Below are 56,724 nucleotides of genomic sequence, written 5' to 3' on the forward strand. Positions count from 1 at the left end.
GTTGGTATTGCGCGAGCACGCGTCGATGCACCGCATAACCGAGCACACAGGTACCGCCCGCCCCGAGTAAAAACGCAATAAAATGCAATGAGGTTAACGACAAGCCATCCAGCATAGCGAGGTCTCTATTTTACAGTTAGTTATGTCAGCAAAGGCTAATCGCACACTGGATAAATGTCCAGTCTATCTCAGAGACACGGGATCCCGTAGACTGCCTAAAAACACTGGCATAACCGCAAGGACGCAGCATGCATGATGAGCGCAAGGCGCTGATATTCGCCCTATCAGCCGTCTTACTTTGGTCGACCGTCGCCACCGCATTTAAGATAACGCTACGCTATATGTCGCCCATACAGATGCTGGCCGCCGCCAGTGTCGTCTCTGTGGTGATCCTACTCGTCATTGCCGCGCTCCAAGGCAAATTGGGCGCCATCTGGCCAACCTTTCGCGCGCGACCGGGTTACTACCTCGTATTGGGACTCGTCAATCCACTGATTTATTACTTAGTCCTATTTAAAGCGTACGATCTATTACCTGCCTCATTAGCGCAGCCTTTAAATTACAGCTGGGCCATTACCTTAACGTTGATGGCAGCGCTTTTCTTGGGGCAGACGATTCGTCGTCAAGATTGGATTGCTGCGGCATTGGGGTATTTTGGCGTGGTGATTATTGCCACCAAGGGACAGTTATTTTCGCTGCAATTTGATAGCCCATTAGGGATTGGATTGGCATTATTATCGACACTACTATGGGCAGGCTACTGGATATTAAATACTAAAAACGCTGCCGATCCTGTAGTCGGGATATTATTAAGCTTTGTCCTTTCGCTACCCATTTCTCTTACTTTGGCGGGGCTAACCGCATCATGGCAAGGCATTCCATGGCAAGGGTGGCTCGCGGTGAGTTACGTCGGTCTTTTCGAAATGGGCGTGACATTTATGCTGTGGCTTAGCGCAATGAAATATACTCAGAATACCTCTCGGATCAGTAATCTGATATTTATATCACCGTTTATTTCGCTGCTATTACTCGCCACCATTATTGGTGAGACCATTCATCTAAGCACGTTAATTGGTTTGATGTGTATTGTGGTGGGATTATTAATTCAACAGCGCACAGGCAAGCGTGGCAAACCGTCCGCTGCCAGTGCGTCGTCATAGTCATTCATGTAAAGCTCAGTGGCGTCACCTTATGGGCGCCACAATCACACAGTGTGGACTAAGGGTTAGCCAACTTTACGCTGTGTCATGTACTGATAGAGCTCGTCAGCAGAGAGTCCATCTTGCAGTAAGCCTTGAGTGATTTCTTCAATGCGCTCAGAACGGCGCTCTTCAATCACAGAATTAAATTGGTAAACCAGTTCACGCAAGTATTTCAGTGGCACTTGACGTGCAGCACTGCGTACACGCTCTTCACTTTGGCTACCTAATTCTTGCAGTAATTTGCCAAACATGATTTTTTCTGGCGACTCCTCAAGTTGTTCGAGGACGCGCGCCATTTCGATTGTCGATAATGACATAGTGTGTAACTGACCTTTGAGATAAAAACGAAAAGGAATGAGCGTTAATTCGATTTGCTTAGTAAATATACTCCGAACCACGCACTTTTAGCAAAATAAAAAAACGCTGGCCGGAGCCAGCGAAAAGGGATGATGGGTTGTCGAGACCCCTGCGTTTTGCACGTCTTATTATACTTTGCCAACTGAGACGTTGTTTTTATTGATTTTCTTACCGTTTTACCGTTGCTGCATGCCATTGCTTCCCAACTGGGGACCATAAAATCACGAGACCGGGCAACAAGAGCCACATATGCACTGTCATCAGATCGCTGGCCGATAACCCCAAGCGCTGGGTTAAGCTGACCAAAAGCCCTGCGCCACTCATTTGGAACAATCCCAGCAAGGCTGCCGCTGTGCCAGCACGGTCAGAAAATGGGGCTAAAGCGGCGCCGGCTGACGCGCCTAACACCCAAGCAAAGCCAAATGATGAGGTAAAAATCGGCAACATAAAGGCCCAAGGCGTCGCAATAGAGCTTAATGCCAGCATCAGCCCACCCGAGCCTACCAGCATCATCAAGCCAATATTGAGCGCACGGCGGCTACCAAATTTTTCCATATAGCGCGGCGCTAACATCGCCGCGGCAATGTTTAGTGCCGCGTTAGCACCAAACCAAAAAGTGAAGCTGTTCATGGAAATACCGTATCTATCCATCAGCAATACAGGCGCGGAGGTGACATACGCTAAGATCACCGCCATGGCCAGCATGCAAAGGATGATGTGGTAGGTAAATGTTGGTACGCGTAGCACTTGCCAATAACGGCGTACGCTAAATAGTCGACCCGAGGTGTCCGTATGCGCAGGGCGTGTCTCGGGCAAAAAGGCCATAACTAATACAAACCCTAATACCGCATAACCGAGCATAAAGGTGAAGTTAGCGCGCCAGTCAAAGACTTGGGTAAGCCAGCTCCCCAATAGCGGCGCCAAGGCAGGAACAAAGCAAATCGCGCCATTAAGATAGCTAATCATATGGCCGCTGCGCTCAGCACCGAATCGGTCACGCACCGCTGCAAATGCACACACGGAAGTCGCGCACGCGCCAAAACCTTGCAGCAAACGCGCCACCAGCATCATATCCATTGAGGTGGCGAGCCACGCCATCAAAGAGCTCAGTCCATAGAGCAGTATGCCAATGACGGCTACAGGTTTGCGACCAAAGCGATCAGCCAACGGGCCAGCGAACAGCTGACCTAAGCCTAAGCTAAACATAAACCAAGTGATGGTGTCCTGTACCAACGTCGGGTTAACGTTAAAGTCCCCCGCCATATGCGGCAGCGCCGGTAAATAAATATCAATCGCCATCGGGCTAAACAGCACCAGTAACACCATTAAGGCGACCAGTAAGCGATTCGATGTCGGTGAATCAGTGTGTGACATTGGTTACTCCTCTATACAGGCACGCAGTATAGTGGCTTCAGGATATGAACCATAATGGTTTATAGTAAAAGCAGTTATTCCCAAGGAGAATACCAGCGATGGATTTGGATCAGCTGCAGCGCACCGACCTTAACTTATTGGTGTGCTTACATGTATTGTTGGAAGAGTGTAATGTCACGGGGGCGGCAAAACGCCTGCATTTAAGCCAATCGGCAGTGAGTAAAAACTTAGCCCGACTAAGATCGCTATTTAACGACCCGCTTTTTACGCGAGCAGCCCACGGGCTCAAACCCACCGTTCGGGCGCAAGCCTTACAGGCAAAATTACGGGCTTTACTCAATGATGTTGCGGCGATGACCGAGCCGGACCACTTTCAGCCACACTTAAGTGACCGCTGTTTTCGCTTTGCCCTCGTCGAGAGCGCCTACCCATTGCTACTGCCACAGTTTATTGGCGATATGCTGGAAGCGGCTCCAGCTATCACCCTCAATACCGCTGCTTGGGATCAAACCACCTTTGATGGCCTCGCCCGCGGCAATATCGATTTTGGTATTACCGGTAAAGATTTAAATCCCGCCGATGCCATGTTGACCATGATGCCGCCCAAAGGCGTACGCTACCAAGAGCTTTGCCAAGATCACCAGTGTGTGTTGATGCGCGCCGATCACCCGGCGCTCAAGGGCCCATGGGATGAAGCGCGTTACCTTGGACTGCGACATGTACAGGTGAAGTGTGATGGGAATGACCGCTGGCTGTTGGACTATAAACTGGCAGAGCGTAATATTGAGCGTGACATTGCCATGTACGTGCCAGATTTCAACAGTGCGGCGAGCCTGTGTACCTATACCGACCTGGTGTTTACTTCACCAAGCCAGTTTGCGCATTATATTGCCGCGTCGCTCAATTTGGTGGTAAGGCCGTTACCGACGCCAATACCGCCGATGGCGTACACCTTGTTTTGGCATCAAAATCAAGAAAATGACCCGGGGCACCAATGGCTGAAAGCCTTGATTATTTCACGCTGTCAGCAATTTAGCCCCGCAAAATTGCAGCCTATCGCCAATCGCGCTAGGGTCTAACCCACTGGTTTTTTACGCGTGGCCGAACATGGCAAGTTCACCCCATACAAAGAAGGAAGAATAATGGACGCGACCCTTACCAAGCGTATTGAGCAGCTAAGACACTGGCTGGCTCAACACGATTATGACGCCCTACTCATCCCCCACGAAGACGAATATCTCGGTGAGTATGTGCCTGAGCACAACGAACGCCTTCACTGGGCGACCGGCTTTACCGGCTCAGCAGGCGCTGCGGTGATCACCCGCGACAAGGCGGCAATTTTTGTTGATGGCCGCTATGTGGTTCAAGTCCGTAAGCAAGTCCCCGCCGGCCTGTTTGACTACTGCCACCTGATTGATGAGCCACCGGTGCAATGGGCCCAGCAACAATTGCCAAAAGGTGCCAAGCTGGCTATCGACGCTCGCATGCATAGCGCTGCTTGGTACAAACGTACCCAACGCGCGCTGGATGGGGCTTTGACACTGGTGAGTGTGGAGCAAAACCCGATTGAAAGCTTGTGGGACGATCGCCCCGCCCCGCTTAATAGCCCTGCCATTTTACTGGGCGAAGAGAAAACCGGCCGCGCCAGCTTGGATAAACGTCAAACCATTGGCCAGCAGCTAGCCGATCAGAATCTTGATGCCGCGGTACTCACTCAACCCGATGCCGTCTGTTGGCTGCTCAATATCCGTGGTCGCGATATCCCACGTTTGCCCGTGGTACTGACCCAAGCGATTATCAAGCAATCCGGTGACGTCACCGTGTTTATCGATCCTGACCGTCTCCCCGAAGGCTTTGATGCACACGTGGGCCAAGGCGTGAGCGTCGCGCACCCAGACAGCCTGGTTGATGCCCTGCAAGCGCTGAGCGGTCAACGTGTATTGGTCGACCCAAACGGTGCCAATGCGTGGACACTGGACACGCTCCAACAAGCGCAAGTCACCGTGGTGGAAGCGCAAGACCCATGTGCGCTTGAAAAAGCGGCCAAGAACCCGCAAGAAATCGCCGGTATGCGTGCCTGTCACGTGCGCGATGGTGTTGCCGTGACCCGCTTTTTAGCTTGGTTTGACCGTCAAGTCGACGCCGGTGAACGCCCTGATGAAGCCGTGCTCGCAGACACCCTGTATCAATTCCGCCAACAAGACGATCAACTGGTCGACTTAAGCTTTGATACCATTTCCGCCGCCGGTGGCAATGCGGCCATGTGTCACTATAACCACAACAATCAGCCCAAACCGAGCGTGATTGAGAGCAACAACGTCTACTTGGTCGACTCAGGCGGTCAATACTATGACGGCACCACCGACATTACCCGTACCGTGCCGGTGGGCGAATGCAGCGCTGAGATCAAAAAGGCCTTCACGCTGGTGCTTAAAGGACATATTGCGCTGGCCACCGCGCTGTTCCCGAAAGGCACCTCAGGCAGCCAGCTTGATGCCTTAGCACGCCAGTATTTGTGGCAACACGGCTATGATTTTGACCATGGCACCGGTCACGGTGTCGGGCATTTCTTGGACGTGCACGAAGGTCCGCAGCGCATTTCCAAAGCGCCCAATAGCGTCGCGCTATTGCCGGGCATGGTGGTGTCAAACGAGCCGGGCTACTATCGCGCCGACGCGTTTGGGATCCGGATTGAAAACCTCGAGTTGATTGAAGAAAAGCCCACCGAGGGTGACATGACGATGCTCGGGTTTGCCTCACTCACGCGTGTACCGATCGATCGTCGTTTGGTCGATGTGAGCTTACTCAGCGAGGCGGAAATCCAGTGGTGGAATCGCTATCATCAAACCGTGTGGGATGAAATCAGCCCGCACCTCGATGATCAAGACCAAGCTTGGTTAAAACAAGCGACCGCGCCACTAAGCCGTTAAGTCGCGTCTTCACCGAGTATGAAAAACAAAAAGCGTCCGATTGGACGCTTTTTTTATTCCCCTTTCAGGGCTTTCTCGACCGCTTTAGGCGAAAAGCCGCGCAAGGTGGTATCGCCAATGCAAATCACCGGGACACCCCGCGAGCCAGTTGCCGCCAGCAGCTTCTTGCCTTTGGGCGTGGCTGTATCGACAACACGATAACGCAGCCCTTTTTTATCCAAGTAAGCTTTGGCCGCCTCACAGTGAGGACAGCGCGGACCTACATATACAGTAATACGTTTCATGCCCGCATTGTCGCTAACCCACTGCCGTTTGTGAAGCCATTTGCGCCTGACGCGCCACATCGTAGATGTTATCCCAATCTTTCCATACCACCTCAAAACCGAGGGCACGGACGCTGGCGGCCACCTCTGCCGCGCTCCGTTCATCACTGATGGCAAACTGCTCCAATTGTGGCTCAGGGTTCGCATAACCGCCCGGTTGGGTTTTTGACGCCGCGGATAGGCTCGTGACCCCAAGGGGCAACACATTGTCGCGAAATTGGGGGGACTCTCGTGTCGATAGCGACAGCTCGACCTGCGGATTCCACAACCGATAGGCACAAATCAACTGAACCAGCTGCTTATCCGTCATCACCGATTTTGGCTGTAACGCCCCCGCGCAAGGACGTAAGCGCGGAAAAGATAGCGAATAGCGGCTTTGCCAGTATTGCTTTTCCAAATAATCCAGATGCTGGGCGGTAAAAAAGCTGTCGGTGCGCCAGTCCTCAAGGCCAATCAAGGCGCCGAGACCGATCTTATCGACCCCTGTTTGTGCCAACCTATCTGGGGTTTGCAGCCGGTAGTGAAAGTCGGTTTTATTCCCGCGCTTGTGGTGTTCCCCATAGGTTGGAGCGTGGTAGGTTTCTTGGTACACCATCACCGCATCCACACCTTGTGCCACCAAGGCGCGATACGCGTCGGTATCCAGCGGCTGCACCTCCATCGCCACATGATGAAAGTATTGCTTCACCACCGGTAAGGCGCGGAGAAAATACTCGAGCCCTACCTTGGTTTCATGCTCACCGGTCACCAAGAGCACACTGTCAAAGCCCATTTTTTTGATCGCTTCACACTCGGCGGCGATCTCAGCTTCATCCAGCGTGCGCCGTTTGATTCGGTTTTCCATCGAAAAACCGCAATAGGTACACACGTTGGCGCACAAATTGGAGAGATACAGCGGAATATAAAACCCCATGGTGTAGCCAAAACGCTGCCGCGTCAGCGCCGCAGATTGCTGAGCCATGGCCTCAAGATAGGCTTCAGCGGCTGGGCTGATCAGGGCAGCGAAATCGTCCAAATTGCGCGAGGATTTAGCCAGCGCCCGCTCAACATCTTGGCGCGTTTTGCTGTAAATCAAAAGGCGATGATGATCCCAATCGAGTGCCGCCCACCGCTCAGAAAAGCTCATCACGCCTCCTTAGCGTCAAGAAACGCAGTTAAGGGGCTAGACGCGTGGGCGTGATTGTGTGTGCCCGCCAGCCCAGCGCGATACGCGCAGCGTCCTGCTTCAACCGCTTGTTTAAACGCTGCGCCCATAGCAGTCGGATCGCCAGCCGTGGCAATGGCGGTGTTCACCAAAACTGCATCAGCACCGCGCTCCATCGCTAACGCCGCATCTGACGGTGCACCAATGCCGGCATCAATGATCACCGGCACGCGAGCTTGCTCAATAATGATGTCGAGAAACGCCATTGAGGCCAGTCCTTGGTTGGAGCCAATCGGTGAGCCAAGGGGCATCACCGCCGCGCACCCCACCTCTTCCAAACGCTTACACAGCACAGGATCGGCATGACAATATGGCAGCACCACAAACCCCTCATCTACAAGGGTTTTCGCCGCTTGAAGGGTTTCAATCGGATCAGGCATCAGATACTTAGGGTCGGGGTGAATTTCCAGCTTTACCCAAGGCGTTCCTAATGCTTCTCGAGCAAGACGCGCGGCAAACACCGCTTCTTGCGCATTTTTCGCCCCCGAGGTATTGGGCAGCAGGCGCACACCGAGCTCGCGCAGCGGGGTTAAAATATCGTCTTGTGTGGCATGCACATCGACTCGCCTTAGCGCCATGGTGACCAGCTCAGTACCACTGGCCGCCAGTGATTCGGCCATGACCTTGCGACTGGCAAACTTGCCCGTGCCGGTTAACAGCCGAGATGAAAACGTCGTATCCGCAATGGTTAACATAATTATCCTCCGGCAATCGCTTGAAAGACCGCCAAGCTATCGCCAGCGGCAAGTGACGTGGATGACCAAGCATCGCGCGCAATAATGGTCTGATTTAGCGCGACAGCGACCGATTCGGCCGGCACCTTCATCTCCTCAATTAATTGCGCGACGGTCGTGGCATTGACCTCTGTAGGCGTGTCATTAATGATTAACCGCATCATTTACCTCCCGCATTGGCTGACAAACCGCACAGTGCGGATGAACGGGCAGCGAAAAGTGCTGCCATGTCATGGTTTGTCCATCCAGTCTTGACAAGCGATTGGTACCGACCGCTTGCCCTAATAACAGTTTTATTCCTTCCAACGCTTGCGCGGTGGCCATCATACCGACCACAGGTCCCATTACCCCGGCTTCAGAACAGCGCGTGGGTTCAGACAGCGTCACGTCTGCGAAGGCGCACGCATAACATGCGCTATGCGGTTGATAAACCAATAACTGGCCTTGCCAACCGATCGCCGCTGCGCTCACCAAGGGTGTACCAGCCTCTACACAGGCTTGATTGACTGCATGGCGAGTAGCGAGATTATCACTGCAATCAAGAACCACATCCGCCATCGCCACTTCAAGCGCCAGACGCTCACCTTCTAGATAGGCATTGATGGCTCGGCACTGGCAATGTGGATTCAGCGCGACCAAGTTAGCGGCTAGCGCTGCGGCTTTATCGGTGCCAATTTGCTCATCCCGATACGCCACCTGACGCGCCAAATTAGATAGCTCAACATGGTCCGAGTCAGCAATCGCTAACTGACCCACGCCAGCGCCTGCAAGATAGAGGCCCGCGGTGGTTCCAAGCCCACCGGCACCGACCATTAACACGCGCGCCTTGCTCAGTGCCTGCTGCCCGCACTCTCCAACTTCTGGCAGCATGATTTGCCGGCTATAACGCAGGTATTCACTGTCCGATAGCATCACGCCCTCCTTGCTGTCTTGATGGATTAAGACAGCGGTTAAATGCGTCAATGCGCGCCGCTAAATCAGGCGCTTGCGTCACGGCGCGGACCACCGCAATGGCGTCCACGCCGGTGCGCCAAACGTCAGGGGCTCGGTCGAGATCAATACCGCCAATCGCCACCGTCGGGAAACGGCCATCCACAGCCACCACCTGCTGCGCTAACGCTGAAATGCCTTGCGGTGGCTCGACGAGCTGTTTGGTGGTGGTGGGAAAAATATGGCCGATGGCGAGATAACTGGGCGAGAGTTCAACCGCTGCAGCGAGCTGTTCGGGACTGCGTGTCGATACGCCAAGGCGCACGCCTTGTCGTGCGAGCCGATCAAGATCCGCCTCTTGTAAGTCTTGCTGCCCCAGATGAACACCATAGGCGCCAGCCTCAAGCGCGAGCTGCCAGTGATCGTTGATAAACACCTGCGCATGGTGCGCGCGGCCCAATGCCACCGCGCGCTGTACCCAATCCGCCAATTGAGGATGCCCCGGCTGCTTCACACGCAGTTGCACGGTTTTCACCCCCAAGCAAAGCAAGCGTTCGAGCAAATCCACATCGTCCACCACCGGATATAATGGGCCTATACCTTCAGACATAGGCGCAAACGGGGTCAGGCTCATGATTCCACCTTATCGCTGTCCGCTACCTCAGCGCCTTGTGGTGACGAATGATGGGATTTTTGCAGGTAGAGCTCACTGCCCTTTTCTCGAAACTCTTGCGATTTTTGCTGCATGCCTGCTAACGGGTCTTCCAGCATAGTGACATCAATCGCTTCACCCGCGGCGGCATAGCCATTTTCTTTGGCGTAGTCCCGGACTTCCTGGCTGATTTTCATGGAGCAGAACTTCGGTCCACACATCGAGCAAAAATGTGCGACCTTGCCCGACTCTTGAGGCAGTGTTTCATCGTGATAGGCGCGTGCCGTGAACGGATCAAGGGATAGATTGAACTGGTCTTCCCAGCGGAATTCAAAGCGCGCTTTAGAAATGGCGTTATCACGCACCTGCGCCCCCGGGTGTCCTTTAGCTAAGTCCGCAGCATGCGCGCAAAGCTTGTAGGTGATAAGCCCAATTTTAACATCCTCCTTATTGGGCAGACCCAGATGTTCTTTAGGCGTGACATAACAGAGCATCGCACACCCAAACCAGCCAATCATCGCCGCACCAATGCCGGAGGTAATATGATCGTAACCGGGAGCAATGTCGGTGGTTAGCGGGCCGAGAGTATAGAAAGGCGCTTCATGGCAATGGGTGAGCTGCTCGTCCATGTTCTCTTTGATCATATGCATGGGCACGTGGCCAGGGCCTTCAATCATCACCTGCACATCGTATTCCCATGCCACCTTGGTGAGCTCGCCCAGGGTACGTAGCTCACTGAATTGCGCTTCGTCGTTCGCGTCTGCCACTGAGCCGGGACGCAGCCCATCGCCCAACGACAAAGACACGTCGTAAGCGGCACAGATTTCGCAGATTTCGCGAAAATGGGTATACAGGAAACTTTCTTGATGATGCGCCAAGCACCATTTGGCGATAATCGATCCACCGCGCGAGACAATCCCAGTCACGCGATTGGCGGTCATGGGCACATAGTGCAAACGCACCCCAGCGTGAATGGTAAAGTAGTCGACCCCTTGCTCGGCTTGCTCTATCAAGGTATCGCGCATGACTTCCCAGGTCAGGTCTTCGGCAATGCCGTTCACTTTCTCAAGCGCCTGATACATAGGCACAGTGCCAATCGGGACTGGGCTATTACGTAAAATCCACTCGCGAGTTTCGTGGATATTGCGTCCGGTCGATAAATCCATCACCGTATCGGCTCCCCAACGGGTCGCCCACACCAACTTTTCGGTTTCTTCTTCAATGGAGGAGCTCACCGCTGAGTTACCAATATTGGCATTCACTTTCACCAGAAAGTTACGCCCAATGATCATCGGCTCCGCTTCTGGGTGGTTAATGTTGGCAGGAATAATCGCACGCCCTTCAGCGACCTCTTGGCGCACAAATTCGGGAGTGATGTTTGATGGCAAGTGAGCACCAAAGCTTTCCCCAGGATGCTGGCGGTTTAGTTGCTCTTCACGATACTGCTGGCGACCCATATTTTCCCGGATAGCGATAAATTCCATCTCTGGGGTGATAATGCCTTGGCGTGCGTAGTGAAGTTGGGTCACACACTGGTTAGGTTTCGCCCGACGGATAGACGGTAAGGCACTAAAGCGAAGATCATCCAAGGTTTCATCACTAAGGCGAGTCTTTGCATAGTCTGAGCTCACTGCATCAAGGAACTCTGTATCGGCACGTTCATCAATCCAGGCTTTGCGTACTGGGGCTAAGCCTTGGTAAATATCGATAGCACTCTGTGGGTCGGTATAAGGCCCTGATGTGTCATAAACCCGAATGGATTCATTGGCTTCATACTGCGGATTATCTTTACTCCCGCCTACAAAAGTAGGAGAAAGGTGGATTTCGCGCATGCCTACGCGAATATCGGGTCGCGATCCCTCGACATAGACTTTTTCCGAGTTAGGGTAGGTTTGCGCAGAGAGGGAATCGATAAAAGATTTGGCCTCAAGGCGGGCCTGTTTACGGGTCGACATAGCATTACTCCGGTGTTCATTATGGGAATTAATGCTTGCCGGAAAACGCTGAATTGAGATGTGAGCAAACTGGCAGACGCGTACGGTCTGTGATCTGATGCATCTCTTGTTCCCTTCGCTGGTCCTAACCAGATCAGGTTCAACGGATCCCACTTAACGTGGTCTCAGCCAATTGGCACTCCGACAAGTTCAACGCCAGTATAAGAAATCACCGCCGCAACAACAAGCGACGTAATGGCATGTTTTTACCTACCCAGTAATGCGTCCTAGCAACCAAGCCCCCATCGCGGCCGCTCCTAAGCATAACGCAAGGTTGAGACCCACGTTTAACAAGGCTTTCACCGTCTCACCATGTTGAAAAAGAAGCAAGGTATCCACTGAAAAGGTCGAGAAGGTGGTGAACGCGCCCAAAAAGCCAATCGCAATCAGTTGACGCCAAGGCACTGGGGCAATCAGCTCTTGGCTCATCGCCGCTAAAAAGACACCCATTGCTAATGATCCCAGCACATTAACCATGAGGGTGCCGTAAGGGAATCCTCGACCAAACACCGCGACGCTCCACTCTGAAACTAAAAAACGCGAAGACGCCCCTAATGCGCCACCAAGTCCTACCCACAATATGCTTACCACTGGGTGCTCCTTTCGATTGGTAAAAAGTCATCATACCGCGACATGTGAACAAGAAACAGGAGGAAGAAAAAGGGAAGAGAGTTAGGAGTGCTAGAAGCTTAATGATTCACATACAAAAAAAGCACCGACAATGTCGATGCTTTGATGTTTGGCAGGGGTAGAGGGATTCGACCGGGCTGGCGACCCAGCCCCCAACACGCTTTTTTGTCGTTTGTATGTTCACACCTACCCTTAATCGGGTTACGAGAAGCTTGATGATTCACATACAAAAAAAAGCACCGACAATGTCGATGCTTTGATGTTTGGCAGGGGTAGAGGGATTCGACCGGGCTGGCGACCCAGCCCCCAACACGCTTTTTTGTCGTTTGTATGTTCACACCTACCCTTAATCGGGTTACGAGAAGCTTGATGATTCACATACAAAAAAAGCACCGACGATGTCGATGCTTTGGTATTTGGCAGGGGTAGAGGGATTCGAACCCCCAACACGCGGATTTGGAATCCGCTGCTCTGCCAGTTGGAGCTATACCCCTGTAGATAGGTGCCTATTGTAGCGATCCCGCGACAAATTACCACCACCAATTACGCTTCAGACGTTTGATCGCTTATTTATAAAGCAAATCGCCCCAACACAATGATACTGGGGCTTAAATGCAAAAAACCCCAGCTTTTCAGCTAGGGTTTCTAAGTAGTGGCGGAGGGCCGGGGTTGCGGGCAACCGGGACTCATTCGCCCGCAGGGCGAACCTGGCCAATAATAAAAAAACCCTACTAAAATTAGCAGGGTTTCTAAGTAGTGGCGGAGGGCCGGGGTTGCGGGCAACCGGGACTCATTCGCCCGCAGGGCGAACCTGGCCAATAATAAAAAAACCCTACTAAAATTAGCAGGGTTTCTAAGTAGTGGCGGAGTGGACGGGACTCGAACCCGCGACCCCCGGCGTGACAGGCCGGTATTCTAACCAACTGAACTACCACTCCGCACCAATTCTGTCTCATCAAAGTCTTACGCATATCTGCTTTGATGATTAAATTGTGTCTAATTAAAGCCTTACATGTAGCTGCTTTAATTAGGTTACCTTATTTGATGCGATGAGGATGTTGAATCGAGACGCGCAGTGTATGCCAATACATGAGCATCGCAGATATCAACAGCATCGAGCTATCAACAAGATAAGCAATTAAAGCCTGGCGATGTCCTACTCTCACATGGGGAGACCCCACACTACCATCGGCGCTGCTTCGTTTCACTACTGAGTTCGGCATGGAGTCAGGTGGGTCCAAAGCGCTATGGTCGCCAAGCAAAATTCTGTTTTGTCTTCACTTTTTTAAAAGTGAAAACCATCAACCTAGAAAGCTGTTCGTTCTCGCCACAATCAACTGGCTTATTTCAAGTCCAACCCAAAACCTCTTGGGTGTTGTATGGTTAAGCCTCACGGGCAATTAGTACAGGTTAGCTCAACGCCTCACAGCGCTTACACACCCTGCCTATCAACGTCGTAGTCTACGACAACCCTTTAGAGAGCTCGAAGCTCTAGGGATGACTCATCTCGGGGCCAGCTTCGCGCTTAGATGCTTTCAGCGCTTATCTGTGCCGAACTTAGCTACCGGGCAATGCGTCTGGCGACACAACCCGAACACCAGCGGTTCGTCCACTCCGGTCCTCTCGTACTAGGAGCAGCTCCCCTCAATCATCCAACGCCCACGGCAGATAGGGACCGAACTGTCTCACGACGTTCTAAACCCAGCTCGCGTACCACTTTAAATGGCGAACAGCCATACCCTTGGGACCGACTTCAGCCCCAGGATGTGATGAGCCGACATCGAGGTGCCAAACACCGCCGTCGATATGAACTCTTGGGCGGTATCAGCCTGTTATCCCCGGAGTACCTTTTATCCGTTGAGCGATGGCCCTTCCATTCAGAACCACCGGATCACTATGACCTACTTTCGTACCTGCTCGAGCCGTCACTCTCGCAGTTAAGCGGGCTTATGCCATTGCACTAACCTCACGATGTCCGACCGTGATTAGCCCACCTTCGTGCTCCTCCGTTACTCTTTGGGAGGAGACCGCCCCAGTCAAACTACCCACCAGGCACTGTCCTCACCCCGGATAACGGGGCTAAGTTAGAACATCAAACATACAAGGGTGGTATTTCAAGGATGGCTCCACAGCAACTGGCGTCGCCGCTTCAAAGCCTCCCACCTATCCTACACATGTAGGCTCAATGTTCAGTGCCAAGCTGTAGTAAAGGTTCACGGGGTCTTTCCGTCTAGCCGCGGGTACACAGCATCTTCACTGCGATTTCAATTTCACTGAGTCTCGGGTGGAGACAGCGTGGCCATCATTACGCCATTCGTGCAGGTCGGAACTTACCCGACAAGGAATTTCGCTACCTTAGGACCGTTATAGTTACGGCCGCCGTTTACCGGGGCTTCGATCAATGGCTTCTCTTGCGATAACCACATCAATTAACCTTCCGGCACCGGGCAGGCGTCACACCGTATACGTCATCTTTCGATTTTGCACAGTGCTGTGTTTTTAATAAACAGTTGCAGCCACCTGGTATCTGCGACTGCCCATAGCTCCATCCGCAAGGGACTTCACCGCGGGCAGCGTACCTTCTCCCGAAGTTACGGTACCATTTTGCCTAGTTCCTTCACCCGAGTTCTCTCAAGCGCCTTGGTATTCTCTACCCGACCACCTGTGTCGGTTTGGAGTACGGTTGCTACTTACCTGAAGCTTAGAGGCTTTTCCCGGAAGCATGGCATCAATGACTTCACCACCTTGGTGGCTCGACATCGTGTCTCGGCCTTGATTTCCCGGATTTGCCTAAGAAATCAGCCTACGCACTTGAACCTGGACTACCATCGCCAGGCCCACCTAGCCTTCTCCGTCCCCCCATCGCAGTAAGCAGCAGTACGGGAATATTAACCCGTTTCCCATCGACTACGCCTTTCGGCCTCGCCTTAGGGGCCGACTTACCCTGCCCCGATTAACGTTGGACAGGAACCCTTGGTCTTCCGGCGAGGAGGTTTTTCACCCCCTTTATCGTTACTCATGTCAGCATTCGCACTTGTGATACCTCCAGCATGCCTCTCAGCACACCTTCAACAGCTTACACAACGCTCCCCTACCCAATATCCATAAGGACATTGCCGCAGCTTCGGTGTATCGCTTAGCCCCGTTACATCTTCCGCGCAGGCCGACTCGACCAGTGAGCTATTACGCTTTCTTTAAATGATGGCTGCTTCTAAGCCAACATCCTGGCTGTCTGAGCCTTCCCACATCGTTTCCCACTTAGCGATAACTTTGGGACCTTAGCTGGCGGTCTGGGTTGTTTCCCTCTCCACGACGGACGTTAGCACCCGCCGTGTGTCTCCCGGATAGTACTTACTGGTATTCGGAGTTTGCAAAGGGTTGGTAAGTCGGGATGACCCCCTAGCCTTAACAGTGCTCTACCCCCAGTAGTATTCGTCCGAGGCGCTACCTAAATAGCTTTCGGGGAGAACCAGCTATCTCCGAGTTTGATTGGCCTTTCACCCCTAGCCACAGGTCATCTCCTAACTTTTCAACGTTAGTGAGTTCGGTCCTCCAGTTGATGTTACTCAACCTTCAACCTGCCCATGGCTAGATCACTCGGTTTCGGGTCTAATGCTAGCAACTACACGCCCAGTTAAGACTCGGTTTCCCTACGGCTCCCCTATGCGGTTAACCTTGCTACTAACATTAAGTCGCTGACCCATTATACAAAAGGTACGCGGTCACCCCACAAAGGAGGCTCCCACTGCTTGTACGTAGACGGTTTCAGGTTCTATTTCACTCCCCTCACAGGGGTTCTTTTCGCCTTTCCCTCACGGTACTGGTTCACTATCGGTCAGTCAGGAGTATTTAGCCTTGGAGGATGGTCCCCCCATGTTCAGACAAGATATCACGTGTCCCGTCCTACTCGTTTTCACGACTAAAGCGTTGTCGGTTACGGGGCTATCACCCTTTATTGCCAGGTTTTCCAACCTGTTCACCTAACGCCTAAGCCGCTTAAGGGCTGCTCCGGGTTCGCTCGCCGCTACTGCCGGAATCTCAATTGATTTCTTTTCCTTCGGGTACTTAGATGTTTCAGTTCCCCGAGTTCGCCTCTTAGCGCTATGTATTCACGCTAAGATACCTGCTTATGCAGGTGGGTTTCCCCATTCGGAAATCCCAGACTCAAATGGCTTTTACTGCCTTATCTGGGCTTATCGCAAGTTAATACGTCCTTCATCGCCTCTGACTGCCAAGGCATCCACCGTCTACGCTTAGTCACTTAACCATACAACCCCAAGAGGTTTTATTTACGGCGAGATTGTCTAAAAAAGAAATCTGCGTCGCAAAACCACTGAGTGTTGAATCATCAACTAATTAAGATTTTGTTTTTGCCGGACTCAAAATAGAGACTTTGCTTATCACTAAGACAAAGCCCAAGCACACTTGATTGTGTGAGTGACATTTCTGTCACTGATTGAGAACTTTACTGTCATTCTTGAAGAATGACTTGTCAGCTTTCCAGATTGTTAAAGAGCATGTCGTTTATTGCTAAATAAACCACGTTCTAAAGATTCTTAAGCAAAAACCTTTAAAGCGTGGTGGGCGATACCGGGCTCGAACCAGTGACCCCCTCCTTGTAAGGGAGGTGCTCTCCCAACTGAGCTAATCGCCCACAATATAGTGGTGGGTTGTACAGGATTCGAACCTGTGACCAATTGATTAAAAGTCAACTGCTCTACCAACTGAGCTAACAACCCAAGTGGCGTCCCATAGGGGAGTCGAACCCCTGTTACCGCCGTGAAAGGGCGGTGTCCTAGGCCTCTAGACGAATGGGACGCATCGATATGTTTGGGAACATATCCTCTTTAATACTTCAACCTATACAATCTGTGTGAACACTCGCAAGAATAGCGTCAGTAAGGAGGTGATCCAGCCCCAGGTTCCCCTAGGGCTACCTTGTTACGACTTCACCCCAGTCATGAACCACACCGTGGTAAACGCCCTCCCGAAGGTTAAGCTATCTACTTCTGGTGCAGCCCACTCCCATGGTGTGACGGGCGGTGTGTACAAGGCCCGGGAACGTATTCACCGCAGCATTCTGATCTGCGATTACTAGCGATTCCGACTTCATGGAGTCGAGTTGCAGACTCCAATCCGGACTACGACAAACTTTAAGGGATTCGCTTAACATCGCTGTCTCGCTGCCCTCTGTATCTGCCATTGTAGCACGTGTGTAGCCCTACTCGTAAGGGCCATGATGACTTGACGTCGTCCCCACCTTCCTCCGGTTTATCACCGGCAGTCTCCCTGGAGTTCCCGACATTACTCGCTGGCAAACAAGGATAAGGGTTGCGCTCGTTGCGGGACTTAACCCAACATTTCACAACACGAGCTGACGACAGCCATGCAGCACCTGTCTCAGCGCTCCCGAAGGCACTCCTCTATCTCTAAAGGATTCGCTGGATGTCAAGAGTAGGTAAGGTTCTTCGCGTTGCATCGAATTAAACCACATGCTCCACCGCTTGTGCGGGCCCCCGTCAATTCATTTGAGTTTTAACCTTGCGGCCGTACTCCCCAGGCGGTCTACTTAATGCGTTAGCTCCGAAAGCCAAAGTCTTAAACCTCAGCCTCCAAGTAGACATCGTTTACGGCGTGGACTACCAGGGTATCTAATCCTGTTTGCTACCCACGCTTTCGCATCTGAGCGTCAGTCTTTGTCCAGGGGGCCGCCTTCGCCACTGGTATTCCTTCAGATCTCTACGCATTTCACCGCTACACCTGAAATTCTACCCCCCTCTACAAGACTCTAGCCTGCCAGTTTCAAATGCGGTTCCGAGGTTGAGCCCCGGGCTTTCACATCTGACTTAACAAACCGCCTGCATGCGCTTTACGCCCAGTAATTCCGATTAACGCTCGCACCCTCCGTATTACCGCGGCTGCTGGCACGGAGTTAGCCGGTGCTTCTTCTGCAGCTAACGTCAAGCAATGCACGTATTAAGTACACTACCTTCCTCACTGCTGAAAGTGCTTTACAACCCGAAGGCCTTCTTCACACACGCGGCATGGCTGCATCAGGGTCTCCCCCATTGTGCAATATTCCCCACTGCTGCCTCCCGTAGGAGTCTGGGCCGTGTCTCAGTCCCAGTGTGGCTGATCATCCTCTCAAACCAGCTAAGGATCGTCGCCTTGGTAAGCCATTACCTTACCAACTAGCTAATCCTAACTGGGCCCATCCCGACGCGATAGCTTACATGTAGAGGCCACCTTTGGTCCGTAGACATTATGCGGTATTAGCCGTCGTTTCCAACGGTTATCCCCCTCGTCAGGGCAGGTTCCCAGCCGTTACTCACCCGTCCGCCGCTCGACGTCCAGTAAATCCACCGAAGCTTCAATACTGCCGTTTCCGCTCGACTTGCATGTGTTAGGCCTGCCGCCAGCGTTCAATCTGAGCCATGATCAAACTCTTCAATTAAAGTTTTTTCGAAACCGAAGTTTCAGCTCAATGAATACTGATTACTGTTTATCTCCGAAGAGAAAAACGAATTGACTGTGCCGAACAACTGTAAAAGTTGTCGTTTGGTCACTCAGTTCATCGAATAAATCTTTTTGTCTATTCTCAACGAGTGCCCACACAGATTGCATAGGTCAAATTGTTAAAGAGCGTTGACTTGCGAAGCGTTGCTTCGCTCGGTCAGGGCTGCGTATATTACTCGCCTTGCCGATGAAGTCAAGAAGAAATTTTATCTTTTTGTTGATGCCAACCGGCGAAAACAAAACGTCTTTTTGACTCCCTTAACGCGTTGCCGGCGTTAAGTAGGTGGGCTATCTTAATCATTTAAAAACTGACGTCAAGCGTTTATTTTTATTTGATTTTTTGCCCCGACATGGCCGCTGAGCGCTTGCCCTGTGTGCCGTGTCGATGGAGGCGCATTATAGGGAAGCTGATCAGATTGGCAACCCCTTTTTAGTGGTTTTTTAGAAAAAAACTGTCACTCGCTGTTTTTTTGCTCGCTAGGGTGTAAAACTGGTACCAAAGTCAGCGTTATCTGACATTGTATAGCGATATAAAGAGGGATTTGTGATGGCAAAACAGTTGCGCGCTTATAAAGGCATGATGCCTCAGCTGGGCGAACGCGTCTATATTGATGAATCCAGTGAATTGGCTGGCGATATTACGCTAGGCGATGATGTGAGTATTTGGCCGCTGGTTGCGGCACGTGGTGACGTGAACCATATCCAGATTGGCGCACGGACCAATGTGCAAGATGGCTCCGTCCTTCATGTCACCCATAAAAATGCCGAAAACCCACAAGGTTACCCGCTGATCATTGGCGAAGAAGTGACAATCGGCCACAAGGTCATGTTACACGGCTGCCGGATTGGCAACCGAGTTCTAGTGGGAATGGGGACGATTATTCTTGACGACGCTGTGATTGAAGATGAAGTGCTAATTGGCGCTGGCAGTTTAGTCCCGCCCGGGAAACGCTTAGAGAGCGGCTACCTGTATGTTGGCTCACCGGTCAAACAGGTTCGCCCCCTCACTGATAAAGAGCGCGCCTATTTTACACGCTCAGCGCAAAACTATGTCGACACTAAAGACATCTACCGCTGCGAGCACTAGATCACCAAGCTGCCATCGGGTTCAAACGCTTCTGATTCGATGGCCGCTTCCATTTGCTCTTCAATATCAAACCAAACCTGTTCGACAATCGCCTGCGCATTATCCGAGTCTACCGCACAGCCGGCGAGCGCAGATAAGGTGGCAAAGCGGACAGCGCATGTTAATAACGCACCATTAAGTTGGCCGTAGAAACAAACACGCGCCTTTGCGGTATCGACCTGCGCTTCGTCCGCAGCCAGAATAAGGGATTGATTCATCGACTAAGTGCCTCTCTTAACTGCTCGCGCACACGTTCGGTTTGCGGCCGACAGCCACGCCATATAGCAAAGCTTTCCGCCGCTTGTTCCACCAGCATGCCCAAGCCGTCTAAACATCGCCCTGCTCCTTGGCGTTGCGCCCATTGGTTGCTGGTTGTACAGCCAGCTTGGTACACCATGTCATAGACAGTGGTCGCTGGGCCAATCGCTCCTTGCGGGAGAGGGGGATGGCTTTGATGTAAGCTCGCCGAGGTCGCATTAATGATCACATCAACGGGCGCCGCCATGGGTTTATCCACGGCATGACTGGTGATCGGTCCGGCCTCACCAAATGCAGCGGCTAATTGCTGGGCTTTTTGCTCGGTGCGATTCACTATCATCAGCAATGCTGGCTCTTGCTCCAGTAAAGGAAGCAACACACCCCTTGCTGCACCGCCTGCTCCCACAACCATAATGCGCTTATCGCGCAGTGCCACATGGTGGTAGTGTAAGTCAGTTACCAAACCTGCCCCGTCCGTATTATCACCCAGTAGGGAATCATCGCTTTGCTTAACCAGCGTATTCACGGCACCGGCGCGGCGGGCACGCTCTGTCAGTGTATCAGCCCATTCATACGCTTGCTGTTTAAAAGGCACGGTCACATTGGCGCCGCGCCCTCCTTGCGCAAAAAACGCCTGCATGGTGGTTACAAAGCCTTCAAGCGGCGCCTCAATGGCTTGATAGTCGATATCTTGTTGGGTTTGCGTCGCAAATGCGGCGTGGATCTGCGGCGACTTACTGTGGCCAATCGGGTGGCCTACCACGCAATAACGATCGGTCATCCGTTACCACTCCCTCGGTTTAAGGTAGTCGCGATAAAGCCTCGCTTCCGGTGCATCTTCATCAGGTGACCAATTGTATTCCCAGCGCGCCATCGGCGGCATCGACATCAGAATAGATTCGGTACGCCCACCACTTTGTAAGCCAAATAGCGTGCCTCTGTCATACACCAAGTTAAACTCGACATAGCGTCCGCGGCGATAAAGCTGAAAATCGCGTTCTCGCTCACCATAAGGCATGGCTTTGCGGCGCTGTACTATCGGCAGGTAGGCATCGATAAAGCCTTTTCCAACCGCTTGGGTGTAGGCAAAGCACTGTTCGAATGGCCATTGGTTCAAATCATCAAAGAAAAGCCCGCCGACGCCACGGGTTTCATCACGGTGGGGCAGATAAAAATAGCGATCGCACCATGCTTTGTGATCAGCGTACACGCTATCACCAAAGGGCGCACATAAGGCTTTGGCGGTCTGATGCCAGTGCTGGCAGTCTTCCTCGAACGGATAGAAAGGTGTGAGGTCAAAGCCGCCGCCAAACCACCACACAGGATCTGCACCTTCTTTTTCGGCAATGAAAAACCGCACGTTTGCGTGCGAGGTCGGCACGTACGGGTTATGAGGATGGATCACTAACGACACCCCCATGGCCTCAAAACAGCGCCCAGCAAGCTCTGGACGGTGCGCGGTCGCCGAGGCAGGCATTTGATCGCCAAATACGTGCGAGAAGTTCACTCCCGCTTGCTCAAATACTTGGCCTTGACGCAGGACGCGACTGCGGCCACCGCCCCCTTTCTCACGCTCCCACGCATCTTCAATAAAACGCGCTTGACCATCTTCTTGCGCAAGCTGTTGGCAAATATCATCTTGAAGTTGGAGGAAAAAAGCCTTCACGGCTTGCTTATCAATTGTCGACTGACCGTGTGCCACGCTCACATCCTTTGTTACTGAGACTATGTGCTTACTTTACCTGATCCACGCAGTGGGATCTTGACGGAATTTCATCCCCCACCGCTGACGCAAACGTTTTCCTCACGATGAAATCTGGGTATAATTCGCGTCACGCTCAGCTTATCTTATTCACGCTTGTCATCAAGAAGGACGTATTATGACTGTCGGTATCATCATGGGCTCGCAATCCGATTGGCCTACCATGACACATGCAGCGGCTATGTTGGATCACTTTGCCATCCCTTACGAAACTCGTATTGTCTCTGCCCACCGCACACCACAGTTACTTGCCGACTACGCCCAACAAGCGGCCGAGCGCGGGATTAAAGTGATTATTGCCGGCGCCGGTGGTGCCGCCCATCTGCCTGGGATGACCGCCGCACACACCAGCCTGCCGGTGCTCGGCGTTCCGGTCCAGTCAAAAGCATTAAAGGGGATGGACTCATTGCTTTCTATTGCTCAAATGCCCAAAGGTGTAGCTGTGGGCACGCTCGCCATTGGTGACGCAGGCGCCGCGAATGCAGGGCTCCTTGCGGCACAAATTCTCGCAACGGCCGACCCTGATTTGATGGCAAAAGTGGATGCGTTTCGCCAAGCGCAGACTGAGGCCGTTCTCGCTCAACCCAACCCACAAGGCTAAGGCCATGAATATTCTGGTGTTAGGCGCGGGACAACTGGCTCGGATGATGGCCTTGGCCGGCGCACCGCTCAATCTTATCGTCAGCGCCTATGATGTGCGTAGTGGCGACATTATTCACCCACTGACGCTGCAACCACTGGGGCACGGCCTCAATACGGCCATCGCTGGCGCAGATATTATTACCGCGGAATTTGAGCATATCCCCGCTGATATCTTGCACCAATGCGAGCAAAGCGGGAAGTTACGCCCCAGTGCTCAGGCGATTCTAACCGGTGGCGACCGCCAAATTGAGAAAGCCCTGCTGATGCAAGCAGGCGTCGCCAATGCGCCATACCGAGTGGTGTATACACAGGCTGATTTAGAAAAGGCGGTCGACGCACTGGGGGCACCCTTGGTCCTCAAAAGCACCTTGGATGGTTATGACGGCAAAGGACAGTGGCGCTATCGTGACGGCGATGATCTTCACGCATTATGGGCCGAGCTCGACGCCTTTCTTAGCGTGCCAGAGCAACGCGATGGCCAAGCCATCATTGCCGAAGCCATGATCCCCTTTGACCGAGAAGTGTCACTGATTGGTGTGCGTGGCGCGAATGGTGAATTTGCCAGTTATAGCCTGACCCAAAACCACCACCATGATGGGATATTAACCTTGTCTGTGGTGCGCCCGGATGAGCATGCCTTGCAAACACAGGCCGCGGACATGTTGGAAAAGATAGCCAGCGCGCTTAACTATGTGGGGGTGCTTGCGGTGGAATTCTTTGATGTAGACGGCAGCTTGCTGGTGAACGAGATAGCGCCTCGGGTGCACAACTCCGGTCACTGGACACAGCAAGGTAGCGCGTGTTGCCAATTTGAAAACCACCTGCGCGCCGTCAGCGGCTTACCCCTTGGCCCGACCGAGTTAATCCAGCCAACAGCGATGATTAATATCTTAGGCCAAGGCAGTGTCCCGCTTGCGACCTATCGTGATGCCCATGTGCATTGGTATAACAAAACGCCTCGTCCGGGGCGCAAAGTGGGCCATATTAATGTCACGGCCACATCGAACGCAGCGCTTGCCACCAAGTTAGCCAGCCTCGCCAGCTACCTCCCCGACGATGCTTTTCACGGTTTAAAGTCGGCTGCCTTGGCTCTCGCCGCGCAAACCGATTAACCCTCGCTTTCCGATTCTGCAGCCGGTTCACCTTGAATCGCGCTGCAGGGTTTGTCGGCACATTGATGCACCGTCTTGCCGCCTTTCTTGCGTTCCACCAGTAGCGCAAAGCCACATTGCTCGCAGGTGCCGGCTATCGGTTGTGCGTTTACCGCAAAATGACACTTCGGGTATTGGTCACAGGCAAAAAAGCGCTTGCCGTAACGCGAGGTGCGCTCCACCAGCTCACCTTTGTGGCAGGCAGGGCAAGTGAGGGTAGTATGATCCGGTTCATCCGGTTTTTCGATATGCGTACATTGCGGGAACTGATCACAGCCAATAAACATACCGAATCGACCTTGACGTAACACCAATTCTCCCTGATGACAGGCCGGGCAAGCCACGCCAAGGGCTTTTACTACATGGCCATCGCCATGATGTAACGCTTTGGTATAGTGGCAGTCTGGGTAGGCCGTACAGGCCAGAAACGGGCCTCGTTTGCCCGATTTAAACGCAAGAGCGCTGCCACATTCCGGGCAGCGCTCATGGGTATTCGGGGTGTTATCTTTACTCATTCACACCTTTTACTGTCATTGATAAGCGTTAGTGCACATATCCCTCTTGTGCGTCGTACAGCATTTCTTCCATCTGTGTATACGCACGTTCGTTACCGGGTACGTTAAACAGCACCATCAAAATGACCCATTTTAGGTCATCAAGACAGAATTCTTGGGTCTCGAGCTCCATCACCCGATCGATGACCATTTCACGCGTTTCCGGTGAAAGTACCCCAGCTTGCTCCAAGAATAAAAGGAAGCCTCGGCTTTCTTGGTCGATAAAGCGTGTTTCTTGCTCGGTATAGATTCGGATCGAGCTTTGGGCACTGCCTGATAGGTAAGGCTGTTTATCCGCATTTTGCAACTGTGCCAGCTTTTCAAGCCAGTTCAGGGCTTTATATATATCGTCTTGATGAAAACCCGCACGGGACAATTCATCTGCTAACTCGTCCTGATCGATCATCACTTCCACATCGCTATGGATGTAGGTTTCGAACAGGTACATAAGAATGTCCATCATGGCTAGCCCCTCCTCGTTCTGACATAGCCACCGGGTACTGCTGCTACAAGCCCCTGGAGTTCTAAGTCTAACAACTGCATCATGATTTCGTGAACCGGTTGGTTGCAGCGCTCAGCCAGTACGTCGACACACGTCGCTTTAGTACCTACGTTAGCCAACAGCTCAGGAAATGGCAATCCTTCATGTGTATCTAACTTAGGCGCGTCACTAAATAATTCGGTTTGTTGACACGCGGCGAAGCTTATCAGGCTATCAATTTCATGCAAGATATCATCGACACAGTCTGTGAGTGTGGCCCCTTGTTTAATCAATTGGTGGCATCCACGCGACTGGACTTGGTCAATGGGCCCAGGAATCGCAAACACATCACGATTTTGCTCAAGTGCATAACGTGCCGTGATCAGCGACCCACTTTGTGGCGCGGCCTCTACCACTAATACGCCTGCCGACAACCCACTGATCAGTCGATTGCGCCGCGGAAAGTGCTCAGCCCTTGGCGGTGCCTCTGGCCAGAACTCTGAGACCAGTGCGCCTTGTGCTTCAATCCGCTCAGCCAATGCACGATGTCGTGCAGGATACACATTGGCAAGCCCGCTTCCTAGCACTGCTAATGTCTTGCCGTGGCCTTCAAGAGCACCTTTGTGTGCTCGGCCATCGATACCTAGCGCAAGCCCACTGGTAATCGCAACACCATGCTCAACCAATTGTTTAGCAAATTGATACGCCGTTTCTAAACCTTGCGGGGTCGCGTGACGACTGCCCACCATCGCCAATTGAGGCATCGCCAAGCAAGTCAGATCGCCTTGCACATACAAGAGCAAAGGCGGCCGTGCGATTTCTCGGAGTAATGCAGGGTAAGCTGGGTGGTCAAAGCCAATCAGGTGGCAATTCTCTTGCCTCGCCCACTCAAGGCTACGCTCAATCATGGCATGATTGGGATGCGTGACGGCCTGACACTGCTCAGCGGTTAAACCAACCGCGGCAAGATCATGAGCAGTTTGCTCACTCAACGCATCGATGGGCACTTTGGCCAACAGCGCGCGTCGCTGCGAAACGCGCAACCGCGGCACTTGGGTCAGTATCAACCACCCTCGCAGGGATTTATCGCGCATAGGCCAGTTGAGGGGACGGTGGCACCGCATGCATGCCGGCTTTGATCGGCTGACGCGCTTGCGTGATCACCGCCAAACTTACCCACGGATAAGCCCGAACCACCATGGTTTGTCCCACCGTCACATCAGGCAAGGCGGTCATCGGCTGCGCAGCACTGTCACTTGCGTTTTGATAGCGATACTCACCAGGGCCATTTAATACGTTGGCACCAGCTTCAGTGACAGTAAACATTTGCCCGGCTGTCACGCCATCATTGGCGCCTTTATCAAGTACCACAAGCTGACCATTCGCGACATACTCACTGCCATACAGATGCCCTAATAATGTGGCGTCAGTTTGAGCCGCTTGGGGCCAAAAACGCGGATGCGTGTTCTCGGGCAAAGGTAACAAGACATCATTGGGGCGCACTTCCTGCACCACCCGTGTCAATGTCATCACACTGCGCCCTTCACTTCGCGCACGGATACGCCCATCAGCCACATGTTTTAAGCTCACCATCGCGGTAGGTTCGGCGCTAGCCTCTGACGGCGCAGGGCGTAAAAAGGTTTTCTCAACCCGAAACACTTGCCAATCCTTAACACTCAACGACGCATCCACATATAGAGTATCGTGCACTGACAGATATTGACGTCCATCCGTCGAGCCAAGGACGCGAGGTAGCGCCACCAAACGCGCCTTTTCAACCAGCATGTCCTGCTGTAAATACGGCAGCAGCATAGGATCCACACTGCTCAGCGCTGGCGTGTTGGGCGTATCTCCCTTTGCTGCAATCGCACGTCTGGGCTTATAGCTAACGGTCGGTTTTCCCGCTTGCCATGTGAGGGTGAGCACATCGCCGGGATAAATCAGATTGGGATCCTTTATGGCCGGATTTGCGTACCACACTTCAGGCCATTGCCAAGGGTTATCGAAAAAGGCAGCGGCGATATCCCACAGGGTATCCCCTCGCTCAACCACATATCGCTGACTCTCGGCAGGGCCGGCTGCCAGTCCTGGTAGCGCGATAGCCAATAGCCCAGCGGCGGCGAGATTGAATAGCTTTCTTGTCATCAATGTCTTCCTCACCAGACGGATGATGCTGATGCTGTCAATTGGCTGTCAAAATGTCTAGAATTAACCCAATTACCCCGTGCCGCTTTCGGCACAGTTCAATTTTTATGAGACGTTATGGCTTTATTGAACGTATTAACATTCCCAGATGAGCGTCTTCGCACCGTCGCCAAGCCGGTGGAAGCAGTGACGCCTGAGATCCAAAAAATGGTCGATGACATGCTCGAGACCATGTACGACGAAGACGGTATTGGCCTCGCGGCGACCCAGGTGGACTTTCACCAACGCATTGTGGTGATCGATATCTCAGAAACCCGCGATGACCCTATGGTGTTAATTAACCCAGAGATCATCGAAAAACGGGGTGAAGACGGTATCGAAGAAGGGTGCCTGTCCGTACCGGGTTCCCGTGCCTTAGTGCCACGTGCCGCCGAAGTGACTGTGAAAGCGTTAGACCGCGACGGCAATCCATATCAGTTTGATGCTGACGATCTGTTGGCCATTTGTGTCCAGCATGAGCTTGACCATTTAGAAGGTAAGCTGTTTGTTGACTACCTCTCGCCATTGAAGCGTCAACGCATCAAGCAGAAGATGGAAAAAATCAAACGCGCTAACCAAAAAGCAAGCTGAGGTCACTTTGAGTACACCGCTGCGTATTGTATTTGCGGGCACGCCGGATTTTGCCGCGCGCCATTTGCAAGCCCTGCTCGACAGTGAGCATGAGGTGATTGCGGTTTATAGCCGCGAAGATAAACCGGCAGGCCGAGGCAAGAAGCTCACGGCAAGCCCAGTGAAAAAGCTCGCGCTTGAGCATGACTTACCCGTGTATCAACCCCGCACGCTGCGTGATGAACAAGCGCAAGCGGAACTGGCAGCCTTAAACGCTGACGTGATGGTGGTGGTCGCTTACGGGCTGATCCTGCCCAAAGCAGTACTGGATACACCGCGATTGGGCTGTGTGAATGTCCACGGCTCTATCTTGCCACGTTGGCGCGGCGCCGCGCCAATTGAGCGTGCCGTGTGGGCGGGCGATACCGAAACCGGTGTCACCATCATGCAGATGGACGAAGGCCTTGATACCGGTGATATGCTAAAAATCGCCACGCTGCCTATCGAAGAAACCGATACCAGTGCCAGCTTGTATACACGTTTGGCAGAATTGGGGCCCCAAGCCTTGATTGATTGTCTCAATGACATGGCCAACGGCATTATTCTTGCCGAGCCACAAAACGATGCCAAAGCCAACTATGCTGAGAAGCTGACCAAGCAAGAAGCCAAAATTGATTGGACACAAGATGCTGCGTTTATCGGACGCTGTATTCGCGCCTTTAATCCACGTCCAGTCAGCTACTTCACCTTGGGAGAGCAAAATATCAAAGTCTGGCAGGCCAATGTGCTCGACATTGATGTCGACGCCACACCTGGCACGGTGATCAATACCGACAAGCACGGTATTCAGGTTGCTACCGGCAAAGGTGTACTCCAGCTAACACAGCTTCAGCCTCCCGGTAAAAAAGCCATGCAAGCCCATGAGCTGCTCAACGCGCGCCGTGAATGGTTTGAGATTGGTACACAGCTATAATGAACACGGTTTACCGTGTCATCGTCATTCAAAGGCCAGTCCACTGGCCTTTTTTATTGGTTAACGCCCCTTGGTGGCATACTACTCGCCACTTGGCTGCAATGTAGGTAACAGCATGAATGTAAGAGCCGCGGCTGCCCGCGTTCTGTATCAAGTTGTCGATCAGGGTCAGTCCCTGTCACAACAACTGCCTTTAGCCCAGCAACGTATCGCACCGCGTGACGCGGCCTTATTACAAGAGATGTGTTATGGCACCTTACGTTGGTTGCCACGCCTTGAGCAAATCGTGCAATCCTTGATGGATAAGCCACTGAAAGGCAAACAACGTGTCTTTCATCACCTCATTCTGGTCGGCTTGTATCAATTAGGTTATATGCGCATCCCAGCGCATGCTGCGGTGGCTGAAACCGTGAACGCCACCCAAACACTCAAGCGCCCTCAACTTCGTGGATTGATCAATGCCATCTTGCGTCAATATCAACGCGAGCAAACCGCGTTAGATGAAGCCAGTACCGCCAATGCCGCCGGCGAGTTTTGCCACCCCAGTTGGCTACTCAAGCGGTTACAAGAAGCCTATCCCGAGCAATGGCAAGCGATTGTCGCGGCCAACCATCAAAAAGCGCCCATGTGGCTGCGGGTTAATCGTCAGTACCATCGGCCTGATACCTATCTTGCACTACTCAAAGAAGCGGGCATTGACGGAGAGTGCTTCGTTGAGGCTGGCGATGCGATCAAATTAGCCAAGCCGTGCGATGTCTCGCGCTTACCAGGTTTTGACCAAGGTTGGGTATCCGTCCAAGACGCCGCTGCCCAGCTCGCGGTCGACTACCTGACCCCTCAAGCAAACGAGACGATTCTTGATTGCTGTGCGGCACCGGGCGGAAAAACCTGTCATATCTTAGAGCACCAACCAAGCGCACACGTGACCGCGATTGATGCCGATGCGCAAAGATTGAGCCGCATCAAAGAGAACCTTGCCCGACTGGGGCTTAATGCCACGGTGAAACAAGCCGATGCTCGCGAGCCCAGCACTTGGCATTCAGGCCCCGCGTTTGACCGTATTTTGCTTGATGCACCCTGTTCGGCAACCGGTGTGATCCGTCGTCACCCCGACATCAAATGGTTACGCCGTGATAGCGACATTGCCGCCCTCGTCACGCTCCAAGCGGCAATCTTGGATGCAATGTGGCAGCAGCTTAAGCCGGGCGGTACTCTTGTGTATGCAACCTGTTCTGTTTTACCTGATGAAAATCGCCATCAAATCCGTGATTTTCTCGCCCGTACACCAGATGCCAACTTACGCACCGGCACGTCAGAAGTACCGGGACGTCAGATTTTACCCGGCGAGCAAGACATGGACGGCTTTTACTACGCATGCTTGGAAAAGTCACTGACCTAAGTGCCAAGCAGGGAGAGTTAATAACATGAAAATCATCATCTTGGGCGCCGGACAAGTCGGCGGCACCTTGGCAGAAAACTTGGTGGGTGAAAACAACGACATCACCATTGTCGATTGTGCGCCTGAGCGACTGCGTGACTTGCAAGACAAATACGATCTGCGCGTGGTGCAAGGCTATGCTAGCCATCCCTCAACGCTGCAAGAAGCTGGCGCACAAGATGCTGATATGTTGGTTGCCGTCACCAATTCTGACGAGACCAATATGATTGCTTGTCAGGTTGCGTATACCCGATTTAATACACCTAACCGTGTCGCCCGGATCCGTAGCCCAGAGTACTTAGCAGTCAAAGATCAGCTGTTTAATCGCGAGGCCTGTCCGGTCGATCATTTAATTGCGCCCGAAGAGCTCGTCACCCGCTACATTCGCCGCCTCATTGAATATCCCGGGGCGCTGCAAGTGGTCGGTTTTGCCGATAACAAAGTGGGCTTAGTCGCCGTCAAAGCGTATTACGGCGGCCCGCTTGTCGGAAAGGCCTTGTCGGCGCTGCGTGAGCATATGCCGCACGTAGACACCCGTGTTGCCGCTATCTTCCGTCGCGATCGTCCGATTCGTCCACAAGGCACCACCATTATCGAAGCCGATGATGAAGTATTCTTTGTCGCCGCCAGTAACCACATTCGCTCCGTGATGAGTGAATTGCAACGCCTCGAAAAACCCTACAAACGGATCATGATTGTCGGGGGCGGGAATATCGGGGCAGGCCTAGCCATGGCACTTGAACGCCAATACAGCGTTAAGCTTATCGAGCGCGATCCTGCCCGAGCCGAACACCTATCTGAGTTGCTGGAAGATACCACGGTATTTTGTGGCGATGCCTCCGATCAAGAGCTGTTGAGTGAAGAGCACATTGACCAAATCGATGTCTTTATCGCGGTGACCAACGAAGATGAAGCGAACATCATGTCTGCCATGTTGGCCAAACGCCTTGGGGCAAAGAAAGTCATGGTGCTGATTCAACGCGGTGCGTATGTTGATTTGGTGCAAGGCGGCGCGATCGATATTGCCATCTCGCCTCAACAAGCGACCATCTCTGCCCTGCTAACCCATGTGCGTCGCGGTGACATCGTCAATGTGTCATCGCTACGGCGTGGCGCGGCCGAAGCCATCGAGGCCATCGCCCATGGTGATGCTGCAACATCCAAAGTCGTGGGCCGTGAGATTGGCGATATCAAATTGCCCCCCGGCACCACCATCGGGGCAGTGGTACGTGGCGAAGAAGTCTTGATTGCACACGATAAAACTGTGATCCAACAAGACGATCATGTGGTGATGTTCTTGGTCGATAAAAAATACATTCCAGACGTAGAGCGTCTGTTCCAGCCCAGTCCTTTCTTTCTCTAAATCAATGTTCTGTAGGCCAATCAGGCCTACAGGCACACACTTTTGGCTCACGCACTGCCACCGCCCTAAATTTGGGTATACACTGACAATATCGTGTTTTTTCGGCCCCCGACCGGACAGGGAGTATCAACGTAGCCATGTCGGATGATCAGTTTCAACAATCGACCGGTTTTCTAAAGAAAGCCGTGCCGTTAATGATGAAATACAAGGTGCCCACCACCCCTACTAACTACGCGTTGTGGTACACCTATGTCGCGGATACCGATCCTCAACTCAATGCGGATGTGGACGACACGCTCACGCACCACGGCACCTGCAGTCCGCTGCAAAGTGACATGCTCTACCAAAAACACGTCGCCGACAAACACAGCCAAGACATGAGCGCTCTCAAGCAAAGCCTCGAGTCGATGATGACCGAGATGAGCCACTCAATGTCGGATACATTGCAAGACACCGATGCCTTCCAGAGTGTGTTAGATCGAACCTTCGAACAGCTTGCGCGGGTAGAAGATGAAGGTTTGTCTATCGATGAGACCATCGCGGTCGTGCGTAACGTGGTTAAAGACTCGCAATCGCTCACCCAGTCGACCCGCTACTTCAAGCATCAGCTCAGTGATGCGCAGCAAGAGATCTCTCAGCTCAAACAGACGCTGGCAGAAATGACAGAGCAAGCCACGCATGATGGTTTAACCGGCCTTTTAAATCGCCGCGCCTTCGACCGAGAACTCGCCGCCTATATTGATAGCGATCTCACTCCACCTTTTTGCCTCGCCTTAATTGATCTTGACCACTTTAAAAAGCTCAACGACACCTATGGCCATGTGATTGGCGATACGGTACTAAAACAAGTATCCAAGCGCCTCAGCGATTACTGTCGTGATGGCATCCAAGCCTTTCGTTATGGCGGCGAAGAGTTTGCTTTGCTCATCCCGCAAAAACGTCTCAATGGCGCCAAGCGTATTGCTGAAACGATACGCACCGCTATCGACCGAATGATTATCAAAGATAGACGCCGTGGCAACACGCTCGACCATATCACGGTATCGATTGGCGTTGCCGAGTACGATAATGAAACGGGTGAGTCTGCGTCAGATCTCATTCATCGTGCTGACAAGCACTTATACAGCGCGAAGAAACTCGGCCGCAATCGCGTGATGCCGATAAATTAATCCTCACCTGCGCCTTATTTGATCTTGGCTAAGTTTCAGCCCAATACGCTCGGGCAAAATGGTGTTTTTTACGTGCCACACATAAAGGACACCTATGAATTGCCATCGCATCAATGAACTGCTCGAGCTGTTAAATCAGTCGTGGCAGAAAACGCCGGAACGCTCACTGGTCGAGATGCTCACTGTCATTGCCCAAGAGGCTGGCCATCAAGACGGGCTGGATAACATCTCGGACGACACCTTGATCTATCAGCTCAAAATGCGACTAGAAGATAAAACTGCCCCCATTCCCGGCTTGGCAAAAGACAGCGAAGAGGACTTCAAAGCCGCTATCTTGCGTGCTCGTGGTATCCAATCTTAAGCGGAATGAGGCAGGGAGCACACATAGAGCGCTGTTATAGCTGGAATTGTTCTAGTTTGTGACTGTTTCGCAAACTATGACACTGATAGAGTATTCGCGAATCTGGCTACGCTATAATCACGCGTCACAACGATAAACAGGGTCTGGCAACGTACCAAGGCCTCGACATCCCAAGGAAAGCCAATGTCATGAGCAACGAAAAGATAGACGTCAAAGACGTGACCGCAAAAGAATACAATCCGAAAACCCATAAAGGGGGCGACGATCGCTTTAATCCGAGCAATCGCATTTATGTGCGCGCGGTAAAAGGCTATTACCAAAAGATGCGCCGCTATATGGGCTGGTTTTTCATGGTGCTGTTTCTCGCGATTCCTTGGATCCCGTATCAAGGGCGCCAAGCGATTTTGCTCGATATCGGCAACCAGAAGTTCACCTTTTTTGGCACCACACTTTGGCCACAAGATCTGACCTTATTGGCAGCCTTGTTGATGCTTGGGGCGTTCGGACTCTTTTTTATTACCACCTTCCTCGGCCGCGTCTGGTGTGGATACCTTTGCCCGCAAACCGTGTGGACCTTCCTGTTTATCTGGTTTGAAGAAAAGCTCGAAGGCGCTGCCAACAAGCGTCGCAAACAAGACTCATTAAAAATGACCCCTGAGCTGGCCATACGCAAAACCGCGAAACACACAGCATGGTGGGTGATTTCTTTAATTACGGGCATGACCTTTGTCGGCTATTTTGTCCCCATGCGCGAGCTGGCGGTGGACTTAGTCACCTTTGATACCAGTTTCTGGGTCGGTTTTTGGGTAATTTTCTTTGCCGCCTGTACTTACGGAAATGCGGGATGGATGCGCTCGATTATGTGTATCCATATGTGTCCCTATGCACGTTTCCAATCTGCCATGTTCGACAAAGACACTTTTATTGTCGGCTATGATGTCGAACGGGGTGAAAAACGTGGCCCACGCCCACGTAAAAAAGATCCCAAAGAGTTGGGGCTGGGCGACTGTATTGACTGTAATTTATGTGTTCAAGTCTGCCCAACCGGTATCGATATTCGCGATGGCCTACAGTATGAATGTATCAACTGTGGCGCCTGTATTGATGCCTGTGACCAAACCATGGACCGCATGGGCTATGAACGCGGACTGATAAGCTATACCACCGAGCATAAGCTTGAAGGGAAGAAGACGGCAGTTATTCGACCCAAACTGGTCGGTTATGGCGTCGTTATGACCATTGTCACGGCTATGTTTATCTACTTAGCCATGTCCGTGATGCCCATGGAATTGGATGTCATTCGTGACCGTAACCAGCTGTATCGCGTCAACAATCAAGGACTGATTGAGAATACCTACACGCTGAAAATCCTCAATAAGACCCAAAGTGATGAAACCTATACCCTCTCGGTGAAAGGGCTAAAAGACGTGCAATGGTACGGCCCACAAACCGTTAAAGTGCAAGCGGGAGAAGTGTTCTCACTGCCCATCAGTTTAGGCGTAGACACCTACGAGATGACCCAACGCATTGCTGACATCACGTTTGTCATGGAGCGTGCATCGGGCGACAAACAAAAAGAGGTCCAAGCGGAAAGCCGCTTTATTACAGACCTTTAATCAGCCACCCAACTGATTGGTAACAAGGGCGCATGCAGCGCCCTTTTTATTTGTTACCATGACACTTCTGTGCTGAATGAGTAGCAAACCATGACTGAACCTGGCTTTGATTTTCACACCCTCACCCCTGAGCATCAACTGGATGCCATTGAGTCGGTAGGGATTTACCCACAATCGGGTTTACTTGCACTGAACAGCTACGAGAATCGGGTTTACCAATTTGTTGCCGACGATAGCAAGCGCTACGTGGTGAAGTTTTATCGCCCTGCGCGCTGGACAGACGAGCAAATTCTTGAAGAACATGCGTTTTGCCAAGAGTTAGTCGACGCAGAGGTTCCCGTCGTTGCCCCGCTTGTTCGCGAAGGGACCAGCTTGTTTCATTTCAACGGCTACCGTTTTGCATTGTTTCCCAGCGTGGGTGGGCGCAACTTTGAAGTCGATAACTGGGACCAGCTCGAAGCGGTTGGCCGCTATCTTGGCCGTATTCACCAAGTCGGTGCCGCTCGACCTTTTCAGGCACGTGCGCGATTTGATCTCGACACCCACCTCTATCAACCTCGCCAAGCATTGACTCATGCGAGCCTGATCCCCGATGGGATTAAATCGACCTTTTTCTCCGATCTTGACCGATTGATCGATGCCATTAGCGAAAGGTGGCATACCCACTGGCCGATTATCCGTTTGCACGGCGACTGCCATCCCAGCAATATTCTATGGCGCGATGGCCCGTTATTTGTCGACTTTGACGACACCCGTAATGGCCCCGCGATTCAAGATCTGTGGTTGTTTTTAAACGGCAGCCGTGCCGATCAGCTAGCCCAACTCGATACCCTTGCCGACGGCTATCGTGAGTTCAGTGAATTTCCCGCTGACCAATTGCAACTGATCGAGCCATTACGTGGTCTGAGAATGGTGCACTATATGGCGTGGTTAGCAAAACGCTGGCAAGACCCGGCATTTCCACGTGCATTCCCTTGGTTTGCTGAGGCAAAATACTGGGAAAGTCAGGTGCTTGCTTTTAAAGAGCAGCTTGCCGCCTTACAAGCGCCATCGCTTACCTTGTACCCGTAAGCGTTCAACCGATAACGGAGAGTCATTCAATGATGCTGAAAAAACTGCTTCCTATCTTGCTCGTACTCGGCCTTGCGGCCTGCTCTGAGCCTGAAAATGTCGAGTCGACAAGCCAACAGGCCACGACGCAAACCCAATCCCAAACTGAGCCAGCAGAAGCAATCGACGTCCCCGCCGCCAAACCCGGCCGCTTCAAGGCGGGAGAGGATTATCAAATCCTAGACACCGCAGCGACCGATACCCCAACGGTGACCGAGTTCTTCTCGTTTTACTGTCCGCACTGCTTCCAATTTGAGCCACTGGTTCAGCAGTTGAAGCAGCAAGTGCCTGATAATGCCAAAGTAGTGAAAAATCACGTTTCTTTCATGGGCGGCAACATGGGTGAAGTGGTCACACGCGCCTATGCAACCGCCGTGGTCTTAAACGTTGAAGACACCATGATCCCGGTGATTTTTGACCGTATTCATGTGGCCCAAAATGCGCCTAAGTCGCTAGATGACGTTCGCCAGATGTTTGTCGACAACGGTGTCGACGGCAAAGAATTCGATTCGGCTTACAACAGTTTTGCCGCCAACTCGATGGCCAAACGATTTGATCAATCTTTTGAAAAAGCCGGCCTACGCGGCGTGCCTGCGGTGATCGTGAACGGTAAATATCACGTGACACCGAAAACCGTCGAAACCCCTGAAGAGTACTTCCAACTGATTAACTTCCTGTTAAGCCAGAAGTAATCAACTGACTTGGGCGTTGAGATGGCGAAGTAAGCCATCCATCGCCCGATACCCTAAGGCCTCAGCAAGGTGAGGGCGGCTTATCGCCTCCGCTTCGGCCAGATCGGCAATCGTCCTCGCCACTTTAATGATCCTATGGTATGCCCGCACAGACAGTCCTAATCGATGCAATGCCTGTTCGAGAAATGCGGCATCCGCCTGCGCAAGCTGACAATATTCCTCCATTTCGCGATTGCTGAGTAACGCATTCACTTTCCCTTGTCTCGCCAACATACGCGCACGGGCACACGCAACTCTTTCCCGTACCTTTGCGGTTGATTCACCACGGTCGCCACCGCTCGATAGCATCCCGCGCGGCAATGCCGGGATCTCAATTGACATATCAAACCTATCCAGCAAAGGGCCAGATAAACGCGCCAAATAGCGCAACACTTGCTGTGGATTAGAGCGCGCCAACTCGCCTTCATGATGGCCTGTCGGGCTCGGGTTTAATGCACCAATCAACTGAAAACGGGCGGGAAAACGGGTTTTACCGTTAGCACGCGAGATAATAATTTCCCCCGACTCCAGCGGCTCGCGAAGCGCATCGAGCACACGACGCTCAAATTCTGGCATTTCATCCAAAAACAGCACCCCTTGGTGCGCCAATGAGATCTCCCCGGGACGCGGGACCGTTCCGCCCCCGACCAGCGCCGCCATAGAGCTGGAGTGATGAGGACTGCGAAACGGTCGCTGACGCCAGTTTCCCTCATGCAAAGGTTGCTGGGTTAATGACGTGACCGCGGCGGAAGCTAACGCTTCTTCGTCGTTCATGGGAGGAAGCAAGTCGCACAAGCGCGACGCTAACATGGTTTTTCCTGTTCCCGGCGGTCCAACAAACAACAAGTTATGTGAACCACTGGCGGCGATTTCTAACGCGCGTTTGCCTTGCTGTTGGCCGATGATGTCACGTAAGCAGCGGGTTGGCGCCGGCGTCGTATCACTATGTGGTGTCGCGTTAAGCTGCAAACTCTGTTGACCAGCTAGGTGCTGACACACTGCGATTAAATCAGGCGCTGACACGTGGCGCTCGCTGTCCACCAACGCCACTTGGCTAGCGTTATCATCAGGAACCACGAGCGCACGCTGCGCTTTTTGGCTGGCAAGTGCAGCTGGTAATGCCCCTTTGACGGGGCGCAACTGCCCGGATAACGCCAGCTCACCGAGAAACTCAAATTCATGCAGCCGTTTCGCTGGAATTTGCCCAGAGGCGACCAAAATGCCAAGCGCGATAGGCAAATCAAAACGCCCTCCTTCTTTCGGTAAATCCGCCGGTGCTAAATTGACAGTAATACGCCGTGATGGGAATTCAAAATTGGAGGTCACAATGGCACTTCTGACCCGATCGCGCGCTTCTTTGACCGTGGTTTCCGGTAACCCCACCAGCGCAAACCCGGGCAATCCATTGGAAATGTGGACTTCAACCGTCACATTGGGAGCCTCTACCCCGACACACGCTCGGCTATGCACAATCGCTAGCGCCATGACTCTATCCTGCTATTACTATGAAACCTTGCGCTTATGGTGACGAGAGAATTTGTGATTCAGAGTAATTTTTTCTTGTCATGCGAGTGAGGTCTGTGATACCACTACAAATGCACAACAATTAAACATGAGACTCGGCGCTAGATCGAGTTCATGACTGACCTGTAACAAGCAGGCGCAAACAAAAACATAATTAACAAAACGCCCCAAAATGGGCGACTAACGACAAGAAAAGACAGACAAATGCCAAACTTCGCTACCGTCCTCATTATTCGCCTTATCGTGGTCATTCTACCGCGAGGGGTGTAGGTACGCGAAACACAGCAGCAAACATCGCAACCAAGCCCCCGCACCCAACCAGGTTCGGGGGCTTTTTTCATTCATGTGGCCAAGCCACACAAAAACGGAAGCAGCAAAAATGGAGAGCGCAGACACTGACTATTCGCACACCTGCCCTCCCCGTTCATTCGGGGAGGGGCGACGATGACAGGTGCACAATGGGTTGTGGAAGCCTTACGTAAGCAAGGCGTTGAAACGGTATTTGGTTATCCCGGTGGCGCCATCATGCCAGTCTATGATGCGCTATACGACGGCGGCGTCGAACACATTTTATGTCGCCATGAACAAGGCGCTGCCATGGCCGCCATCGGTTATGCCCGTGCTAGCGGGCGTCCCGGCGTCTGCCTAGCGACCTCTGGCCCCGGCGCGACGAATCTGATCACCGGATTGGCCGATGCCATGATGGACTCCGTCCCAGTGGTCGCCATCACAGGCCAAGTGGCCAGCCCATTAATCGGCACGGATGCTTTCCAAGAAATTGATGTCTTAGGTTTGTCTTTGGCCTGTACCAAACATAGCTTTTTGGTCACAGATCCCGCTGACCTCACCGCCACGCTCGAAAAGGCGTTCGTCGTGGCGCAATCAGGCCGCCCGGGGCCTGTGTTAGTTGATATTGCTAAAGACGTACAGCAAGCGCTGATCCCTGCGCCCCGTGAGGCCTCAGTGCCTGCACCCACCGGCGTCCCTCTGGATGCTGTCGCGCTCGAACATGCCAATGCGCTTATCCAAAACAGCGAGCGCCCTATGCTGTATGTCGGTGGTGGCGTGGTGTTAGGCAAAGCAACGGCGGCGCTTCGTGACTATCTTACTCGCAGTCAAATGCCCGTTGTCAGCACCCTTAAAGGGCTAGGCACCGTCAACAAAGACTACCCGCACTATTTAGGCATGTTGGGTATGCACGGCACCAAAGCCGCCAACCTTGCGGTACAGCAATGTGATTTGTTGATTGCTGTCGGGGCCCGTTTTGATGATCGCGTCACCGGGAAGCTCGATACCTTTGCTCCTCACGCAAAGGTAGTGCATGTGGATATTGATGCCGCAGAATTAAACAAGCTGCGCCGCGCACAAGCACCGGTTTGCGCAGAGCTGAATACCGTCTTACCCAAGCTCGCCACGCCCCACACCTCACCAGCATGGCGAGAGCAAGTACACCACTGGCAACAGCAGCATGCATGGCGTTACGACCATCCCGGCGATGCCATTTATGCGCCCGCGCTACTGAAAACCTTATCAGACAGCATGCCGGAACAAACCGTGATCGCCACCGATGTCGGTCAGCATCAAATGTGGGTCGCCCAGCATGTGACGCCTAGCGAGCCCGAAAACCTATTGACCTCGGCAGGGCTTGGCACCATGGGATTTGGTTTACCCGCCGCGATGGGTGCGAAGATCGCACGCCCCGACGATGAAGTGGTGCTGGTGACCGGTGATGGCTCATTTATGATGAATATCCAAGAGCTTGGCACCTTAAAACGCCGAGGCATCGGCGTGAAAATCATCCTGCTCGACAATCAACGCTTAGGCATGGTGCGCCAGTGGCAACAGCTCTTTTTTGATCAGCGCTACAGCGAGACCAATTTATCTGACAACCCTGATTTTCTCACCTTAGCGCGCGCCTTTGACATACCGGGACACCGTATCCGCTGCAAAGAAGAAATACATGCTGGGCTGACCATGATGATGGGCCATCCCGGTCCTTACCTGCTACACGTTGCTATCGATGAAATGGAAAATGTTTGGCCACTGGTGCCACCCGGTGCGGCCAACCAACAAATGATGGAGCAAAGCTGATGACACAACACCAATTTTCGATTCACGCTACCCACAGTCCAGAATTATTGGAGCGCATCTTGCGCGTGATCCGTCACCGTGGTTTTACCGTGCGTCAGCTCAATGTCTCCATGCCCACAGCGGCGGGCGAGGTAATCTTTGACGTGACCGTCGAAAGCCAACGCGCGATCGAGACCTTGCGACCACAACTGACTAAGCTATGGGACGTGGTTGAGGTACTCACTCCCTCAACCCAATCACATTCCCTACGCGCATAAAAAAGGAAAATAACATGTCGACAAATACCGCTGATTACATTTGGTCTAACGGTGAAATGATCGCTTGGCAGGATGCCACTGTGCACGTACTGACTCACGCGATGCATTATGGTACTTCCGTCTTTGAGGGGATCCGTTGTTACGACACCCCAAACGGCCCGGTGGTCTTTCGCCATCGTGAGCATATGCAGCGCTTAAAAGACTCTGCCAAAATCTACCGCTTTCCGATCCCCTTTAGTGTCGATGCCCTAATGGAAGGGTGCCGCGAAACCCTGCGCGTTAACCAACTACGCTCGGCGTATATCCGTCCATTAGGCTTTGTGGGTAACGTGGGTTTAGGCGTTTGTCCGCCTGTCGATACAGAAATGGATGTCATCATTGCCGCGTTCAGTTGGGGCAGCTACCTCGGTGAAGATGCGCTGGCCCAAGGCGTAGATGCGATGATCTCAAGCTGGAACCGCGCCGCCCCAAACACCATCCCCACCGCCGCTAAAGCTGGCGGAAACTATTTATCCTCCCTACTGGTAGGAGGCGAAGCTCGCCGCCATGGTTACGCCGAAGGGATTGCTCTGGATGTACGCGGCTTTTTGTCCGAAGGCGCGGGAGAAAACCTCTTTGTGATCAAAAATGGCGTGATCAGTACCCCCCCCGCCACCAGCGCGATTTTGCCAGGGATCACCCGTGACTCGATCATCACCCTTGCAAAAGAACAGGGCTACACCGTACGCGAAGAGCCGATTGCACGCGAAGCGCTTTATCTGGCCGATGAGGTGTTTATGACTGGCACCGCGGCCGAGATTGTGCCCGTACGTAGCGTCGACCAAATCACGGTCGGCGAAGGCCAACGAGGCCCGATCACCGCCGCGTTACAACAAGCCTTTTTCGGCTTGTTTGATGGTACCACCGACGACAAATGGGGCTGGCTTGACCCCGTTAACCCTCAGCACAGCGAATAAAGGCAAAGGAGCCGTAATTATGCCAACCTATCGTTCCGCTACTACCACCCACGGTCGCAACATGGCAGGGGCGCGCGCGTTATGGCGCGCCACTGGCGTCAAAGATGACGACTTTGGCAAACCCATTATTGCCGTGGTGAACTCCTTTACCCAGTTTGTTCCCGGTCATGTCCATCTCAAAGACATGGGCCAGCTGGTGGCGAAAGAAATCGAGCAAGCCGGCGGTATCGCCAAAGAGTTCAATACCATCGCGGTCGATGACGGTATCGCTATGGGTCACGGCGGCATGCTCTACTCGTTGCCGTCGCGCGAGATCATTGCCGATTCCGTGGAGTACATGGTCAATGCGCATTGTGCCGACGCCATGGTGTGTATTTCCAACTGCGACAAGATCACTCCGGGCATGCTGATGGCCGCTATGCGCCTGAATATCCCAGTGATCTTTGTGTCGGGCGGCCCCATGGAAGCGGGCAAAACCAAACTGTCCGATCAAATCCTCAAGCTCGATTTGGTCGATGCCATGATGCAAGGCGCCAATCCGGACGTATCCGATGAGCAAAGCGAGCAAATCGAACGCTCCGCTTGCCCAACCTGTGGCTCGTGCTCTGGCATGTTTACCGCCAACTCGATGAACTGTTTGACCGAAGCGCTGGGGCTGAGCCAGCCGGGTAATGGTTCCATGCTCGCCACCCATGCCGACCGTGAGCAATTATTCATCAACGCCGGTAAACGCATTGTGGGTCTGACCAAGCGCTACTACGAGCAGGACGATGACAGCATCCTACCGCGCAATATCGCCAATCGCGCCTCGTTTGAAAATGCCATGGCGCTGGATATTGCCATGGGTGGGTCCACCAATACGGTGTTGCACCTGCTGGCCGCTGCGCAAGAAGGCGAGATTGATTTTGATATGGATGACATCGATCGCATGTCTCGCCAAGTACCTCACCTTTGCAAAGTCGCGCCGTCAACCCAGCAATATCATATGGAAGATGTACACCGCGCTGGGGGGGTGATGGGCATTCTTGGGGAGCTGCAGCGCGCGAACCTGCTCAATGTCAAACAACAAACCGTGCTGGGGATGAGCCTCGAGGAACAGCTCGCTCAGTATGACATCATGCAAACCGATGATGAGGACGTGAAGTCTTTTTATCGCGCCGGTCCCGCAGGCATCCGCACCACCCAAGCGTTCTCGCAACGTTGCCGTTGGGATACCCTGGATGATGATCGCCAATCCGGGTGTATTCGTGCCCATGAATACGCCTTTAGTCAAGATGGCGGACTTGCCGTGCTACAAGGCAACATCGCCTTGAACGGCTGCATCGTCAAAACCGCAGGGGTGGATGAAAGCATACTGACCTTTGAAGGCCCCGCGGTCGTGTTTGAAAGCCAAGACAGCGCGGTAGATGCCATTTTAGGTGGCAAAGTGAAAGCGGGTGATGTGGTGGTGATCCGCTATGAAGGCCCGAAAGGTGGCCCAGGTATGCAAGAAATGCTGTATCCGACCACCTACTTAAAATCGATGGGATTGGGTAAATCCTGTGCCCTGCTCACCGATGGCCGTTTCTCCGGGGGGACATCTGGGCTGTCCATCGGCCATGTTTCGCCCGAAGCAGCCAATGGCGGCACCATCGCCTTAGTCGAAGATGGCGATCGGATTCGTATCGATATTCCTAGCCGCGAAATCAGCCTGCTGGTGGATGAAGCCACTCTCGCCACTCGCCGTGCTGAGGTGAACGCACGCGGTTGGAAGCCTAAAGACCGCCAACGCCAAGTCTCCTACGCGCTAAAAGCGTATGCCAGTCTCGCCACCAGTGCCGATAAAGGGGCAGTGCGCGATCGCAGTAAGTTGGAGGAATAACCATGCAACAGGCGCAAACGTCACCCGAACAACCCATGGATGGCCCGGATTACTTAAGGAATATTTTACGTGCGCCTGTCTATGAAGTGGCGACTGTCTCGCCACTTCAGGCCATGAAGCGACTCTCTGAGCGCTTAGGTAATCAGGTTCAGCTCAAACGTGAAGACCGTCAGCCCGTGCACTCATTTAAGCTACGCGGCGCGCATAACATGATGGCGCAGCTGACAGAGGCGCAGAAAAAAGCGGGCGTGATCGCTGCATCAGCGGGTAACCACGCCCAAGGTGTCGCCCTGTCCGGCAGTAAACTGGGTATCAAAGCCACCATTGTCATGCCTCGCACCACCCCCGCCATAAAAGTTGAGGCCGTTAAAGGCTTTGGGGGAAATGTAGTCCTACACGGCAATAACTTTGATGAAGCGAAAAGCAAAGCACAAGCGCTGGCCGACCAACACGGCTATACCTTTGTACCCCCTTTTGATCATCCGCAGGTCATTGCCGGACAGGGCACGATCGGGCTGGAGCTGGTGCAACAAAACAGCCACCTTGATTACATTTTTGTCCCGGTCGGCGGCGGTGGTATTGCTGCCGGTGTGGCGGTGCTTATCAAGCAGCTTATGCCAAATATCAAGGTGATCGGAGTGGAGGCAGAAGACTCCGCATGTCTGCGTGCCGCCTTGGATGCAGGCTTTCCCGTCACCTTAGAGCGGGTGGGAACCTTTGCCGATGGTGTGGCGGTTAAACGGATTGGTGACGAATCATTTCGACTGTGTCAGCAATATCTGGACGACAGTATTACCGTCTCAAGTGATGCGATTTGTGCTGCCGTGCAAGATATTTTCGAAGACACGCGCGCGATCTCTGAACCGTCAGGTGCCTTGGCACTCGCTGGTCTCAAGCATTATGTAGATAAGCACCAACTACAAAACAAGCAATTGGGTGCGGTCCTGTCGGGTGCCAACACCAACTTCCACTCACTACGCTACGTGTCTGAGCGTGCTGAATTAGGAGAGAAACGTGAAGGCCTACTGGCGGTGACTGTCCCCGAACAAACCGGTGCATTTTTACAGTTTTGCGATATTCTCGGTGGCCGCGCGGTTACCGAATTTAACTACCGCTATGGCGACGACCAGTTGGCCAATATTTTTGTTGGGGTACGTTTACTGGGCGGGCAAGAAGAGCTCGACAGTATTCTGCATGATTTGCGCCAAGCCGGTTATCCGGTCGAGGACTTATCTGACGATGAGATGGCCAAGGTACACGTACGCTACATGATTGGTGGGCGACCCTCGGTGCCGCTTAACGAGCGCCTGTATAGCTTTGAGTTTCCGGAATACCCCGGGGCATTACTGCACTTTTTGCAAACCTTGGGCACCCACTGGAACATTAGCTTATTCAACTACCGCAACCATGGCTCAGATTATGGCCGTGTGCTGTGTGGATTTGAGCTTGGCGAGCAGGACTTACTCGCGTTTACCGCCCATTTGCGTGAACTGGGTTATGCGTGGAAGGACGAAACGGCTAATCCAGCCTATCGCTTCTTTCTCTCTCGCCGTTAAGCGAATAAAACAAAAAGGCCCGACAGGGGATTCGGGCCGATAACAGAGGTTAGACGCGCTTATCTGGCGAGAGTGATACCAGATACTCGGCAATCGATAAGGCATTATCCATCACCGTTTGGCGCGCCACTTGAGGCAACTGGCTTAACAGACTGGTCAGAGCCGCTAAATCATCGCGGTGAGAGAAGGCAATATCTCGCTCGTCTGTTTCACCGTAAATAAACCAATTAAATGGGCGACCAGTGATCTCTGCAATCGTGATGAGCGCGAGAATCTTAGGATCGGTCTTTCCCGACTCCACATCCAAGTAGGTTTGGCGCGCCACATTCAAACGCTTCGCCATGTCTACTTGGGTTATTTTACTGAATTCCCGTGCTTCACGGATCCGTTGCGCCATGCGCGCTGTCGAAATCACCATGGTCCATGCCTCATCTCTGTTACCCGGGCCGTTTAAACATCGGCTCCCGTCACATCACCGACCTTGCATTATGCATGGCTCGGCGGGCCTATCATGGGCGTTGTCATCGATAGTGTGATGCTACGCTGCTGATGCCTACCTCAGTAAGCAGGCACTTACCCGCATATCTAATCAGGCAGGCAGGCCTTTAGGCACGCTGTGCGGCCTTAGAATAGTTCACCAAGAATGAGGCCATGTTCACGCTCTGGTTCAAGATCGCCGTACGTGCTTCATGCGGTAAACGAGAGAAGTGCTCCAACAAGCGGTTCACATCTTGCTTGTACTGCACATCGTGCATCTCGACATCTTCATCGCCATACACAAACCAAACTAATGGACGTTCAGTCAGCTCAGCGATGTTCGACAACATGCGTACACGCGGTTCGGTTTTACCGTTTTCGATATCCAAGTAAGTTTGACGTGCGACATTGAGTAGCTTAGCCATTTTTACTTGAGTGATCCCTTTCCACTCACGGGCTTCTTTGATGCGCTTAGCGACTTGGTTTTTAGAGTCAATCATTGCTTCCTCTCTACAACTTATCAATGTTGGTACTTGTCCATCGACTATGCACAATGCAGGCCAAGTTATTAGACAGGACTAAAAGCAATAAAAATCATAAACTTATGGTATAGAACAGCGTTCTGTTTGTATTTTCAGGCGGGATGCCTGAGATTAAGTGCAAAATGATTTGCATTTTGCAAAATGTATCACTGCAGATCGCATTTTTGTAGCAAAACGGCAGTAATTGATAAAAGATCAACCACGCTCCTAGTCAGAGCGTGGTGAATGTTAGGCAGGTTTACTCTACAGTAACGGCTTTAGCGAGGTTACGAGGTTGGTCGACGTCCGTGCCTTTAATCAAGGCCACATGATACGACAATTGCTGCATCGGGATGGTGTAGAACACCGGGGCGATGATGTCATCCACGTGTGGCATGGCGATAATGTTCATCCCCTCTTCCGGTGTAAAGCCGGCATCTTGATCGGCAAACACATACAGTTGACCACCACGAGCGCGGACTTCTTCGATATTGGATTTAAGCTTTTCCAACAGCTCATTATTCGGAGCAATCACAATCACTGGCATATCGGCATCAATCAGCGCCAGTGGACCGTGCTTTAGCTCACCAGCGGCATAAGCCTCAGCGTGAATGTAAGAGATTTCTTTTAGCTTTAGCGCGGCTTCTACAGCAATCGGATAAAACTCACCACGCCCTAAGAACAGCGAGTGATGCTTGTCGGCAAAGTCTTCCGCAAGTTGTTCAATGGCTTTATCAAAGGTCAGCGCTTGCTCGATGCTTGAAGGCAGATGATGCAAGGCATCGACAATCTCACGCTCTTTTTCGTATCCGATGGTGCCCTGCATTTTACCCAGTGCGGTGACCAACATCAGCAGGGCAGAAAGCTGGGTGGTAAAGGCTTTGGTCGATGCAACACCGATTTCTGCGCCCGCGCGCGTCATAAAGGCCAGATCGGATTCACGTACCAACGAGGAGCCCGCCACGTTGCAAATGGTCATGGTGGCCATATAGCCACGCTCTTTGGACAAACGCAGCGCTGCTAGCGTATCTGCGGTCTCACCAGACTGCGATAAGGTGATCAATACACTGTTCGGACGGGTGACAAACTGGCGATAGCGAAACTCTGACGCGATTTCCACATCACAGCTTATCCCTGCCAGCGATTCAAACCAATAACGCGCCACCATGCCCGCGTTATACGAAGTACCACAGGCAATAATTTGAATATGCTGCGCTTTAGCAAGAATGTCGCTAGCACCGTTACCAATCGCATCCACAATCACATGATCGTTGCCCAAACGCCCTTCCATGGTATTGGTAAGCGCAGTCGGTTGCTCGTAAATCTCTTTTTGCATGTAATGGCGATATTGGCCTTTGTCCGCCGCGTCGTACTGGGCGCTTGCTTCATGCACTTCACGCTCAACCGGCGTACCTTCTTGGTTGTAAATCACCACTTCACGACGACTAATATCCGCCACATCGCCCTCTTCAAGGTAGATAAAGCGACGAGTGACATTGAGCAGCGCTAGCTGATCAGAGGCGAGAAAGTTTTCTCCCACACCCAGGCCAATCACCAATGGGCTGCCTGAACGAGCCGCAATCAAACGCTCAGGTTGGTTTTTATCCATCACCACAGTGCCATACGCGCCTTCAAGCTGACTGACCGTGCGCTGGAAGGCGGCAAGGAGATCGCCACATTGACGACGCTCCCAATCAACGAGGTGAGCAATCACTTCGGTATCGGTTTGGGAGTGGAATTGATAACCACGCGCTTGCAATTGTTCGCGCAAGCTGTGGTGATTTTCGATAATGCCGTTATGCACAATGGCAATATCATCGCCAGACATGTGTGGGTGCGCATTGGCTTCGCTTGGCTCACCGTGCGTTGCCCAGCGCGTGTGCGCAATCCCTGTGCCTCCCGCAGGGTTGGCATCAGCCACTGCGTCCGAGAGCGCCGCTACTTTACCCAGTCGGCGTAAACGCGTCATCTGCCCGCTCTTTGTATCGGTAATGGCGACTCCTGCTGAGTCGTATCCGCGATATTCTAAGCGACGTAAGCCTTCAACCAGAATTTCTGCCACATCACGCTGCGCCACAGCGCCTACAATTCCACACATAGTGAGTCCTTATACATTGTCTACACAGATAACGTCTGTGCCGGTTTGTTCTATCGCGCGCCGAGTGTCTTCATCCAACGCATTATCGGTGATCAAGGTGTCGATACTGGACCACGCAAGCTCCAAGTTAGGGATCCGACGGCCAATTTTTTCAGACTCGATCATCACCACCACCTCTCGTGCGACCTCCGCCATCACGCGAGTCAGGCCCGTCATCTCGTTAAAGGTGGTCGTACCGCGCGCCACATCAATGCCGTCAGCGCCCACAAAAAGCTGGTCAAAGTCGTACGCACGTAAGGTTTGTTCAGCCACTTGGCCTTGAAACGATTCAGAATGGGTATCCCAAGTGCCGCCCGTCATCAGCAGCGTTGGCTCGTGTTCGAGTTCACGAATGGCATTGGCCACCTGGAGTGAGTTAGTCATCACCACAAGGCCACGCTTTTTATCCAATAAAGGGATCAAAGCGGCGGTGGTAGTGCCACTGTCGACCACAATACGGTTGTGGTCCCGAATGCGCGCAGCGGCGGCATCGGCGATGCTTTGCTTTTGTTTCGAAACTTTGACGGCTTGCTCCGAGACCATTTCTTTCGGCACAGGCACCGCTCCGCCATAACGGCGCAGCAACAGGCCATTTTTTTCTAGCTCGGCAAGATCCTTACGGATAGTCACTTCTGACGTTTCAAAGCGTTGAGAGAGTTCGTCAACGCTGACGCTGCCCTGCTCGGTAAGCAAGGTAACGATGGTATGACGACGCTGTTGCGTGTTTCGTTTCGACATGTAACCTACCAACTTTCGTTTCGAAACTTATGGTAGTGAAAACACATCAAAGATCAAGAAAAGAACACAAAAAGTGACGAGAAATAAGCGGATAAACAAGAAATAACAAAAAAGCCCACCAGCAACAGCTGATGGGCTTCTAAGATGGTGCGGAAGGAGAGACTTGAACTCTCACACCTTGCGGCGCCAGAACCTAAATCTGGTGCGTCTACCAATTCCGCCACTTCCGCATATTTTTATGATAGCTCAGCGGGCGGGCTGAGTACCAATTGTCTTGGTGCGGGGGGAGGGACTTGAACCCTCACGTCCTTTCGGACACTAGCACCTGAAGCTAGCGCGTCTACCAATTCCGCCACCGCCGCAAACCGGTGTGATTTACCGCTTTTGGCGACAAATCGAAAAGAATGGTGGCTACGACGGGATTCGAACCTGTGACCCCATCATTATGAGTGATGTGCTCTAACCAACTGAGCTACGTAGCCAACCTAAAGTGGCTGGGGTACCAGGATTCGAACCTGGGAATGACGGGATCAAAACCCGTTGCCTTACCGCTTGGCGATACCCCAACTTAGTCATGCCGCTTTACGCCACATGCTTTCAAATAATGGTGCGGAAGGAGAGACTTGAACTCTCACACCTTGCGGCGCCAGAACCTAAATCTGGTGCGTCTACCAATTCCGCCACTTCCGCATTCCAAGTTGTTCATCTGACTTCATGGTAGTTGAAGAAAGATGGCGCGTCCGGGAGGATTCGAACCTCCGACCGCCTGGTTCGTAGCCAGGTACTCTATCCAGCTGAGCTACGGACGCGTTGGCTGGGGTACCAGGATTCGAACCTGGGAATGACGGGATCAAAACCCGTTGCCTTACCGCTTGGCGATACCCCAACTGAGGCGCGTATACTAGGCTGGTTTTTATCGGGAGTCAACACCTGATTTTACCAACCGCGCAAGTTTTAGCCGCTTGCGTGAAAAAGCCGTTGATACGCGCTCAACAGACAGTGATTTTACTGTTTTTTCGGCCGTTGCCAAGCCTCAATTGTCCTTGGTTTGGCGCGAGTGATGATAAGTTGACCATCGGAGACGTCTTTGCTGATGGTACTACCCGCTCCGACGGTCACTCCTTCGCCAATCACCACAGGTGCCACCAGCTGAGAGTCCGAGCCGATAAAGGCATTGTCTTTAATCACGGTTTTATGTTTATTGGCGCCATCGTAATTGCAGGTGATCACCCCAGCACCAATATTCACGCCGCGCCCTACCTCTGTATCACCCAGATAAGTCAGGTGATTGGCTTTCGACCCTTCCCCTAAGCGAGACTTTTTCATTTCCACAAAGTTGCCGACATGCGCATCGCGAGCCAGCTCAGCCCCCGGACGTAACCGCGTAAACGGACCGACTGTGCACTCTTCCCCAACGCTGGCCCCTTCAATGACGCTGTACGGGCGCACTAATGTATTGTCATCAATCTCACAATCAATCAGCACACTGCCAGCACCGATGGTCACGTTATCCCCTAGGGTGACATTGCCTTCGATGATCACGTTGGCGTCAATGGTGACATCCAGCCCGCATTGCAGTTGGCCACGCAAATCAAAGCGCGCAGGATCGATGAGCATCACACCACTAAGCAATAACTGTTCAGCCTGCATTTTTTGATATTCCCGCTCAAGGCGTGAAAGTTGTAGACGATTATTCACCCCTTCCACTTCAATCGCATTCACAGGGTGCACAGCTTGAATCGTGCGGCCTTGTTGATGTGCCAGCGCAATCACATCGGTGAGATAAAACTCACCTTGCGCGTTATTGTTATCAAGCTGCGATAACCAGTGACGCAAGTCACGTCCAGTCGCCACCAGCACACCGGTATTGATTTCAGTGATGGCAAGCTGGCTATCAGTGGCATCTTTTTGCTCAACAATCGCGACCACTTCCCCGTTTTCACGCACAATACGGCCATAACCGGTCGGATCGTTTTGATGCACCGTTAATAGACCAATCCCGCCCTCAGGCTGTCCTTCAAGCAAACGGGTTAAGGTTTGCTCTGAAATCAAAGGCACGTCGCCATACAGCACCAAAACCTGCTCATCATCACGAAAATGCGGCGCCGCCTGCTGTACCGCATGACCAGTCCCCAATTGCTCTGCTTGCAAACACCAGTTCACATCGCTATCAGCAAGCACCTGCTTCATGGTATCGCCACCATGGCCATAAACCAGATGAATCGACGCGGCGCCTAGCCCTTGGCAAGTGTCAATCACATGTTTCACCATAGGTTTACCGGCGAGAGTATGAAGCACTTTGGGAGTATTAGAATACATACGCGTGCCTTTTCCGGCCGCAAGAATTACTGCACTGTATTGCATAGTCTTTCCGTGATAAGAGAGATGAGTTGTCTATGATATTGCGCTTAGTGTAACGCGTTTTGGCTTGCGAGCGAATCGCCGCCGAAAAGTACACTTGTACAGGCAATAAAAAAGCGACGCCAACGCGTCGCTTTTATTTCACCGTGAGCGCCTGATTAACGCTTATGCTTGGTCAGCTCGATCACTCGAAGCTTCGCAATCGCCTTAGCCAGGTCACTGGCCGCCTGAGCAAAGTCGATGTCACCGTGCTGATTATGGATTCGCTCCTCAGCGCGGCGCTTCGCTTCTTCTGCCTTGGCTTGGTCTAGCTCTTCACCCCTAATTGCCGTATCAGCCAGCACAGTCACTGTGCCAGGCTGAACTTCAAGGGTACCGCCAGAAAGATAAATGATCTCTTCGCTACCGCCTAGTTTGACGATGCGAACCATACCAGGCGTGATAGCGGTCAGCAGCGGTGTGTGTCCTGCGTGAATACCCAGTTCACCTTCGCTACCGGTCACCTGAATGTGCTCGGCACGGCCAGAGAACAATTGTCGCTCTGCGCTGACCACATCCAGATGGAAGGTTATCGCTGCCATATCGCCTCCTACTCAAGCCTTACAGGTTTTTCGCTTTTTCGAGCACTTCGTCGATGTTACCGCAGTACAGGAATGCCTGTTCTGGGATATCGTCGTACTCACCACTGAGCAGGCCTTTGAAGCTTGCAATGGTATCTTTCAGCGAAACATAGACACCTGGTTGGCCGGTGAAGACTTCTGCAACGTGGTAAGGCTGAGTCAAGAAACGCTCAATCTTACGTGCACGTGCAACAGTCAGTTTGTCGTCTTCAGACAACTCGTCCATACCCAGGATGGCAATGATGTCTTTCAGCTCTTTATAGCGCTGAAGCACAGACTGTACGCCACGTGCCACATCATAGTGGTCCTGACCAACCACCAATGGGTCCAACATACGCGATGTTGAGTCCAATGGGTCGATCGCTGGGTACATACCCATAGACGCGATGTTACGTGACAGAACAACGGTTGCATCCAAGTGAGCAAACGTGGTTGCTGGTGACGGGTCAGTCAAGTCATCCGCAGGCACGTAAACCGCCTGTACCGAGGTGATAGAACCGGTACGGGTTGAGGTAATACGCTCTTGCAGTACACCCATCTCTTCAGCCAGTGTTGGCTGGTAACCTACTGCCGATGGCATACGACCCAACAGGGCGGATACTTCAGTACCGGCAAGGGTATAACGATAGATGTTATCGATGAAAAGCAGTACGTCACGGCCGTCATCACGGAATTTTTCCGCCATGGTCAAACCGGTCAGTGCAACACGCAGGCGGTTACCTGGTGGCTCGTTCATCTGACCATATACCATGGCCACTTTTGACTCTTCGGGCTTCTCAATGTTTACAACACCCGCTTCCTGCATCTCGTAGTAGAAGTCGTTACCCTCACGAGTACGCTCACCTACACCGGCGAATACAGACAGACCTGAGTGTTGCAGTGCGATGTTGTTGATAAGCTCCATCATGTTAACGGTCTTACCTACACCCGCACCACCAAACAGACCGATTTTACCGCCTTTCGCAAACGGACAAATAAGGTCGATAACCTTTACACCCGTTTCCAAAAGCTCAGTCGCGCTTGACTGTTCTTCGTAGCTTGGCGCTTCACGGTGGATAGAGTAACGCTCTTTCTCACCGATATCGCCACGCTCATCAATCGCATCACCCAGCACGTTGACGATACGGCCGAGGGTTTCTTCACCCACAGGGACTTCGATTGATTTACCTGTATTTTCTACTTCGATTCCACGACGTAGACCATCAGATGAGCCCATAGCAATGGCACGGACTACGCCACCACCTAGCTGCTGCTGAACTTCCAGCACCAGACGCTCGCCTTCACGTTTCACATTCAACGCATCATATACCTGAGGTACTGCGTCTTGTGGAAACTCTACGTCGACTACCGCACCGATGATCTGAACGATCTTACCTGTAGCCATCGTTATTCCTCTAAACTAGTTCGTTAACCCTTGCCTTTACACCGCGCTTGCGCCAGAAACAATTTCTGACAGCTCTTGGGTGATCGCAGCCTGACGGGCTTTGTTGTAGACCAATTGCAGATCATCAATCAGATTCCCTGCATTATCAGTCGCAGCTTTCATCGCCACCATACGTGCCGCTTGCTCACTGGCGAGGTTCTCAACCACACCTTGATACACCTGTGATTCCGCATAACGGATCAATAGGGTATCGAGCAACGGCTTTGGCTCAGGCTCATAGATATAATCCCAAGCATGGCTGCGCTGCATTTCCTCGTCGTCTGACTTTGGCAAAGGCAGCAATTGATCGATCACTGGGGTCTGCACCATGGTGTTCTCAAACTTGTTGAAAACCAAGTACAAGCGGTCCAGCTCACCTTCATCATATTTTTTCAGCATCACCCCAACGGTACCGATGAGGTCTTCCAGTGCTGGGGTATCACCCAGACCAGACACTTGCGCCACTACATTACCGCCGTAGCTATTGAAGAAAGCTGTCGCTTTAGCGCCCACCAAGGCTAAGTCAATCTCAGCCCCTTTTTGGGTCCAGCTTTCCATGTCACTGATAGCGCTTTTGAACATATTGATGTTCAAGCCACCACACAGCCCACGGTCTGTAGAAATGATGATGTAACCAACGCGCTTGGCTTCCCGCTCTTCCAAATACGGATGGCGGTACTCCAAGTTACCCAGTGCAAGATGACCGATCACTTTGCGCATAGTGACAGCGTATGGACGTGACGACTCCATGGCTTCTTGCGTTTTACGCATTTTGGAGGCTGCCACCATTTCCATCGCTTTAGTGATCTTCTGTGTGTTTTTCACACTTCCGATCTTATTACGAATCTCTTTTGCGCCGGCCATAGTTACTCTCCGTTAGTGGGCGACCACCTAAGTGGTCACCTACGTTTTACCAAGTCTGGGTCGCTTTGAAATCTTCCAACAGCTTTTTCAGCTGTGCTTCAACTTCATCGTTATAAGCACCAGACTCATCGATCTGAGCCGCTAGGTCAGCGTACTGACTCTTGGCAAAGGCCAGCAGAGAGCGCTCAAAATCACCGATTTTGTTCAACTCAACGTCTGCTAGGAAGCCTTTTTCCGCAGCGAAAATCACCAGCGCCTGCTCAAACACAGACATAGGTGCATATTGCATCTGCTTCATCAGCTCGGTCACTTTCTGACCGTGGTCCAATTGCTTCTTAGTAGCATCATCCAGATCGGAAGAGAACTGAGCGAACGCCGCAAGTTCACGATACTGTGCAAGCGCGGTACGAATACCACCAGACAGTTTTTTCATGATCTTGGTTTGCGCAGAACCACCAACACGCGATACCGAAATACCTGGGTCAACCGCTGGACGGATACCTGCGTTAAACAGCTCAGTTTGCAGGAAGATCTGACCATCAGTGATCGAGATAACGTTGGTCGGTACGAATGCAGATACGTCACCCGCTTGGGTTTCAATGATAGGGAGTGCGGTCAACGAACCGGTCTTTCCTTTCACTTCACCCTTAGTGAACTGCTCAACATAGTGCGCATTAACACGTGCCGCACGTTCTAGAAGACGTGAGTGCAAGTAGAAAACGTCACCTGGGAAAGCTTCACGGCCTGGTGGACGACGTAGCAACAGCGAGATCTGACGATATGCAACAGCCTGCTTAGACAGGTCATCGTAAACAATCAGGGCATCTTCACCGCGGTCACGGAAGTACTCACCCATTGCACAACCCGCGTAAGGCGCGAGGTATTGCAATGCTGCTGCTTCAGACGCTGAAGCCACCACCACAATGGTGTTTTTCAGTGCGTCATGCTCTTCCAGTTTGCGCACTACGTTCGCAATGGTCGACGCTTTTTGGCCGATCGCAACGTAGATAGAGTAAATACCAGAGTCTTTCTGGTTGATGATGGCATCGATCGCCAGCGCGGTTTTACCGGTTTGGCGGTCACCGATGATCAGCTCACGCTGACCACGGCCGATTGGGATCATCGAGTCAACCGCTTTATAGCCGGTTTGAACAGGTTGATCGACCGATTGACGTGCGATAACACCAGGGGCAATCACTTCGACTGGCGAAGTGGTTTTGGTTTCGATCGGACCTTTACCGTCGATCGGCTCACCCAGTGTATTCACAACGCGACCCAGAAGTTCAGGGCCAGTCGGGACTTCAAGAATGCGACCTGTACCGGTCACTTTCATGCCTTCTTGCAGGTCCGCATAAGGACCCATCACAACCGCACCCACTGAGTCACGCTCAAGGTTCAATGCAAGTGCATAGCGGTTGCCAGGCAGTTCAATCATTTCACCTTGCATAGCATCAGCAAGGCCGTGGATGCGAATGATACCGTCGCTGACTGACACGATGGTACCTTCGTTACGCGCTTCACTTACAACGTCGAATTTCTCGATACGCTGCTTGATCAGATCGCTTATTTCCGTGGAATTAAGTTGCATGCTCCAATTCCCCAAATCAAGACTGCAATGCATCGCTCAGACGGCGCATACGGCCGCTTACTGAGTTATCGATGACCAAGTCTCCAGCTCGAATCACAACCCCGGCAACCAGGGCTTCGTCTACACTACAGTTCAGCTTTACTTTGCGCTCAAGACGCGCGGCGAGCTTGTCACTGATGGCTTGTTGTTGCTCTTCGGAAAGAGCCGTCGCCGAAATCACTTGGACTTCCGCTTCTTTTTCCAGATCGCGGCGCATGGCCAGGAACTGTTCACAAACCTCAGGCAGGGCTTTTAAGCGCTGGTTCTCAGCCATTACCTTAATCAGGTTCTGGCCGAACGTGTTGAGCTGATCGCCACCAACTGCGATAAATAATTCCGCTAACTTGTCAGCGGAATAGGAGGCGTCCAGCATATGTTGGACGCGCTCATCACGGGCAATCTCAGCAGTAAAGGCGAGCATTTCTGCCCATTGGGACAGCTCGCCTTTTTCTACCGCAAAATCAAAGGCTGCTTTCGCGTAGGGGCGAGCGATTGTTGTCAGTTCAGACATTGCTGCCCCTCCTTATTACAGTTCTGCAGTGATTTTATCGAGAAGATCTTTATGAGCATTCTCATCAATAGAACGCTCAATAATTTTCTCGGCACCAATAACAGCGAGCGATGCAACTTGCTTACGCAGCTCATCGCGAGCACGGTTACGCTCTGCTTCCAACTCGGCTTTACCCTGATTCAGGATATTGTCGCGCTCAGCAGCCGCTTCAGCACGTGCCTCGTCGAGGATTTGTGCTTTGCGTTTGTTCGCCTGCTCGATGATGTCAGTTGCAGCGCGCTTCGCTTCTTTCATTTGCTCAGAAGCATTTGCCTGGGCCAAATCCAGGTCTTTGGCAGCACGATCTGCCGCCGCGAGTCCGTCAGCAATTTTCTTCTGACGCTCCTCAATCGCTTGCATCAGTGGTGGCCATACATATTTCATGCAGAACCACACAAAGATTGTGAATGCGATTGCCTGGCCTAGCAGAGTTGCGTTGATATTCACAACAGCGCCTCCTTAATCATTAGCTAAAGGGTCTGTTCAGCTACTAGCCAGATTACAGTTGACCTACAAATGGGTTCGCGAAAGTGAACAGCAGTGCGATTACGATACCGATCATTGGTACGGCGTCCAGAAGACCCGCGATGATGAACATCTTCACTTGCAGCATAGGAGCCATCTCAGGTTGACGTGCTGCACCTTCAAGGAATTTACCACCCAGCAGGGCGAAACCAATCGCGGTACCTAGGGAAGCAAGACCTACAATGATGCCCACGGCAATTGCAGAAAAGCTCAATAAAGTTTCCATCACTATCTCCAGTTTTCGTTGTCGGCGTAAACGCCAATAATGACTAACAAATTGCTTACTAACTAAAAAATGTCA

Annotated in this window: 50 protein-coding genes, 12 tRNA genes, 3 rRNA genes, 1 pseudogene and 1 riboswitch (1 of these 67 cut by a window edge); of the genes and pseudogenes, 20 read left to right on the forward strand and 46 right to left on the reverse strand. The window is 52.4% G+C overall.

Translation table 11 applies throughout. From position 1 onward, the window contains the following. On the reverse strand, positions 1-115 hold the start of the coding sequence (rmuC, locus tag E8E00_RS13445) for a DNA recombination protein RmuC (RefSeq protein WP_096630378.1). It extends 1,424 nt beyond the left edge of the window; only the first 115 of its 1,539 coding nucleotides appear in the window; its start codon is at positions 113-115; the stop codon falls past the left edge of the window. A gap of 133 nt (positions 116-248) precedes the next feature. Here rmuC and E8E00_RS13450 point away from each other — a divergent pair, with 133 nt between their 5' ends. Beyond that, positions 249-1,160, forward strand: a complete 912-nt coding sequence (locus E8E00_RS13450) for a DMT family transporter (RefSeq protein ID WP_069588236.1) — start codon at positions 249-251, stop codon at positions 1,158-1,160. 65 nt (positions 1,161-1,225) lie between these two features. Here the strand turns inward: E8E00_RS13450 and E8E00_RS13455 are convergent, their stop codons facing one another. Together E8E00_RS13455 and E8E00_RS13460 are read right to left on the reverse strand one after the other, a co-directional pair. After that, positions 1,226-1,519 (reverse strand): hypothetical protein, encoded by a 294-nt coding sequence (locus E8E00_RS13455; RefSeq protein WP_069588237.1) that lies wholly within the window; start codon positions 1,517-1,519, stop codon positions 1,226-1,228. 208 nt (positions 1,520-1,727) lie between these two features. Beyond that, entirely contained in the window at positions 1,728-2,933 is a 1,206-nt protein-coding gene (locus E8E00_RS13460; RefSeq protein ID WP_096630375.1) for a multidrug effflux MFS transporter, read from the reverse strand. Between the two features lie 98 nt (positions 2,934-3,031). On the opposite strand from E8E00_RS13460, the gene E8E00_RS13465 reads away from it, so the two are divergent. Together E8E00_RS13465 and E8E00_RS13470 are read left to right on the forward strand one after the other, a co-directional pair. Then, the gene (locus tag E8E00_RS13465; RefSeq protein WP_096630373.1) at positions 3,032-4,012 is read left to right on the forward strand and encodes a LysR family transcriptional regulator; all 981 of its coding nucleotides are present in this window, start codon (positions 3,032-3,034) and stop codon (positions 4,010-4,012) included. Between the two features lie 63 nt (positions 4,013-4,075). Then, a complete protein-coding gene (locus E8E00_RS13470) occupies positions 4,076-5,863 on the forward strand; it encodes an aminopeptidase P family protein (RefSeq protein WP_096630371.1) in 1,788 nt (595 codons plus the stop codon). 53 nt (positions 5,864-5,916) lie between these two features. Here E8E00_RS13470 and E8E00_RS13475 read toward each other — a convergent pair whose 3' ends face one another. The 16 genes from E8E00_RS13475 to E8E00_RS13550 form a co-directional block, all read right to left on the reverse strand. Then, positions 5,917-6,147 carry a glutaredoxin family protein gene (locus tag E8E00_RS13475; protein ID WP_069361819.1) on the reverse strand — a complete coding sequence of 77 codons (231 nt, stop codon included), beginning with the start codon at positions 6,145-6,147 and terminating at the stop codon, positions 5,917-5,919. Positions 6,148-6,160: 13 nt separating this feature from the next. Beyond that, entirely contained in the window at positions 6,161-7,312 is a 1,152-nt protein-coding gene (gene thiH, locus E8E00_RS13480) for a 2-iminoacetate synthase ThiH (RefSeq protein WP_096630369.1), read from the reverse strand. Next, positions 7,312-8,085 (reverse strand): thiazole synthase, encoded by a 774-nt coding sequence (locus tag E8E00_RS13485; protein ID WP_096630367.1) that lies wholly within the window; start codon positions 8,083-8,085, stop codon positions 7,312-7,314. Before E8E00_RS13485 ends, thiH begins: the two co-directional genes overlap by 1 nt. A gap of 2 nt (positions 8,086-8,087) precedes the next feature. Continuing rightward, positions 8,088-8,288 (reverse strand): sulfur carrier protein ThiS, encoded by a 201-nt coding sequence (gene thiS / locus E8E00_RS13490; RefSeq protein WP_096630364.1) that lies wholly within the window; start codon positions 8,286-8,288, stop codon positions 8,088-8,090. Further along, positions 8,269-9,036: a HesA/MoeB/ThiF family protein gene (locus E8E00_RS13495; RefSeq protein WP_069586809.1), complete on the reverse strand. Its 768-nt coding sequence runs from the start codon at positions 9,034-9,036 to the stop codon at positions 8,269-8,271. The genes thiS and E8E00_RS13495 overlap by 20 nt, the downstream gene beginning before the upstream one ends. Then, the gene (thiE, locus tag E8E00_RS13500) at positions 9,020-9,688 is read right to left on the reverse strand and encodes a thiamine phosphate synthase (RefSeq protein WP_096630362.1); all 669 of its coding nucleotides are present in this window, start codon (positions 9,686-9,688) and stop codon (positions 9,020-9,022) included. Before thiE ends, E8E00_RS13495 begins: the two co-directional genes overlap by 17 nt. Continuing rightward, positions 9,685-11,661, reverse strand: a complete 1,977-nt coding sequence (gene thiC / locus E8E00_RS13505) for a phosphomethylpyrimidine synthase ThiC (RefSeq protein ID WP_096630359.1) — start codon at positions 11,659-11,661, stop codon at positions 9,685-9,687. The genes thiE and thiC overlap by 4 nt, the downstream gene beginning before the upstream one ends. Before the next feature lie 93 nt (positions 11,662-11,754). Continuing rightward, a riboswitch (TPP riboswitch) is annotated at positions 11,755-11,854 on the reverse strand. Between the two features lie 56 nt (positions 11,855-11,910). Then, positions 11,911-12,291 carry a fluoride efflux transporter CrcB gene (gene crcB, locus E8E00_RS13510; protein ID WP_069586806.1) on the reverse strand — a complete coding sequence of 127 codons (381 nt, stop codon included), beginning with the start codon at positions 12,289-12,291 and terminating at the stop codon, positions 11,911-11,913. Between the two features lie 456 nt (positions 12,292-12,747). Next, positions 12,748-12,824 (reverse strand) — tRNA-Trp (locus tag E8E00_RS13515). Positions 12,825-13,191: 367 nt separating this feature from the next. Further along, positions 13,192-13,268 (reverse strand) — tRNA-Asp (locus tag E8E00_RS13520). Between the two features lie 205 nt (positions 13,269-13,473). Continuing rightward, positions 13,474-13,589, reverse strand: a 5S ribosomal RNA gene (rrf, locus tag E8E00_RS13525). 120 nt (positions 13,590-13,709) lie between these two features. Continuing rightward, positions 13,710-16,597: ribosomal RNA gene (locus E8E00_RS13530) — 23S ribosomal RNA — on the reverse strand. Positions 16,598-16,908: 311 nt separating this feature from the next. Continuing rightward, positions 16,909-16,984 (reverse strand) — tRNA-Val (locus tag E8E00_RS13535). Between the two features lie 9 nt (positions 16,985-16,993). Then, positions 16,994-17,069: transfer RNA gene (locus E8E00_RS13540), tRNA-Lys, on the reverse strand. A gap of 3 nt (positions 17,070-17,072) precedes the next feature. Beyond that, positions 17,073-17,148 (reverse strand) — tRNA-Glu (locus tag E8E00_RS13545). A gap of 81 nt (positions 17,149-17,229) precedes the next feature. Continuing rightward, a 16S ribosomal RNA gene (locus E8E00_RS13550) occupies positions 17,230-18,784 on the reverse strand. Together the 16S, 23S and 5S rRNA genes with 5 tRNA genes alongside form the textbook arrangement of a ribosomal RNA operon. Before the next feature lie 609 nt (positions 18,785-19,393). On the opposite strand from E8E00_RS13550, the gene E8E00_RS13555 reads away from it, so the two are divergent. Continuing rightward, positions 19,394-19,933 carry a gamma carbonic anhydrase family protein gene (locus E8E00_RS13555; protein WP_096630357.1) on the forward strand — a complete coding sequence of 180 codons (540 nt, stop codon included), beginning with the start codon at positions 19,394-19,396 and terminating at the stop codon, positions 19,931-19,933. Here the strand turns inward: E8E00_RS13555 and E8E00_RS13560 are convergent. Genes E8E00_RS13560 through hemF form a run of 3 tightly spaced genes read right to left on the reverse strand, consistent with a single transcriptional unit; the run spans position 19,930 to position 21,932 of the window. Beyond that, positions 19,930-20,190 (reverse strand): DUF1488 family protein, encoded by a 261-nt coding sequence (locus tag E8E00_RS13560; RefSeq protein ID WP_096630355.1) that lies wholly within the window; start codon positions 20,188-20,190, stop codon positions 19,930-19,932. The genes E8E00_RS13555 and E8E00_RS13560 overlap by 4 nt on opposite strands. Beyond that, positions 20,187-21,011: a shikimate dehydrogenase gene (aroE, locus tag E8E00_RS13565; RefSeq protein WP_096630352.1), complete on the reverse strand. Its 825-nt coding sequence runs from the start codon at positions 21,009-21,011 to the stop codon at positions 20,187-20,189. Before aroE ends, E8E00_RS13560 begins: the two co-directional genes overlap by 4 nt. 3 nt (positions 21,012-21,014) lie before the next feature. Further along, positions 21,015-21,932 (reverse strand): oxygen-dependent coproporphyrinogen oxidase, encoded by a 918-nt coding sequence (gene hemF / locus E8E00_RS13570; protein ID WP_096630350.1) that lies wholly within the window; start codon positions 21,930-21,932, stop codon positions 21,015-21,017. Positions 21,933-22,110: 178 nt separating this feature from the next. Between hemF and purE the strand changes: the two genes are divergently transcribed. Next, positions 22,111-22,593 carry a 5-(carboxyamino)imidazole ribonucleotide mutase gene (purE, locus tag E8E00_RS13575; protein WP_069362358.1) on the forward strand — a complete coding sequence of 161 codons (483 nt, stop codon included), beginning with the start codon at positions 22,111-22,113 and terminating at the stop codon, positions 22,591-22,593. Positions 22,594-22,597: 4 nt separating this feature from the next. After that, on the forward strand, positions 22,598-23,746 hold the full coding sequence (locus E8E00_RS13580; RefSeq protein ID WP_096630348.1) for a 5-(carboxyamino)imidazole ribonucleotide synthase: 1,149 nt from the start codon (positions 22,598-22,600) through the stop codon (positions 23,744-23,746). Here the strand turns inward: E8E00_RS13580 and E8E00_RS13585 are convergent. Genes E8E00_RS13585 through E8E00_RS13600 form a run of 4 tightly spaced genes read right to left on the reverse strand, consistent with a single transcriptional unit; the run spans position 23,743 to position 26,965 of the window. Then, entirely contained in the window at positions 23,743-24,300 is a 558-nt protein-coding gene (locus tag E8E00_RS13585; protein ID WP_077641435.1) for a type I DNA topoisomerase, read from the reverse strand. The genes E8E00_RS13580 and E8E00_RS13585 overlap by 4 nt on opposite strands. A gap of 28 nt (positions 24,301-24,328) precedes the next feature. Continuing rightward, complete coding sequence (locus E8E00_RS13590; protein ID WP_096630346.1) at positions 24,329-24,802, reverse strand: DUF494 family protein; 474 nt, start codon at positions 24,800-24,802, stop codon at positions 24,329-24,331. A gap of 2 nt (positions 24,803-24,804) precedes the next feature. Further along, positions 24,805-25,944 (reverse strand): DNA-processing protein DprA, encoded by a 1,140-nt coding sequence (dprA, locus tag E8E00_RS13595; RefSeq protein WP_240531915.1) that lies wholly within the window; start codon positions 25,942-25,944, stop codon positions 24,805-24,807. Further along, positions 25,904-26,965, reverse strand: coding sequence for a LysM peptidoglycan-binding domain-containing protein (locus tag E8E00_RS13600; protein ID WP_096630343.1), 1,062 nt, complete (start codon positions 26,963-26,965; stop codon positions 25,904-25,906). Before E8E00_RS13600 ends, dprA begins: the two co-directional genes overlap by 41 nt. A gap of 117 nt (positions 26,966-27,082) precedes the next feature. On the opposite strand from E8E00_RS13600, the gene def reads away from it, so the two are divergent. From def to E8E00_RS13645, 9 genes and pseudogenes are all read left to right on the forward strand, one after another. Further along, a complete protein-coding gene (def, locus tag E8E00_RS13605) occupies positions 27,083-27,595 on the forward strand; it encodes a peptide deformylase (RefSeq protein ID WP_077458105.1) in 513 nt (170 codons plus the stop codon). 7 nt (positions 27,596-27,602) lie between these two features. Then, on the forward strand, positions 27,603-28,547 hold the full coding sequence (fmt, locus tag E8E00_RS13610) for a methionyl-tRNA formyltransferase (protein ID WP_096630341.1): 945 nt from the start codon (positions 27,603-27,605) through the stop codon (positions 28,545-28,547). A gap of 115 nt (positions 28,548-28,662) precedes the next feature. Beyond that, complete coding sequence (gene rsmB / locus E8E00_RS13615; RefSeq protein WP_096630339.1) at positions 28,663-29,946, forward strand: 16S rRNA (cytosine(967)-C(5))-methyltransferase RsmB; 1,284 nt, start codon at positions 28,663-28,665, stop codon at positions 29,944-29,946. 19 nt (positions 29,947-29,965) lie between these two features. Next, positions 29,966-31,348: pseudogene (gene trkA, locus E8E00_RS13620) on the forward strand (Trk system potassium transporter TrkA); the annotation flags it as partial. Positions 31,349-31,485: 137 nt separating this feature from the next. Next, entirely contained in the window at positions 31,486-32,517 is a 1,032-nt protein-coding gene (locus E8E00_RS13625; RefSeq protein WP_096630336.1) for a GGDEF domain-containing protein, read from the forward strand. Between the two features lie 94 nt (positions 32,518-32,611). Next, on the forward strand, positions 32,612-32,878 hold the full coding sequence (locus tag E8E00_RS13630; RefSeq protein ID WP_077458097.1) for a YihD family protein: 267 nt from the start codon (positions 32,612-32,614) through the stop codon (positions 32,876-32,878). 188 nt (positions 32,879-33,066) lie between these two features. Further along, on the forward strand, positions 33,067-34,494 hold the full coding sequence (ccoG, locus tag E8E00_RS13635; protein WP_096630334.1) for a cytochrome c oxidase accessory protein CcoG: 1,428 nt from the start codon (positions 33,067-33,069) through the stop codon (positions 34,492-34,494). A 90-nt stretch (positions 34,495-34,584) separates the two neighbouring features. Beyond that, the gene (locus tag E8E00_RS13640) at positions 34,585-35,565 is read left to right on the forward strand and encodes a serine/threonine protein kinase (protein ID WP_096630331.1); all 981 of its coding nucleotides are present in this window, start codon (positions 34,585-34,587) and stop codon (positions 35,563-35,565) included. Between the two features lie 29 nt (positions 35,566-35,594). After that, a complete protein-coding gene (locus E8E00_RS13645) occupies positions 35,595-36,296 on the forward strand; it encodes a thiol:disulfide interchange protein DsbA/DsbL (RefSeq protein ID WP_240531914.1) in 702 nt (233 codons plus the stop codon). Here E8E00_RS13645 and E8E00_RS13650 read toward each other — a convergent pair whose 3' ends face one another. Further along, complete coding sequence (locus E8E00_RS13650; RefSeq protein ID WP_096630329.1) at positions 36,297-37,820, reverse strand: YifB family Mg chelatase-like AAA ATPase; 1,524 nt, start codon at positions 37,818-37,820, stop codon at positions 36,297-36,299. Between the two features lie 483 nt (positions 37,821-38,303). Between E8E00_RS13650 and ilvG the strand changes: the two genes are divergently transcribed. The 5 genes from ilvG to ilvA are packed head-to-tail and all read left to right on the forward strand — an operon-like array spanning position 38,304 to position 44,580. Continuing rightward, positions 38,304-39,950: an acetolactate synthase 2 catalytic subunit gene (gene ilvG, locus E8E00_RS13655; protein ID WP_096630327.1), complete on the forward strand. Its 1,647-nt coding sequence runs from the start codon at positions 38,304-38,306 to the stop codon at positions 39,948-39,950. Continuing rightward, positions 39,950-40,207: an acetolactate synthase 2 small subunit gene (gene ilvM / locus E8E00_RS13660; protein WP_069588069.1), complete on the forward strand. Its 258-nt coding sequence runs from the start codon at positions 39,950-39,952 to the stop codon at positions 40,205-40,207. The genes ilvG and ilvM overlap by 1 nt, the downstream gene beginning before the upstream one ends. Positions 40,208-40,221: 14 nt before the next feature. Then, a complete protein-coding gene (ilvE, locus tag E8E00_RS13665; RefSeq protein ID WP_069588071.1) occupies positions 40,222-41,163 on the forward strand; it encodes a branched-chain-amino-acid transaminase in 942 nt (313 codons plus the stop codon). Positions 41,164-41,182: 19 nt separating this feature from the next. After that, positions 41,183-43,024, forward strand: a complete 1,842-nt coding sequence (gene ilvD / locus E8E00_RS13670; RefSeq protein WP_077479878.1) for a dihydroxy-acid dehydratase — start codon at positions 41,183-41,185, stop codon at positions 43,022-43,024. A 2-nt stretch (positions 43,025-43,026) separates the two neighbouring features. After that, on the forward strand, positions 43,027-44,580 hold the full coding sequence (gene ilvA / locus E8E00_RS13675; RefSeq protein ID WP_096630325.1) for a threonine ammonia-lyase, biosynthetic: 1,554 nt from the start codon (positions 43,027-43,029) through the stop codon (positions 44,578-44,580). 49 nt (positions 44,581-44,629) lie between these two features. Here ilvA and E8E00_RS13680 read toward each other — a convergent pair whose 3' ends face one another. The 19 genes from E8E00_RS13680 to atpE all read right to left on the reverse strand — a co-directional run bounded on the left by E8E00_RS13680 (position 44,630) and on the right by atpE (position 56,649). After that, complete coding sequence (locus E8E00_RS13680; protein WP_077456654.1) at positions 44,630-44,998, reverse strand: helix-turn-helix transcriptional regulator; 369 nt, start codon at positions 44,996-44,998, stop codon at positions 44,630-44,632. A gap of 187 nt (positions 44,999-45,185) precedes the next feature. Beyond that, positions 45,186-45,557 carry a helix-turn-helix transcriptional regulator gene (locus tag E8E00_RS13685; RefSeq protein WP_069588077.1) on the reverse strand — a complete coding sequence of 124 codons (372 nt, stop codon included), beginning with the start codon at positions 45,555-45,557 and terminating at the stop codon, positions 45,186-45,188. Positions 45,558-45,837: 280 nt separating this feature from the next. Then, positions 45,838-47,676: a glutamine--fructose-6-phosphate transaminase (isomerizing) gene (gene glmS / locus E8E00_RS13690; protein ID WP_096630322.1), complete on the reverse strand. Its 1,839-nt coding sequence runs from the start codon at positions 47,674-47,676 to the stop codon at positions 45,838-45,840. A gap of 9 nt (positions 47,677-47,685) precedes the next feature. Further along, positions 47,686-48,453, reverse strand: coding sequence for a DeoR/GlpR family DNA-binding transcription regulator (locus E8E00_RS13695; RefSeq protein WP_096630319.1), 768 nt, complete (start codon positions 48,451-48,453; stop codon positions 47,686-47,688). Positions 48,454-48,598: 145 nt separating this feature from the next. After that, positions 48,599-48,683, reverse strand: a tRNA-Leu gene (locus E8E00_RS13700). 45 nt (positions 48,684-48,728) lie between these two features. Next, positions 48,729-48,815 (reverse strand) — tRNA-Leu (locus tag E8E00_RS13705). A gap of 43 nt (positions 48,816-48,858) precedes the next feature. Continuing rightward, positions 48,859-48,935: transfer RNA gene (locus tag E8E00_RS13710), tRNA-Met, on the reverse strand. Positions 48,936-48,944: 9 nt separating this feature from the next. Continuing rightward, positions 48,945-49,019, reverse strand: a tRNA-Gln gene (locus E8E00_RS13715). A gap of 39 nt (positions 49,020-49,058) precedes the next feature. After that, positions 49,059-49,143 (reverse strand) — tRNA-Leu (locus E8E00_RS13720). Positions 49,144-49,185: 42 nt separating this feature from the next. Continuing rightward, a tRNA-Arg gene (locus tag E8E00_RS13725) sits at positions 49,186-49,262 on the reverse strand. Between the two features lie 2 nt (positions 49,263-49,264). Further along, positions 49,265-49,339, reverse strand: a tRNA-Gln gene (locus E8E00_RS13730). A 119-nt stretch (positions 49,340-49,458) separates the two neighbouring features. Further along, a complete protein-coding gene (gene glmU / locus E8E00_RS13735) occupies positions 49,459-50,817 on the reverse strand; it encodes a bifunctional UDP-N-acetylglucosamine diphosphorylase/glucosamine-1-phosphate N-acetyltransferase GlmU (protein ID WP_096630317.1) in 1,359 nt (452 codons plus the stop codon). 155 nt (positions 50,818-50,972) lie between these two features. Continuing rightward, a complete protein-coding gene (locus E8E00_RS13740; protein WP_077479883.1) occupies positions 50,973-51,395 on the reverse strand; it encodes a F0F1 ATP synthase subunit epsilon in 423 nt (140 codons plus the stop codon). Positions 51,396-51,414: 19 nt separating this feature from the next. Beyond that, positions 51,415-52,818, reverse strand: coding sequence for a F0F1 ATP synthase subunit beta (gene atpD / locus E8E00_RS13745; RefSeq protein ID WP_069590705.1), 1,404 nt, complete (start codon positions 52,816-52,818; stop codon positions 51,415-51,417). A 36-nt stretch (positions 52,819-52,854) separates the two neighbouring features. After that, on the reverse strand, positions 52,855-53,721 hold the full coding sequence (atpG, locus tag E8E00_RS13750) for a F0F1 ATP synthase subunit gamma (protein WP_069590707.1): 867 nt from the start codon (positions 53,719-53,721) through the stop codon (positions 52,855-52,857). 46 nt (positions 53,722-53,767) lie between these two features. After that, on the reverse strand, positions 53,768-55,309 hold the full coding sequence (gene atpA / locus E8E00_RS13755; RefSeq protein WP_069590709.1) for a F0F1 ATP synthase subunit alpha: 1,542 nt from the start codon (positions 55,307-55,309) through the stop codon (positions 53,768-53,770). A gap of 16 nt (positions 55,310-55,325) precedes the next feature. Further along, a complete protein-coding gene (atpH, locus tag E8E00_RS13760; protein WP_069590710.1) occupies positions 55,326-55,859 on the reverse strand; it encodes a F0F1 ATP synthase subunit delta in 534 nt (177 codons plus the stop codon). A 15-nt stretch (positions 55,860-55,874) separates the two neighbouring features. Further along, positions 55,875-56,345: a F0F1 ATP synthase subunit B gene (atpF, locus tag E8E00_RS13765; RefSeq protein ID WP_069590712.1), complete on the reverse strand. Its 471-nt coding sequence runs from the start codon at positions 56,343-56,345 to the stop codon at positions 55,875-55,877. A gap of 52 nt (positions 56,346-56,397) precedes the next feature. Continuing rightward, the gene (gene atpE / locus E8E00_RS13770; protein WP_025672872.1) at positions 56,398-56,649 is read right to left on the reverse strand and encodes a F0F1 ATP synthase subunit C; all 252 of its coding nucleotides are present in this window, start codon (positions 56,647-56,649) and stop codon (positions 56,398-56,400) included. Positions 56,650-56,724: the final 75 nt, after the last annotated feature.

The organism is Salinivibrio sp. YCSC6, assembly GCF_004916735.1.
Lineage (GTDB): Bacteria > Pseudomonadota > Gammaproteobacteria > Enterobacterales > Vibrionaceae > Salinivibrio > Salinivibrio proteolyticus.

What these genes read in the sequence shown, in the direction of transcription:
- E8E00_RS13450 (WP_069588236.1), top strand. Translation starts at nt 249, where the DNA reads ATGCATGATGAGCGCAAGGCGCTGATATTCGCCCTATCAGCCGTCTTA.
- E8E00_RS13455 (WP_069588237.1), bottom strand. Translation starts at nt 1,519, where the DNA reads ATGTCATTATCGACAATCGAAATGGCGCGCGTCCTCGAACAACTTGAG.
- E8E00_RS13460 (WP_096630375.1), bottom strand. Translation starts at nt 2,933, where the DNA reads ATGTCACACACTGATTCACCGACATCGAATCGCTTACTGGTCGCCTTA.
- E8E00_RS13465 (WP_096630373.1), top strand. Translation starts at nt 3,032, where the DNA reads ATGGATTTGGATCAGCTGCAGCGCACCGACCTTAACTTATTGGTGTGC.
- E8E00_RS13470 (WP_096630371.1), top strand. Translation starts at nt 4,076, where the DNA reads ATGGACGCGACCCTTACCAAGCGTATTGAGCAGCTAAGACACTGGCTG.
- E8E00_RS13475 (WP_069361819.1), bottom strand. Translation starts at nt 6,147, where the DNA reads ATGAAACGTATTACTGTATATGTAGGTCCGCGCTGTCCTCACTGTGAG.
- thiH (WP_096630369.1), bottom strand. Translation starts at nt 7,312, where the DNA reads ATGAGCTTTTCTGAGCGGTGGGCGGCACTCGATTGGGATCATCATCGC.
- E8E00_RS13485 (WP_096630367.1), bottom strand. Translation starts at nt 8,085, where the DNA reads ATGTTAACCATTGCGGATACGACGTTTTCATCTCGGCTGTTAACCGGC.
- thiS (WP_096630364.1), bottom strand. Translation starts at nt 8,288, where the DNA reads ATGATGCGGTTAATCATTAATGACACGCCTACAGAGGTCAATGCCACG.
- E8E00_RS13495 (WP_069586809.1), bottom strand. Translation starts at nt 9,036, where the DNA reads ATGCTATCGGACAGTGAATACCTGCGTTATAGCCGGCAAATCATGCTG.
- thiE (WP_096630362.1), bottom strand. Translation starts at nt 9,688, where the DNA reads ATGAGCCTGACCCCGTTTGCGCCTATGTCTGAAGGTATAGGCCCATTA.
- thiC (WP_096630359.1), bottom strand. Translation starts at nt 11,661, where the DNA reads ATGTCGACCCGTAAACAGGCCCGCCTTGAGGCCAAATCTTTTATCGAT.
- E8E00_RS13555 (WP_096630357.1), top strand. Translation starts at nt 19,394, where the DNA reads ATGGCAAAACAGTTGCGCGCTTATAAAGGCATGATGCCTCAGCTGGGC.
- E8E00_RS13560 (WP_096630355.1), bottom strand. Translation starts at nt 20,190, where the DNA reads ATGAATCAATCCCTTATTCTGGCTGCGGACGAAGCGCAGGTCGATACC.
- aroE (WP_096630352.1), bottom strand. Translation starts at nt 21,011, where the DNA reads ATGACCGATCGTTATTGCGTGGTAGGCCACCCGATTGGCCACAGTAAG.
- purE (WP_069362358.1), top strand. Translation starts at nt 22,111, where the DNA reads ATGACTGTCGGTATCATCATGGGCTCGCAATCCGATTGGCCTACCATG.
- E8E00_RS13580 (WP_096630348.1), top strand. Translation starts at nt 22,598, where the DNA reads ATGAATATTCTGGTGTTAGGCGCGGGACAACTGGCTCGGATGATGGCC.
- E8E00_RS13585 (WP_077641435.1), bottom strand. Translation starts at nt 24,300, where the DNA reads ATGAGTAAAGATAACACCCCGAATACCCATGAGCGCTGCCCGGAATGT.
- E8E00_RS13590 (WP_096630346.1), bottom strand. Translation starts at nt 24,802, where the DNA reads ATGATGGACATTCTTATGTACCTGTTCGAAACCTACATCCATAGCGAT.
- dprA (WP_240531915.1), bottom strand. Translation starts at nt 25,944, where the DNA reads ATGCGGTGCCACCGTCCCCTCAACTGGCCTATGCGCGATAAATCCCTG.
- E8E00_RS13600 (WP_096630343.1), bottom strand. Translation starts at nt 26,965, where the DNA reads ATGACAAGAAAGCTATTCAATCTCGCCGCCGCTGGGCTATTGGCTATC.
- def (WP_077458105.1), top strand. Translation starts at nt 27,083, where the DNA reads ATGGCTTTATTGAACGTATTAACATTCCCAGATGAGCGTCTTCGCACC.
- rsmB (WP_096630339.1), top strand. Translation starts at nt 28,663, where the DNA reads ATGAATGTAAGAGCCGCGGCTGCCCGCGTTCTGTATCAAGTTGTCGAT.
- E8E00_RS13625 (WP_096630336.1), top strand. Translation starts at nt 31,486, where the DNA reads ATGTCGGATGATCAGTTTCAACAATCGACCGGTTTTCTAAAGAAAGCC.
- E8E00_RS13630 (WP_077458097.1), top strand. Translation starts at nt 32,612, where the DNA reads ATGAATTGCCATCGCATCAATGAACTGCTCGAGCTGTTAAATCAGTCG.
- ccoG (WP_096630334.1), top strand. Translation starts at nt 33,067, where the DNA reads ATGAGCAACGAAAAGATAGACGTCAAAGACGTGACCGCAAAAGAATAC.
- E8E00_RS13640 (WP_096630331.1), top strand. Translation starts at nt 34,585, where the DNA reads ATGACTGAACCTGGCTTTGATTTTCACACCCTCACCCCTGAGCATCAA.
- E8E00_RS13645 (WP_240531914.1), top strand. Translation starts at nt 35,595, where the DNA reads ATGATGCTGAAAAAACTGCTTCCTATCTTGCTCGTACTCGGCCTTGCG.
- E8E00_RS13650 (WP_096630329.1), bottom strand. Translation starts at nt 37,820, where the DNA reads ATGGCGCTAGCGATTGTGCATAGCCGAGCGTGTGTCGGGGTAGAGGCT.
- ilvG (WP_096630327.1), top strand. Translation starts at nt 38,304, where the DNA reads ATGACAGGTGCACAATGGGTTGTGGAAGCCTTACGTAAGCAAGGCGTT.
- ilvM (WP_069588069.1), top strand. Translation starts at nt 39,950, where the DNA reads ATGACACAACACCAATTTTCGATTCACGCTACCCACAGTCCAGAATTA.
- ilvE (WP_069588071.1), top strand. Translation starts at nt 40,222, where the DNA reads ATGTCGACAAATACCGCTGATTACATTTGGTCTAACGGTGAAATGATC.
- ilvD (WP_077479878.1), top strand. Translation starts at nt 41,183, where the DNA reads ATGCCAACCTATCGTTCCGCTACTACCACCCACGGTCGCAACATGGCA.
- ilvA (WP_096630325.1), top strand. Translation starts at nt 43,027, where the DNA reads ATGCAACAGGCGCAAACGTCACCCGAACAACCCATGGATGGCCCGGAT.
- E8E00_RS13680 (WP_077456654.1), bottom strand. Translation starts at nt 44,998, where the DNA reads ATGGTGATTTCGACAGCGCGCATGGCGCAACGGATCCGTGAAGCACGG.
- E8E00_RS13685 (WP_069588077.1), bottom strand. Translation starts at nt 45,557, where the DNA reads ATGATTGACTCTAAAAACCAAGTCGCTAAGCGCATCAAAGAAGCCCGT.
- glmS (WP_096630322.1), bottom strand. Translation starts at nt 47,676, where the DNA reads ATGTGTGGAATTGTAGGCGCTGTGGCGCAGCGTGATGTGGCAGAAATT.
- E8E00_RS13695 (WP_096630319.1), bottom strand. Translation starts at nt 48,453, where the DNA reads ATGTCGAAACGAAACACGCAACAGCGTCGTCATACCATCGTTACCTTG.
- glmU (WP_096630317.1), bottom strand. Translation starts at nt 50,817, where the DNA reads ATGCAATACAGTGCAGTAATTCTTGCGGCCGGAAAAGGCACGCGTATG.
- E8E00_RS13740 (WP_077479883.1), bottom strand. Translation starts at nt 51,395, where the DNA reads ATGGCAGCGATAACCTTCCATCTGGATGTGGTCAGCGCAGAGCGACAA.
- atpD (WP_069590705.1), bottom strand. Translation starts at nt 52,818, where the DNA reads ATGGCTACAGGTAAGATCGTTCAGATCATCGGTGCGGTAGTCGACGTA.
- atpG (WP_069590707.1), bottom strand. Translation starts at nt 53,721, where the DNA reads ATGGCCGGCGCAAAAGAGATTCGTAATAAGATCGGAAGTGTGAAAAAC.
- atpA (WP_069590709.1), bottom strand. Translation starts at nt 55,309, where the DNA reads ATGCAACTTAATTCCACGGAAATAAGCGATCTGATCAAGCAGCGTATC.
- atpH (WP_069590710.1), bottom strand. Translation starts at nt 55,859, where the DNA reads ATGTCTGAACTGACAACAATCGCTCGCCCCTACGCGAAAGCAGCCTTT.
- atpE (WP_025672872.1), bottom strand. Translation starts at nt 56,649, where the DNA reads ATGGAAACTTTATTGAGCTTTTCTGCAATTGCCGTGGGCATCATTGTA.